Source organism: Corynebacterium sp. HMSC062A03, assembly GCF_001811145.1.
GTDB lineage: Bacteria > Actinomycetota > Actinomycetes > Mycobacteriales > Mycobacteriaceae > Corynebacterium > Corynebacterium aurimucosum.
Window position 1 is genome coordinate 1 of sequence record NZ_KV803664.1, and the last position, 40,477, is coordinate 40,477.

At 61.7% G+C, this 40,477-nt stretch carries 32 protein-coding genes, 4 tRNA genes and 1 pseudogene; 8 read left to right on the plus strand and 29 right to left on the minus strand.

Annotation, left to right across the window (positions count from 1 at the left end):
* The 13 genes from HMPREF2781_RS05515 to HMPREF2781_RS05570 all read right to left on the minus strand — a co-directional run.
* Positions 1–2,029, minus strand: a 2,029-nt coding sequence (locus HMPREF2781_RS05515) for a Rib/alpha-like domain-containing protein (RefSeq protein ID WP_210386011.1), incomplete at its 3' end; no start/stop codon positions are given.
* A 342-nt stretch (positions 2,030–2,371) separates the two neighbouring features.
* Positions 2,372–2,797 carry an ECF transporter S component gene (locus tag HMPREF2781_RS05520; RefSeq protein ID WP_246821784.1) on the minus strand — a complete coding sequence of 142 codons (426 nt, stop codon included), beginning with the start codon at positions 2,795–2,797 and terminating at the stop codon, positions 2,372–2,374.
* 122 nt (positions 2,798–2,919) lie between these two features.
* Complete coding sequence (locus HMPREF2781_RS05525) at positions 2,920–6,915, minus strand: DNA-directed RNA polymerase subunit beta' (protein ID WP_070644691.1); 3,996 nt, start codon at positions 6,913–6,915, stop codon at positions 2,920–2,922.
* 104 nt (positions 6,916–7,019) lie between these two features.
* Complete coding sequence (locus HMPREF2781_RS05530; RefSeq protein ID WP_070448029.1) at positions 7,020–10,499, minus strand: DNA-directed RNA polymerase subunit beta; 3,480 nt, start codon at positions 10,497–10,499, stop codon at positions 7,020–7,022.
* A gap of 277 nt (positions 10,500–10,776) precedes the next feature.
* Positions 10,777–11,733, minus strand: a complete 957-nt coding sequence (locus HMPREF2781_RS05535) for a cell envelope lipid trafficking protein PgfA (RefSeq protein ID WP_070644692.1) — start codon at positions 11,731–11,733, stop codon at positions 10,777–10,779.
* 117 nt (positions 11,734–11,850) lie between these two features.
* Positions 11,851–12,195 (minus strand): HigA family addiction module antitoxin, encoded by a 345-nt coding sequence (locus HMPREF2781_RS05540; protein ID WP_186312136.1) that lies wholly within the window; start codon positions 12,193–12,195, stop codon positions 11,851–11,853.
* The gene (locus tag HMPREF2781_RS12705; RefSeq protein ID WP_308418478.1) at positions 12,173–12,496 is read right to left on the minus strand and encodes a type II toxin-antitoxin system RelE/ParE family toxin; all 324 of its coding nucleotides are present in this window, start codon (positions 12,494–12,496) and stop codon (positions 12,173–12,175) included. Before HMPREF2781_RS12705 ends, HMPREF2781_RS05540 begins: the two co-directional genes overlap by 23 nt.
* Positions 12,497–12,628: 132 nt before the next feature.
* Positions 12,629–13,015, minus strand: a complete 387-nt coding sequence (gene rplL / locus HMPREF2781_RS05545) for a 50S ribosomal protein L7/L12 (RefSeq protein ID WP_046647762.1) — start codon at positions 13,013–13,015, stop codon at positions 12,629–12,631.
* A gap of 86 nt (positions 13,016–13,101) precedes the next feature.
* Complete coding sequence (rplJ, locus tag HMPREF2781_RS05550; protein WP_070644693.1) at positions 13,102–13,623, minus strand: 50S ribosomal protein L10; 522 nt, start codon at positions 13,621–13,623, stop codon at positions 13,102–13,104.
* 338 nt (positions 13,624–13,961) lie between these two features.
* Positions 13,962–14,756 (minus strand): ABC transporter ATP-binding protein, encoded by a 795-nt coding sequence (locus HMPREF2781_RS05555; RefSeq protein ID WP_083308530.1) that lies wholly within the window; start codon positions 14,754–14,756, stop codon positions 13,962–13,964.
* A gap of 7 nt (positions 14,757–14,763) precedes the next feature.
* Positions 14,764–15,816 carry a FecCD family ABC transporter permease gene (locus tag HMPREF2781_RS05560; RefSeq protein ID WP_070644695.1) on the minus strand — a complete coding sequence of 351 codons (1,053 nt, stop codon included), beginning with the start codon at positions 15,814–15,816 and terminating at the stop codon, positions 14,764–14,766.
* Entirely contained in the window at positions 15,813–16,880 is a 1,068-nt protein-coding gene (locus HMPREF2781_RS05565; RefSeq protein ID WP_083308529.1) for a FecCD family ABC transporter permease, read from the minus strand. Before HMPREF2781_RS05565 ends, HMPREF2781_RS05560 begins: the two co-directional genes overlap by 4 nt.
* Positions 16,881–17,825 (minus strand): ABC transporter substrate-binding protein, encoded by a 945-nt coding sequence (locus HMPREF2781_RS05570; RefSeq protein WP_070644696.1) that lies wholly within the window; start codon positions 17,823–17,825, stop codon positions 16,881–16,883.
* A gap of 125 nt (positions 17,826–17,950) precedes the next feature.
* On the opposite strand from HMPREF2781_RS05570, the gene HMPREF2781_RS05575 reads away from it, so the two are divergent.
* The 4 genes from HMPREF2781_RS05575 to HMPREF2781_RS05590 all read left to right on the plus strand — a co-directional run bounded on the left by HMPREF2781_RS05575 (position 17,951) and on the right by HMPREF2781_RS05590 (position 22,920).
* Positions 17,951–18,745: a siderophore-interacting protein gene (locus HMPREF2781_RS05575; protein WP_070644697.1), complete on the plus strand. Its 795-nt coding sequence runs from the start codon at positions 17,951–17,953 to the stop codon at positions 18,743–18,745.
* 475 nt (positions 18,746–19,220) lie between these two features.
* Positions 19,221–20,237, plus strand: coding sequence for a pyridoxal-phosphate dependent enzyme (locus tag HMPREF2781_RS05580; protein WP_070644698.1), 1,017 nt, complete (start codon positions 19,221–19,223; stop codon positions 20,235–20,237).
* The gene (locus HMPREF2781_RS05585) at positions 20,234–21,535 is read left to right on the plus strand and encodes an FAD/NAD(P)-binding protein (RefSeq protein ID WP_070644699.1); all 1,302 of its coding nucleotides are present in this window, start codon (positions 20,234–20,236) and stop codon (positions 21,533–21,535) included. The genes HMPREF2781_RS05580 and HMPREF2781_RS05585 overlap by 4 nt, the downstream gene beginning before the upstream one ends.
* Positions 21,532–22,920, plus strand: a complete 1,389-nt coding sequence (locus tag HMPREF2781_RS05590) for a type III PLP-dependent enzyme domain-containing protein (protein WP_070644700.1) — start codon at positions 21,532–21,534, stop codon at positions 22,918–22,920. Before HMPREF2781_RS05585 ends, HMPREF2781_RS05590 begins: the two co-directional genes overlap by 4 nt.
* Positions 22,921–23,022: 102 nt before the next feature.
* Here HMPREF2781_RS05590 and rplA read toward each other — a convergent pair whose 3' ends face one another.
* The 7 genes from rplA to HMPREF2781_RS05625 all read right to left on the minus strand — a co-directional run bounded on the left by rplA (position 23,023) and on the right by HMPREF2781_RS05625 (position 26,218).
* Positions 23,023–23,727, minus strand: coding sequence for a 50S ribosomal protein L1 (rplA, locus tag HMPREF2781_RS05595; RefSeq protein ID WP_070644701.1), 705 nt, complete (start codon positions 23,725–23,727; stop codon positions 23,023–23,025).
* Between the two features lie 97 nt (positions 23,728–23,824).
* Entirely contained in the window at positions 23,825–24,268 is a 444-nt protein-coding gene (rplK, locus tag HMPREF2781_RS05600) for a 50S ribosomal protein L11 (protein ID WP_010189723.1), read from the minus strand.
* 165 nt (positions 24,269–24,433) lie between these two features.
* A complete protein-coding gene (gene nusG / locus HMPREF2781_RS05605) occupies positions 24,434–25,342 on the minus strand; it encodes a transcription termination/antitermination protein NusG (RefSeq protein ID WP_070448006.1) in 909 nt (302 codons plus the stop codon).
* 139 nt (positions 25,343–25,481) lie between these two features.
* Positions 25,482–25,808, minus strand: coding sequence for a preprotein translocase subunit SecE (gene secE / locus HMPREF2781_RS05610; RefSeq protein WP_070448002.1), 327 nt, complete (start codon positions 25,806–25,808; stop codon positions 25,482–25,484).
* A 25-nt stretch (positions 25,809–25,833) separates the two neighbouring features.
* Positions 25,834–25,909, minus strand: a tRNA-Trp gene (locus tag HMPREF2781_RS05615).
* Positions 25,910–26,036: 127 nt separating this feature from the next.
* Positions 26,037–26,108: transfer RNA gene (locus HMPREF2781_RS05620), tRNA-Met, on the minus strand.
* Positions 26,109–26,142: 34 nt separating this feature from the next.
* A tRNA-Thr gene (locus tag HMPREF2781_RS05625) sits at positions 26,143–26,218 on the minus strand.
* Between the two features lie 244 nt (positions 26,219–26,462).
* Between HMPREF2781_RS05625 and HMPREF2781_RS05630 the strand changes: the two genes are divergently transcribed.
* Complete coding sequence (locus HMPREF2781_RS05630; RefSeq protein ID WP_070644702.1) at positions 26,463–27,584, plus strand: glutathione S-transferase C-terminal domain-containing protein; 1,122 nt, start codon at positions 26,463–26,465, stop codon at positions 27,582–27,584.
* A 67-nt stretch (positions 27,585–27,651) separates the two neighbouring features.
* Here HMPREF2781_RS05630 and HMPREF2781_RS05635 read toward each other — a convergent pair.
* Positions 27,652–27,734: transfer RNA gene (locus HMPREF2781_RS05635), tRNA-Tyr, on the minus strand.
* A gap of 76 nt (positions 27,735–27,810) precedes the next feature.
* Positions 27,811–28,815 (minus strand): polyprenyl synthetase family protein, encoded by a 1,005-nt coding sequence (locus HMPREF2781_RS05640; protein ID WP_070447998.1) that lies wholly within the window; start codon positions 28,813–28,815, stop codon positions 27,811–27,813.
* Between the two features lie 93 nt (positions 28,816–28,908).
* On the opposite strand from HMPREF2781_RS05640, the gene HMPREF2781_RS05645 reads away from it, so the two are divergent.
* Positions 28,909–30,147 (plus strand): geranylgeranyl reductase family protein, encoded by a 1,239-nt coding sequence (locus HMPREF2781_RS05645; protein ID WP_070644703.1) that lies wholly within the window; start codon positions 28,909–28,911, stop codon positions 30,145–30,147.
* A gap of 22 nt (positions 30,148–30,169) precedes the next feature.
* On the opposite strand, the gene HMPREF2781_RS05650 is transcribed toward HMPREF2781_RS05645, so the two are convergent.
* The 7 genes from HMPREF2781_RS05650 to HMPREF2781_RS05680 are packed head-to-tail and all read right to left on the minus strand — an operon-like array spanning position 30,170 to position 38,230.
* Positions 30,170–30,859, minus strand: coding sequence for a demethylmenaquinone methyltransferase (locus HMPREF2781_RS05650; RefSeq protein ID WP_046647771.1), 690 nt, complete (start codon positions 30,857–30,859; stop codon positions 30,170–30,172).
* 11 nt (positions 30,860–30,870) lie between these two features.
* Positions 30,871–32,070, minus strand: coding sequence for a glycosyltransferase family 4 protein (locus tag HMPREF2781_RS05655; protein WP_070448041.1), 1,200 nt, complete (start codon positions 32,068–32,070; stop codon positions 30,871–30,873).
* Positions 32,071–32,078: 8 nt separating this feature from the next.
* The gene (locus HMPREF2781_RS05660; protein WP_070644704.1) at positions 32,079–32,522 is read right to left on the minus strand and encodes a DUF3592 domain-containing protein; all 444 of its coding nucleotides are present in this window, start codon (positions 32,520–32,522) and stop codon (positions 32,079–32,081) included.
* A complete protein-coding gene (menD, locus tag HMPREF2781_RS05665) occupies positions 32,523–34,214 on the minus strand; it encodes a 2-succinyl-5-enolpyruvyl-6-hydroxy-3-cyclohexene-1-carboxylic-acid synthase (protein WP_070644705.1) in 1,692 nt (563 codons plus the stop codon).
* On the minus strand, positions 34,207–34,809 hold the full coding sequence (locus tag HMPREF2781_RS05670; protein WP_070644706.1) for a hypothetical protein: 603 nt from the start codon (positions 34,807–34,809) through the stop codon (positions 34,207–34,209). Before HMPREF2781_RS05670 ends, menD begins: the two co-directional genes overlap by 8 nt.
* A gap of 10 nt (positions 34,810–34,819) precedes the next feature.
* Entirely contained in the window at positions 34,820–37,171 is a 2,352-nt protein-coding gene (locus HMPREF2781_RS05675; RefSeq protein ID WP_070644707.1) for an ATP-binding cassette domain-containing protein, read from the minus strand.
* A 48-nt stretch (positions 37,172–37,219) separates the two neighbouring features.
* Entirely contained in the window at positions 37,220–38,230 is a 1,011-nt protein-coding gene (locus HMPREF2781_RS05680) for an o-succinylbenzoate synthase (RefSeq protein ID WP_029158959.1), read from the minus strand.
* A gap of 99 nt (positions 38,231–38,329) precedes the next feature.
* Here HMPREF2781_RS05680 and dcuC point away from each other — a divergent pair, with 99 nt between their 5' ends.
* Entirely contained in the window at positions 38,330–39,739 is a 1,410-nt protein-coding gene (gene dcuC / locus HMPREF2781_RS05685) for a C4-dicarboxylate transporter DcuC (RefSeq protein WP_070644708.1), read from the plus strand.
* A 186-nt stretch (positions 39,740–39,925) separates the two neighbouring features.
* Positions 39,926–40,477, plus strand: a pseudogene (locus HMPREF2781_RS12610) (CRISPR-associated protein); the annotation flags it as partial.

A 40,477-nucleotide genomic window follows, 5' to 3' on the forward strand; every position in this document is an offset into this window, starting at 1 on the left:
CAGGCTTACCAGAACCATCCTCATAACCAGGCTCAAAGGTCTCATTGTCCTTTGCAGCAGGTGCATCCAGGTCAAACTTCGCAGGAACCTCACGAGATACCGGGTCGGCCCCCTCAGCCGGGGTCCAAGTAACCTTTACCAAAGCCTCATTTTGTCCCTCAACCTGCTTATCTGCAGGCCAGGTGATAACACCGGTCTTATCGTCGATTTCCAGGCCCAGCTTCTCGGCAGCGGCAGGATCTACGAACTCGAAAGTTGTACCTTCCGGTACCTTCTCTTCGGTATCAGTATTCGGGTTGTCGAAGGAAGGCTTTACTTCAAGATCCTTTTCCTTGGCAGTCCCCTTGGTCTCGTCGTAGTTCACGACGGTCGGGTCTGCCAAGAAGGAGTCGGCCAAAAGGAGGGTGCCCGTTGGCTTACCCGAAGCATCGGCGGCGAATACCTGAGAAGAGTATACAGTCGGCTTGGAGAGATCGTTCGGAACGGTGAAGTCGCAGGACTCCAGCTCGCCGAGCTCGTTAGCGGTAACGGTGCAGAATTCACCAGTGGATTCACCGTCGGCAAACCACTCAATAGCGTACTCCTGGTTGGGAACCAAACCAGTGGTCTTCGACTTAGCGGTATCACCAGGAGCTGCAATAGCAGACGCGTTATCGTAGTTGATTACGTCGTGAATCGGGCGCGGAGTCAGCAGAGCGAAGTTCTGGACAGAAATATTCGCTGACGTGTTCGCTTGGCCGAGGAACCATTCATTCGAGGGCTGGAACATGTTGTCCTGGTAGTTACCCATCCACAGGTCGCGGTTCTCACCAACTACCGGATACAGGTACATATAGTCCTCGTTGATGTGGCGGTGACGCTGGCCAGCTGTACCGTTCCACTGCATCAGATTGCCATGCTCTTCTTCCTCAGCAGAAACGAGCTTGCCCCACTCCTCATCAGTGGTCTGCTTTCCCTTTTTGTCGTGAGTTGCGCCATACAAGCCAGCAAACGGCAGGTAGAAGGTACCATCATCCTTTACATAGGCTACGCGCGACTCAGCAATGTGGGATCCTACGCCGTGCTCAGCCTGGTACTTGTCGACGATTTCCTTTTGTGCGACACGGAACTGCTCACGAGTGTAGTTCTTGTTGGAGTCCTTCCAAGCATCGAACTGACGGGCCACTTCGTCGTTAACATAAGACCCAACAACCTTAACGTCGGTAGCAGCTCGGTCTGAAGAATCCTTAAAGTATCTCTGCGCTAGGGTGCCACCGTTTTCGTTATTCTCCCACCAAACACTGCCACGCGCCGTGCCGAAGATACCACCCTCTGGCCACTTCTTATCGACAGTGGGCGCTTCGGTCCACTCAGTTTCAGGCTTGGCGAGCCAACCATCCACGTTCGGACGCTCCTGGAATACTACCTTGGCGCCCACGATGCGGTTAATGCCAGCCGTAAAGTCCCAGCTTTCCCATTTACGGGTCAAACGGTTGTGGAAGCGGCCGCTGTACATGTCGCCACCGCCTGCTAGCGTGTACTTTGCCGGATCCGGGTTCTCAGCCCAGGTTCGAACCTGGAACTTCGAATCTCCGGACAGTTTAAACTCGATAGGGTTGCCTAGGCCATCCTTCGGCGCATTAGAGAGGTCGAAGACGAACTTACCCTCAGAGTCGGAGGTGGTGTAGTAGATTGGCGAAACTTGACCCTTGCCGTTGACGTACTGCAAGAAGACCTTGACACCGGACATAGCTTCGTCAGCTTCATTCTGGGCCTCCGGTCCGGAGTCGCGATCCAAATAGACCGCACCTTGGTATCCCTGCTTCTGACCCCAAGTACCATCTGCTCGGATAGCGGTCGCTTCCGAAGTGCCTCGGGTATCCACGCTGGGCTTCTGGTCAGGCGTGGTGTCCTGAGCAATAGCGGCCGGCGCAGCATTCGGACTTACGACTGGGTGAACGAAGGGCGCAACCATCGCGACAGAGAGCGCGGCGGCTGCGATCGTCGTACCGCGACGACGAGCGGAACCATTAAAACTCTTCAAATTCATGAAGAATCCTTTCATGAGAACAATTAGGGAATGGGTCAACTGCTGCCCTAGGTCAGATTTCGAAGCCTCTTAAGCATTCCTGAAGGCAGACTGGACTCAAGCTGAGACGTTACCCCCCCCCCGCCACTCTCCGCAAGAGCTAAATTCGCTTGCGGTTAACGTTGTCCATGCATGTCGCAAGCATTCCGACGCCTAAAACCTGTAAAGCTGCAGGCCGCTGCCGGTTCCAACGTTCATGGCGTTCACCAGTTTCCTTAGGCTAGGAATACCGGTCTTAAATAGGCTGCCCGCCAAGCTCCTTCTAGAGGGGGCCTGACGGGGGTATCAACCTGAGGTTCAAACCTAAGACTTTTTATAGATCGCCGACCGCACCGCCATGGCCAGTACATAGAAATTCGGTGCCACGGTCACGACGGTGGCGAGGAATTGAACGATTTCGGCGCGGAACTGAATCGCGGCATCACCGGGAGCGAGGTCGAGGGTGACGAAGGCATCGATTCCGGTAACGAGCACAGCAGCGGCACCGGATTGTGCGCCGGTGAGAATGGTGAAGCGGGTGTATTTGAAGGCGAAAAAGGCTGCCTCCATTGCCAGGGCGGTGAGGAGGATTGTTGGCCACCCCAACTGCTCAAAGCTCCCAACCAACGCACGGGACAAAATAACGGTCATGACATAGCCCACGAAGGCCGCACCCGGCTTGCGGGTGGTCAAGGCCGCGCACAGAGCACCCATAAACTGCAGGACCCATAACGCAGAGAGCAAAGTCATCAGGCTTTCCCAGCTGAGACAAACGCCAAGAAAAGACCCGCGCCTCCTCCCCCACCAGCGTGTGGCGGAGTGAAGCGCGGGTCTTCGGTTTCCCTCGGTAATAAAGGACTAAGGACTAGGTCCTAGAAGGTGTAGTCCTCCTCCAGCGGGACGGAAGCACCGGTGAACTCACCGAAGCCATCGTCGCCGTAGATGGAATCACCGTAGGTCGGGATGGAGTACGCAGCGTTGCGTGCGGCCTCAGTCGGCTTAACGCTGATGTTGCGGTAACGGGAAATACCGGTACCGGCTGGGATCAGCTTACCGATGATGACGTTCTCCTTCAGACCAATGAGCTGATCCGAGCGCTTGTTGATAGCGGCGTCGGTAAGCACGCGCGTGGTCTCCTGGAAGGAGGCCGCCGACAGCCAGGACTCCGTAGCCAGCGAGGCCTTGGTAATACCCATGATCTCACTGCGCAGCTGTGCCGGCTGGCCGCCCTCAGCGACCTGAGCCGCGTTAACCTGCTTGGCCTCAGAGAGGTCAATGAGGTTGCCCGGCAGCAGGTCGGTGGTACCAGCGTCGATGACGGTACCGCGACGCAGCATCTGGCGGATGATGATCTCGATGTGCTTGTCGTGGATGGCCACACCCTGTGCACGGTAGACGGCCTGGACTTCGTCGATGAGGTGCTTCTCCACACCACGGCGGCCGAGGACCTCCAGCACGTCGTGCGGGTCAGCCGCACCACGCATGAGGCGGTCACCGGTGCTGACGTGGTCACCGTCGCGCAGGGAGCGCTCAATCATCGCATCCGGGTTGGACTCCATCGGGCGGCGGACCTGAGCCAGGCCCTGGCGCTTCGACAGCTTCTCGTAAACGACGTTGTCGGAGCCATCATCCGGGGTGATGGTCAGGGTCCAGAAGTTACCCTCATCCGACAGGGAGACGGTGCCGTCGACGGAAGCGATAGGAGCACGGTTCTTCGGGTTACGGGCCTCGAAGAGCTCCTGAACACGCGGCAGACCACCAGTAATATCGCCACCGACACCACCCTGGTGGAAGGTACGCATGGTCAGCTGGGTACCCGGCTCACCAATGGACTGTGCGGCCACGATGCCGACTGCCTCACCGATGTCGACCAGCTGGCCGGAGGCCATGGACTTGCCGTAGCACTTGGCACAGACACCGGCCGGGGTCTGGCAGGTCAGCACGGAGCGGACCTTGATTTCCAGAACACCAGCGTTGACGATCGTGCGGCTGAGCTCCTCAGTCAGGTCGGTGCCTGCCTCAGCGATGACCTCGCCGTTTTCATCCTTGATGTCGTTAGCCACGACGCGGCCGGAGGCGGAGGTCTCCCACAGCTCGTGCAGGTCGTAGGAGCCAGGGGCAACCTCGACGCCGAGCGGGACGCGCACGCCCTGGCGGGTGCCACAGTCCTCCTCGCGGACGATGACGTCTTGCGCCACGTCCACCAGACGACGGGTGAGGTAGCCGGAGTCAGCGGTACGCAGAGCGGTATCCGCCAGACCCTTACGGGAACCGTGCGAGTTGTTGAAGTACTCCAGAACCGACAGGCCCTCGCGGAAGGAGGTCTTAATCGGACGGGTGATGTAGTCACCCTTGGAGTTCACAACCATGCCCTTCATACCGGCCAAGGTCCAGATCTGACGCATGTTACCGGCAGCACCGGACTTCACGATCATCGGAATCGGGTTGTCGTCAGGGTACAGCTCCTCGACGGCGTTACCCACGGTGTCCGTGGCATCCTTCCACAGCTCCACCAGGCGGTCGTAGCGCTCGCGCTCGGTCAGAGCACCCTGCTCCCAGTACTTGCGCTCAATGCGCTCTGCTTCCTTCTCATAAGACTCGAGAACCTCGGTCTTGTTCGGCAGAACCAGAACGTCGTGCATGGTGATGGTCACGCCGGAACGGGTGGACCAGTAGAAGCCCGCGTCCTTCATCTTGTCCAGAACCTGGGCAACGGTGATCATCGGGTACTTCGCGGCGAGGTCATTAATGACGTCACCCAGCAGCATCTTGTTGCCGGCGCCGCCCTTACGGACCATGACGCCCTCGAGGTACGGGTAGTTCCACGGCAGCAGGTCATTGAACATGATGCGGCCCAGGGTGGTCTCAGCGAGCCAAGCCTGGCCCTTCTGCCAACCATCCGGGAACTGCTCTGCCTCAATGTCTGATGGCGGACGCAGGTGAGAGATGCGCACCTTGATCGGGGCCTGCAGGCCCAGGACACCGCGGTCACGAGCCATGATGGCCTCCGCGTAGGAGGAGTACACGCCCTGCTCCGGACGGTCTTCGGTGGCGGGCTGGTAACGGCCCTCACCGCCGATCTCGTCCTCGGCCTTGTCCATGGTGAGGTAGTACAGGCCGGTAACCATATCCAGGCGCGGCATAGCCAGCGGCTTACCGGAGGCCGGGGACAGAATGTTGTTGGAAGCCAACATCAGCACACGTGCCTCAGCCTGTGCCTCGGCGGACAGGGGCAGGTGGACTGCCATCTGGTCACCGTCGAAGTCAGCGTTGAAAGCCTCACAAGCCAACGGGTGCAGCTGAATGGCCTTACCCTCGACGAGCTTCGGCTCGAAGGCCTGGATACCCAGGCGGTGCAGGGTAGGTGCGCGGTTCAGCATCACCGGGTGCTCGGAAATGGCCTCTTCGAGGACGTCCCACACCTCGGAGCGCTGGCGCTCCACCATGCGCTTAGCGGACTTGATGTTCTGTGCGTAGTCGTTTTCCACCAGGCGCTTCATGACGAAGGGCTTGAAAAGCTCCAGTGCCATGAGCTTCGGCAGACCACACTCGTGCAGCTTGAGCTGCGGACCAACGATAATCACGGAACGGCCGGAGTAGTCCACGCGCTTACCCAGCAGGTTCTGGCGGAAGCGGCCCTGCTTGCCCTTGAGCAGGTCAGACAGGGACTTCAGCGGGCGGTTACCCGGGCCAGTGACCGGACGACCGCGACGGCCGTTGTCGAAGAGCGCGTCAACGGACTCCTGCAGCATGCGCTTCTCGTTGTTCACGATGATCTCGGGAGCACCGAGGTCGATCATGCGCTTGAGGCGGTTGTTGCGGTTGATCACGCGACGGTAGAGATCGTTGAGGTCGGAGGTAGCGAAGCGGCCACCGTCCAGCTGCACCATCGGGCGCAGCTCCGGCGGGATCACCGGGATGGCATCGAGCACCATGCCGGCCGGGTCATTGCCCGAGCGCAGGAAGGCTGCAACAACCTTCAGGCGCTTAAGGGCACGCATCTTCTTCTGGCCCTTGCCGTTGTTAATGATCTCCTTGAGCTCCTCGGCCTCAGCCTCGAGGTCGAAGTTGCGGATCAGGGTCTGGATAGCCTCAGCACCCATGCCGCCGGTGAAGTAATCCTCGTAGCGGTCAACCAGCTCTTCGTAGATGGTCTCATCGATGATCATCTGCTTCGGAGCCAGCTTGATGAAGGTATTCCAGATTTCATCGAGGCGAGCAACCTCGCGCTCACCGCGCTCGCGGATGTGCTGCATCTCCTTGTCGGCAGCGTTCTGGACCTTGCGGCGGGCGTCGGCCTTAGCGCCGACGGCCTCCAGCTCGGCCAGATCCTGCTCGAGCTTGGCAGCGCGCTCAGCGATCTCTGCCTCGACGTCATCCTCCACGTCCTTCTTCTCCAGCAGCATTTCTGCTTCCAGAGTGGACTGGTCATTGTGGCGAGCTTCCTCGTCCACGGAGGTGATGATGTTGGCGGCGAAGTAGATGATGCGCTCAAGGTCCTTCGGAGCCAGGTCCAGCAGGTAGCCCAGGCGGGAAGGAACGCCCTTGAAGTACCAGATGTGGGTAACCGGCGCGGCCAGCTCGATGTGACCCATGCGCTCACGGCGCACCTTGGACTTGGTCACCTCGACGCCACAGCGCTCACAGATGATGCCCTTGTAGCGCACGCGCTTGTACTTACCGCAGGCACACTCCCAGTCACGGGTCGGGCCGAAGATGCGCTCACAGAAGAGGCCGTCCTTCTCCGGCTTGAGGGTGCGGTAATTAATGGTTTCGGGTTTCTTGACCTCGCCCTTGGACCAGCGACGGATGTCCTCTGCGGTGGCCAGCCCGATGCGGAGCTCGTCGAAGAGATTTACGTCAAACACGTAATGTCTCCCTTTCATCCCCCGTCAGGGGGGAAGTTGATGGCTTTGAATGTAGGTGGTGTTTCGTTATGCCCGCCGCTGTTGATAGGCGGCGGACCAAGAAGCTAGGCGATGTCTGCGTCGGAGCGCTCGTCGCGGGACAGGTTAATGCCCAGGGACGGAGCGCCGTCCATGTCGTCATCGTCGGAGCCGGACAGTTCCATCGGGGTGCCGTCGGTGGAGAGAACCTCCACGTTCAGGCAGAGGGACTGCAGCTCCTTGAGGAGGACCTTGAAGGACTCCGGAATACCCGGATCCGGGATGTTGTCACCCTTGACAATGGCCTCGTAGACCTTGACGCGGCCGACCACGTCATCGGACTTGATGGTCAACAGCTCCTGCAGGGTGTAGGCAGCGCCGTATGCCTGCATTGCCCACACCTCCATCTCACCGAAGCGCTGGCCACCGAACTGTGCCTTACCACCCAGCGGCTGCTGGGTAATCATGGAGTACGGACCGGTGGAGCGGGCGTGAATCTTCTCGTCGACGAGGTGGTGCAGCTTGAGCATGTACATGTAACCGACGGAAACCGGGTACAGGTAAGGCTCGCCGGAGCGGCCGTCGAAGAGGCGGGCCTTGCCGTGCTCATCCACCATGACGTCACCATCGCGGTTCGGCTTGGAGGAAGCCAGCAGGCGAGAGATCTCCTCGTTGGTGGCACCGTCGAAGACCGGGGTTGCGGTGAGCGACTCCGGCGGGACGTCGTACAGCTCTTCCGGAAGGGTCTTGAGCAGCTCGGCGTTGGCCGGGTCCTCGGTGTCGATCTTCCAACCGGCGTGTGCCAGCCAGCCGAGGTGAACCTCGAGAACCTGACCGATGTTCATACGACGAGGCACACCGTGGGTGTTGAGGATGATGTCCACCGGGGTGCCATCCTCCATGAACGGCATATCCTCCGGCGGGAGGATCTTGCCCACAACGCCCTTGTTACCGTGGCGGCCGGCGAGCTTATCGCCGTCCTGGATCTTGCGCTTCTGAGCCACGTAGACGCGGATCATCTCGTTGACGCCCGGGGCCAGATCGTCATCATCCTCGCGGGAGAAGCGGGAAACGCCGATGACCTTACCGGTCTCACCGTGCGGCACCTTCATGGAGGTATCGCGAACCTCGCGGGCCTTCTCACCAAAGATGGCGCGCAGCAGGCGCTCCTCCGGGGTCAGCTCGGTCTCACCCTTCGGGGTGACCTTACCAACGAGGATATCGCCCGCGCGGACGTCAGCACCGATGCGGACGATGCCGCGCTCGTCGAGGTCACGCAGAACGTCATCGGAGACGTTCGGAATCTCGCGGGTGATCTCCTCCGGGCCCAGCTTGGTATCGCGAGCATCGATCTCGTGCTCCTCGATGTGGATCGAGGTGAGGATGTCTTCCTCCACGATGCGCTGGTTGAGGATGATGGCGTCCTCGTAGTTGTGGCCTTCCCACGGCATGAAGGCAACCAGCAGGTTGCGGCCGAGGGACATTTCACCGTTGTGGGTACCGGGGCCGTCGGCAAGCACCTGGCCTGCCTCCACACGGTCACCCAGGGAGACCAGCGGAGTCTGGTTGTAGTTGGTGTTCTGGTTGGTGCGCTCGAACTTGCGCAGCATGTAGGTATCACGCTGGCCCTCATCATCCATGATGGTGATGAGGTCAGCGGTGACGTTCTCCACCACGCCCGCCTTCGGGGTGATGATGAGGTCACCGGCATCGTAGGCAGCGCGCTGCTCCATACCGGTGCCCACGTACGGGGCCTCGGAACGCACCAGCGGCACGGCCTGGCGCTGCATGTTCGCGCCCATGAGCGCACGGTTAGCATCGTCGTGCTCGAGGAACGGAATCATGGCGGTTGCCACGGAGACCATCTGGCGCGGGGACACGTCAACGTAGTCCACGCCGGAGGCGTCGGTCACACCGATATCGCCATCCTTGAGGCGGACCTCGATGCGGTCGCCGGTCAGGGTGCCGTCGGCATCCTTCTCAACCTCAGCCTGCGCGATAGCGAAGCGATCCTCTTCATCGGCGGTGAGGTACTCCACCTGGTCGGTGACCTTGCCGTCCACCACCTTGCGGTACGGGGTCTCGATGAAGCCGAAAGCGTTGACGCGGGCGTAGGAAGCCAGCGAACCGATCAGGCCAATGTTCGGGCCTTCCGGGGTCTCAATCGGGCACATGCGGCCGTAGTGCGAAGCGTGAACGTCTCGCACCTCAATGCCGGCGCGCTCACGGGACAGACCGCCCGGGCCCAGCGCGGACAGGCGGCGCTTGTGGGTCAGGCCGGACAGGGAGTTGTTCTGGTCCATGAACTGCGAGAGCTGGGAGGTACCGAAGAACTCGCGGATGGCAGCAGAAACCGGACGGACGTTGATCAGGGAAGTCGGGGTAATCGACTCGGCGTCCTGGGTGGTCATGCGCTCGCGGACGACGCGCTCCATGCGGGACAGGCCCACGCGGACCTGGTTCTGGATGAGCTCGCCGACGGTGCGCAGACGACGGTTACCAAAGTGGTCGATGTCGTCGGTGTGGATGGAGATCATCTCACCGTTCGGGGCCTTCATCTCACGCTCGCCGGCGTGCAGGCGCACGAGGTACTCGAGGGTGACGGCGATGTCTTCCTCGGTCAGGGTCATCAGACCATCGTGGTCTCCGCCCAGGCCGAGCTTGCGGTTGACCTTGTAGCGGCCCACCTTGGCCAGGTCATAGCGCTTGGCGCGGAAGAAGGAGTTATCCAGCAGTGCCTGTGCGAGGTCACGCGTGGGCTGCTCGCCTGGGCGCTGCTTGCGGTAGATCTCCAGCAGAGCCTCATCGGTGTTGGCCACGCCATCGGACTCAAGGGTGGACATCATGAGCTCGGAGAAGCCGAAGCGCTCCTTGATCTGCTCTTCGCTCCACCCCAGGGCCTTGAGCAACACGGTGACCGGCTGGCGGCGCTTGCGGTCGATACGAACGCCGACGGTGTCGCGCTTGTCGACGTCAAACTCCAACCATGCACCGCGGGAAGGAATCACCTTCACGGAGTGCAGCGGGCGCTCGGTGGACTTGTCGATGGTCTGGTCGAAGTAGACACCCGGGGAACGCACGAGCTGCGAAACGATAACGCGCTCGGTGCCGTTGACGATGAAGGTGCCCTTATCGGTCATCATCGGGAAATCGCCGATGAAGACGGTCTGGGACTTAATCTCCTGGGTGTCGTTATTGATGAATTCTGCGGTGACATACAGTGGCGCCGAGTAGTTGATGTCCTTCTCTTTGCACTCGTCCACGGTGTTCTTCACCGGCTCGAAGCGAGGCTCCGACAGGGACAGGGACATGTTGCCCGAGTAATCCTGGATCGGAGAAAGCTCCTCGAGGATATCCTCAAGGCCGCTCGTCACGCGTGCGTCTTCGCCGCGCTCTGCCTGCTCGCGCTCGCGCCACTCGGGGGTGCCGATGAGCCACGCGTAAGAATCGAGTTGTAGATCGAGGAGGCCCGGGACAGCGATAGGCTCGCTGATTTTAGCGAAGGAGTATCGCTTCGGGGCTCCAGGGATGTTGGCCACTGACTTGGTCTGGCGGGAGACTGCCAAGATGGGTCCTTCCAGTACCTCTGGCGGATTGCGGCCCCACCCTGGCCGGTGAGGTGCAAAACCGCTGGTAGATTTAGCATTCGGTCTGCTGTGGAATGACTGGGTTTAGAATGCACAAAATCACCTTGTCAAGTCGGTTTTACCATCACCGCTCGAAAGGCTAAATGTGCACTAAAGATCCAGATTCCAGCGCAACGAAATAGCCTATAGCATAATGGCAGCCTTGTAAAGGCGAAACGTGCCGTCGGCGTGTCGCTGCGGAGATTCGCACGCGCGGCTAGCGAGAGTGACGGCTGGCGGGACGGCGGAAAGCGCCCAGCGCTCCGAGCAGCACCAGAAGGGCGCCGATGCCGACGCCACCCCAGCGCACCCACTGCCCCACAGCACTCCGCGGGAAGCGCTCTGCTTGCTGGAGCAGCTCCGCGCGGGATTCCTCATCAGTGGCACCGTTGAAGGCGAACTGCACCTCGCGCTCGTTGCCCTCGCGGTCGGCCCAGTAGTCCTTGATATCGACGTCCATGCCCACGACGAGTCCGGTGGCTTGGTCTACAAAGAGGTCCCGGGTTGCGGCGTGGAAGAGGTAGCCCTGCTCGGTGGAGCCATCTTCATTGCTCAGCGTGGTAGTCGTGTTCCCGGCATAAAGGGTAGCCACGTTGGTGGGTTCAATCTCCTGGTGGTAGCGGTAGACCGTGCGACCATCGATGTCGAGGGATTCCTCGAAGACGGCGTCGGCAGCCTTGCGCAGGACCGGGTCAAAGACCGGGTAGGTGGTCTGCTCGGCATCAGCAGGCAGCTTCAGCCAGTAGCCCTCGATTGGGACCTCCGCCGTGGGCGAGCCCATGGTGTGGGAGAGCGCCGCCGGGCCCGTGGCCTCACCGCTGAGGCGGTCGACGGGATAATTCCACACGCGCGCAAAGCTTAAGTCCTCCACATTGCCGGTGCCGCCACGGATGGCTGACTCCCCCACCCGCAGCGTCGCCGTGTCCTTGTCCGCCGGGTCCTGGATGTCCAGGTTGAGCTGATAGGTCATCGGCTCCTCGTATTGCGTAACACCCTCTGCGGACAGTGCCTGCCCAGTGGCATTCTCATCCTGCATCGTCCACGTAGTGTCCTTGATATCCAGCGGCAGGCGCGGGCTAAAGCTCAAGAAGCTCGAAGCCGCTAGGCCAGCTGCGATCAGCGCAACGCCAAGGCCGAGCAGGAGGACGGAGAAGATGCGGGACTTGGGCAGCATGGTGGCTTATCCTACCGACTCGTTTGTTCAAAACACATTTCCCTGGAGGGTGCGTTTCAGATTTATGGGGCGCTGCGGGGCGACCCTTACCTCGCATTGAGCGCAAGTTATCTGTTTCTATGAGTGAGAGTCGGCTTCTTCTTTGTGATTCCACGGGACGATGGCGCTGACATCCGTAGTCTGGCGAGCTTTCCACAGATCGTATTCCTCTTGAAGCCCGAGCCAGAACTCCGCGGAATTCCCAAAGTAGGCCGACAAACGCAAAGCCATATCGGCACTGATACCGAGCGCACCGCGAGTGATTTTGGAAACTTGGGAACGAGTAGTGCCAATGTCGTTGGCCAGGCGATACTGGGTGATACCGCAGGGTTTGAGGAATTCTAGGAGAAGGACTTCTCCAGGATGCGGAACGGGAACAACATCAACATGAGTATGCGCGTCAGTGGTAGTCGATAAAGTCAACGTCAACAGCTCCTTCGGGTGTCCACTTGAATATGATGCGCCACTGCGAGTTGACGCGAATTGAGTAGTAACCACCAAGGTCACCCTTGAGCCGCTCCAACCGGTTTGCTGGTGGAATCCGAAGGTCCGTGACATTTACAGACCGCCCAATCATAAGTAACTTGCGGCGCACTACCGAGCGCAATTCCGATGGAATATATCGCGGCGGCACACCATCCTGATGGAACCGCTCGAGACTTCTACGCCGAAATTGCACACTCCAATAGTGTCTCTTTTTGACCCTAGTGTCAAGACTTGACACGAAATGTTTAGAATCCGCCGGGCCATCGGGGTTCCGGCAAAACGGGAACAACCCCGCACCGCAGGAAAGCGGAACGGGGTTGTTGGCGCGCAGCGAGTGTGCTGCGCAGGAAAGCTGAGTAATTCAGGTGAATTACTTGAGCTCGACGGAAGCGCCAGCCTCTTCGAGCTTAGCCTTAGCAGCGTCAGCGTCGTCCTTGGAAGCACCCTCGAGGATAGCCTTCGGAGCACCCTCAACGAGCTCCTTAGCTTCCTTCAGGCCCAGGCCGGAGACGATCTCACGGACAGCCTTAATAACGCCGATCTTCTTAGCGCCAGCGTCGGTCAGAACGACGTCGAACTCGGTCTTCTCTTCCTCAGCGGCACCGCCGGCAGCCGGGGCACCAGCAGCAACAGCAGCAACCGGAGCGGCGGCCTCAACGTCGAAGACCTCCTCGAACTCCTTGACGAACTCGGAGAGCTCGATGAGGGTCATTTCCTTGAAAGCTTCAATGAGCTCGTCCTTGGTGAGCTTAGCCATGATTGGCATCCTTTCTCATTGTTCCTGGCCGCGCTAGGCAGCCAGATAAGTGTGTGTGTTTAAGTTGTGCGCCTGTAAGTGGCGTCTTAAGCTTCCGCAGCCTTCTTGTCCTGCAGGGCCGCAGCGGTGCGGACCATCTTGGTTGCAGGAGCGTTGAATACGGCGGCAGCCTTTGCCATAGAACCCTTCATGGCGCCAGCCAGCTTTGCGAGGGTGGTCTCGCGGTTGTCCAGCTTGGCGATGGCCTCAACCTGGTCGGCAGACAGAGCGTTGCCGTCCATGTAGCCACCCTTGATAACGAGTGCCTTGTTGTCATCAGCGAACTTGGTGATGACCTTCGCAGCATCCACTGCCTCGCCCTTGATGAACGCAATAGCGGTCGGGCCAGTCAGGTGCTCGTCAAGACCCTCGATGCCAGCTTCGTTGGCAGCGATCTTGAAAAGGGTGTTCTTGGCGACGGAGTACTCAACGTCAAAGCCGAGGTTGGTACGCAGCTCCTGGAGCTGACCCACGGTCAGGCCACGGTACTCGGTAAGCACGATGGAGTTTGCACCCTCGAGCTTCTCCTTCAGTGCCGCCAGGTCTGCGGTGTTCTTCGGGTTTGCCATTTTCTACTTCGCCTCCTTTCGAAACATCTCTTGTGTTTTCCGCCGGGGCCTTCCCTACTCCGCTTACCCGATGGACAACCGAAATAACAAAAGCCCCGTGCAAGAGCACAGGGCGCGCGCGGAAATCCGCGCTCATTCGCAAAGTGTCTCCTGCGTGGGCCGCCCTCTAGGATGAGGAACCTTCGATCCGGGTATCCGGATGACCGACGGTCTTCGGTGAACTTTGACTCGACCGCAGCGGGCCGTTCAAACTTCGCTAGGTACTTTACAACCCGACCTGCCACAACTCCAAATCGCTCCGCTGGGAGTTTCCTGCTCGAGCTCGTGTATGAGCATGTCTAGTCACCGAGCACCCCACGCGGAACGATAACCGGAGAGTCGCCTCGCGGGTCATCCCAGATTTCCACATCGATGCCATACGCGGCTGCCAACACGTCTTTCCGCAACGCCTGGCGGGGACTTCCCTGCGCGATGACCTCGCCGTTGTTCATGACCACCATGGTGTCGGAGTACTGGCCGGCCAGCATGAGATCGTGCAACACGACGACGACTGTTTTCCCCGAGTCGGCTTGTTTGCGCACGAGCTCTAAAACGCTCATGGCGTGGGCTGGGTCGAGGAAGGTGGTGGGTTCGTCGAGAAGCAGCACTGGCGTGTCCTGCGCCAGAGCAAGCGCCAGCCACACCCGTTGGCGTTGGCCGCCCGAGAGCGCCGCGATGTCACGGTCGATGAAGTCAGCAATACCAGTCTCCACGCAGGCCTGCGCGATGATGTCGCGGTCCTTCGCGGACAGTCCCCGCCCGCGGCCCAGGTGCGGGTAGCGCCCGCGCGCGACGAGCTCGCCCACCCGCAGCCCATCCGGGGCCATCGGCTGCTGCGGAAGGAGCGCCACGTGGGTAGCTGCTTCTTTCGGGCTCATAGCGTGCACGTCTAGCTCGCCGATGTGCACGCTCCCCTGTCGCGGGCGAAGAATCTTAGACAAGGTCTTCAACAGCGTGGACTTGCCGCAACCATTCGGTCCAATAAGCGTGGTGATTTCACCCGGGCGGGCCACCAAGTCAACGCCGGACAGGATGTCTTCCCCGTCCTTATAGCCGGCATGAATACCGGTAGCTGTAATTTCTCTGTCTTTCACAAGTTTTTTATCCTCTCCGCCGTGCGGCATTCCACACCAAGATGACCAGGGCACAACCTCCGATGATGGAGGAGACAGCGCCCACTGGAGCGTCCATCGGCAGCATTCCAGCAATGACAGCGCACGCGCTCAACAAGGCGGCGCCGGCAGCGCAGGAGACTAGGGGCACCGGCGTGGGCGTTCGGGCAACAATGCGCCCCACATGCGGGGCCAGGAGCGCGATGAAACCAATGGGGCCGGCCACGGATACGGTCACCGCGCAGATGCCCGTAGCTGCGACCAGCAGCAGCGCGCGTGTTCGCGTGATGTTAACCCCGAGGGAAAGGGCCGAGAGATCATCATGCGCAAGAAGCGGCAACTCCCGAGCACACCACAGGCCAAGCACCACAAAAGGAGTCAACCCCACGAGCAAAGGAAGAATGACTTCCATCCGCACGAAGCCCGTGGTTCCCGCCAGCCACAGCTGGGATTGCGCCGCGCGGAGGAGCTCGGCTGCGCGCAAGAGATACGCCACCAGCGCTTGGAACAGCAGGGAGAGCGCGATTCCGACGATGACGATGCGGTTGCTCGTGCCGATTCCCCCCAGCGCCACCAGCAGGATGGCTGCTAGCACGGCGCCCAGCAACGCGAGCCCGGCCCTCCACCAGAACATGGAGAGCCCGTCGGCAAGCAGCGGCCGGGAGACTACCGTTCCGAGGACCACCATGACGGACGCGCCACCAGTCACGCCAAGAATGTCGGGCGAGGCCAACGGATTGCGCGACATTGACTGCGTCCACGATCCCGCCAGTCCGAGCGCGGCACCCACGATGAGGGTCGCTAGAGCTACCGGCATGCGAAGGTCCCAGACAACGCGGATTTCGCTTCGGCTTCCGCCGCCGTTGAGAATCTCCAGGACCCGCCCCGGGCTCAAGGCCACAGGCCCCTGGCCCAAAAGGAGGACATAGGAGCTTGCTGCGACCAGAACAAAGAAGCAGGTCGCTGCCCATATCCATGTCCGGCGCTGCCGCTCTTGGGAACGCAGTTGCTTGGCGACGTCCCCCTTCTGCAACCCCCTCATAGCTTGTGCTCCCCACGGTGTACGGCCCAGATGAGAAATGGTGCGCCCACAAAGGCCAAGACGATGGACATCTCCAGCTCAGAGGGACCTGCGATGAGGCGGCCGAGAATATCCGCAGTGAGTACGGAGCAACCACCGAGCAATGCGGCCGGTGCAATCATCGCGGTAACTTCTGGCCCCGTGAACCGGCGCAGCAAATGGGGGATGGCAAAGCCGACGAAGGCAATGGGCCCCGTCGCCGCAGTAGCGCATCCTGCTAGCACAACGATGCTCAAGGCAGCACCGCGCCGCGTCAGCGTGGGCGAGCCGCCTAGTGCGACCGAGGATTCCTCCCCCATGGCTAAAAGGTCGAGCGGGCGCGCCACTCGTGCGGCGATGATAAGCCCGATTAGCAACCCAACACCTGCGATGGCGACATCCTCTGGGCCGCGCCCAAACGTGGAGCCGATGGTCCACCGGCGCATGCTGTCGAGAACATCCGTGGAGTACAGGCCGATCAGCATGGCGCCAGAGCTCAAGGCGGCAGCAACTCCCGCGCCGACTAGAACCAGCGTCAGGGGATCCTGAAACCTGCGGGACACGCCCAGCACTAATGCCGTGGCTAAGCCAGCGCCGAGGAGGGCGAGCGCGGTCCGCATTCCGGTTGAGGTGGCGACACCTAGCGCCGTCCCGAGGGCAACCAGGAACGAGGCTCCCGCGGTGATACCGATGAAGCCCGGATCGGCGAGGGGATTTCTAGTCCAGGACTGGGCGATTACACCCGATACCGCGATGGCCGCACCAGCAAAGTAGGCCACGAACGTGCGGGGAATACGCAAATCCCACACGATGTTCTCGATATCTGCTTCGCCTCCGCGGAGGAGCGCAGACAACAGATCCGGCAACGGAATAGCCCTCGAACCCACCGCCAATGAGCACAGCAAAAGGAGGAAGGTCGACACAACTAGGGCCGTGGTGAGCAGTGCGCGGCTTCTCCCCCGCGAATCCAATGCGGCTGTCTCACCGCCGTGGCGCGCACCCGCAGCACCGTGGATAGCCTCAGCCTTCCTCGGTAATGCGAGCACTTAAAGCTTCTCTTCGAACTTGTCGACGGCCCACGGAATAGTCAGCGGATTTGGCATGCTCATCGCATTGCCGGTGTCCGTGTCCAGGTAGCGAACACGGCCATCCTTGACCACGTCGAGGCCCTGGAACGTGGAATCCTTCTTGAGTTCATCGGCCGCGCCGTTGTAATCCAAGACGAACAGGTAGTCCACGTTGTTGAGCTGGGAGTAGTTTTCCGGGGCATAGTCCACGAAGAAGCTGGAACCATCACCCTGCAATTCCTTCGGAATGTCAAAGCCGAGGTTCTCAATGAACTGTCCGCGGCCGTCCTCTGCTGTGTAGAGGCCCAGCTTCCCGTCATAGGGCATGACGATGGCTGCGCGCTTGCCCTGCAGCTCCGGGTGGGAGTCCTTGAACTGCTCAAAGGCGTCCTCCGCTTGGTCAATGAGCTTCTCCCCCTCCTCTTCCTTATCCACGGCAGAGGCGATGGTCTTGACTTGTTCCTCCCAGGGAATCTGCCAGTCTTCGAAACCTTCGGGCTTCACGGTCAGCGGGGCGATATCCTCGAGGGATTTCTTCGCCTCCTGATCCACAGCTTGGTTCACGGCGATGATCTGCGTGGGATCCGAGGCCGTGACCTGTTCAAGAACCTCTGCCGTGAAACCGGAAGCGGTGTTATAAATCACCTCGGGCTGGGCGTCACCCAAAAGTTCCTTCGCCCATGGGCCAACGCCGGAGCCATCACCGTCGCCTTGCGAACCCCAGGGTGCTACGGCAACCGGAGTGATTCCGAGTGCCAGCACGGTATCGGCATCACCGAGCCCCAGGCTGGCAACGCGCACCTCCTCAGCACTGTCCGCACCCGCACTGTCCTCGCCACTTCCGCGCGAGCACCCCGCTAAAGCAATCGCTGCCGCTGAGACAATAGCGAGCACTGCTTTCGCGCGCCGGTTGATAGCAACCATGGAATGAACCTTTCCTTCACAGGGAAGCGGCACGCACATTAACGCGCCCCCTAACTTATTTGAGGCTAGCCTAACCTGCAGGTTATGATGGTTTCAAATTTGACCTCTACCTAGGATCAATTCCCTTGACGCATCACCGCCTACTTCCCGTAACCCTCACCGGGAACACCCGCCTCAAGCCGCGACTGCACCGTTTAACTTTTCACTCGCCGGCTTTTAGTGACTACCCCTTAGCCGGGCCTGACGAATATTTTGGGCTCCTCATGCCCCAAGACGAGCAGGATTTTTCGCCCTTCGCGGTCGACGATGCCAATGTTCGCGCCGCCGTCACCCGATTGCCCGACGACATTCGCCCAGCATTGCGCTGGTACACCATTCGCAAGCTCAACCAAGAAGCGTGCACCATCGATGTCGACGTGGTGACCCATGGCGATAATGGCCCGGGTTCACACTGGATCCTCAATGCCCAACCCGGGGATACCGCCGGAATATATACCGGGCAAGCACTGTGGCAGGCCCCTAGGAAGTCACAACTGTTACTCGCGGATGCCTCTGCTCTACCGGCACTGTGGCACATCCTCGAGCACTACGAAGCCTTCTCACCGGAAATCTTGGATGCAGTCGACGTCGTTGCCATGATCACAGACGACGATGAAGTTGAAGACGGCTTGGAGGAGACGTGGCGCGGCAAGGTCCGCTCACTCACCATGGTCCTGGCTCCACACGACGAACACTGCACACGCGCCAGACAACTTCTCGGCTCCCGCTTCACCCCCGATACCGCACCAGATTCGGTATGGGTTGCCGGTGAAGGGGATCTCGCAAAAGCTGTGCGCTCATTAGCCGTGCATGACTGGGGCGTTCCGCGCGAAGAGGTCATCTGGTCCGTGTACTGGATGAAAGGGAGGCCGCGGCCTTAGCGCAGTCTTCACCTCTAGAGCCTGCTGCCTGGGGTACAGGGACCAAAGCAATGGCACCTTATGCAAAGGAGTGCATGCATTCACCTGGGCTTATCTCGATTCAGCGCTGCATATGGTGTCTTTAGTCTGGTCCCCCTTCCCCTCCTCCAGTCACGTGCCTCAGGTGCGCTGGGGGTTAAAGCCACCTGGGGCTAAAGTCTCCGCACACAGTACAACGCGGGTCCCAGTAAAATCTGGGACCCGCGTTGTAAGGGGTCTTGTCTATCAGGCGGTTTCTCACGCCGCCCGCCCTGCAAGACTCAGGGTGTTCTCTCTATCTCTCATGCGCCTCTCTCAAACGCACAAGATTATTATGCGGCATGTTCCTTGTAATCCCATACCACCAACCTGCCAATTGCCTGTTAGTGAGAAAAGTGCCGTTACCCTACACAAATCCAGCACTAGACACGGGAAAAGCCGCAGGCAGAGGTCTACCATGGGGCTAATGATGAACCCACGGATTCATTCTCAAGCCCAACCACCTATTGGCCATACCCCGCTGATGCGCGTGGACGCCATTAATCCCCGTACCGATGTGCACCTCTATCTCAAGCTAGAGCAATTCAACCTGGGCGGATCCGCCAAGGACCGCACCGCACGCGCACTCATCCAAGCCGCGCTTGACGCCGGCGACATAGGCCCCGGATCCACCCTGGTGGAGTCTTCCTCGGGCAACCTCGGCATGGCACTGGCCCGCCAGGCCCCACTTGCGGGTATGAAATTCCACTGCGTGGTCGATCCGCGCGTCAATTCCTCCACCGTGGCCACGATGCGGGCCTACGGCGCCCACGTAGAATTGCTGGATCACCCGGACCCGGAAACCGGCGATTGGCTCACCGCTCGCCGCACCCGCGTGGCCGAGCTTCTAGAAGAGATCCCCAATTCTTTCAATCTCAACCAGTACTCCAACGAGGCCGCCTTTTACGCCCACGCCGAAGGCACGATGACGGAAATCGTGGACCAGCTCGGACAGGCACCCACCCACTTGCTCGTCGCTATGAGCACCACCGGTACTCTCGGCGGCTGCGTGCGAAAGCTCACTGAGATTGGCGCGGATACGGAGACCATCGGTGTCGATGCCGAAGGCTCCGTGTTGTTTGGGGGCCAGCGCGGCACCCGCATGCTGCCGGGCTATGGTGCTGGCATTGTCACCGATCTATCCACCAAATTCTCGCCGTCCTCAGTAGAGCGTGTGCCCGATCTGGATGCCATTGTGGCAGCTCGTCGCCTCGCCCAGGCCGAAGGCCTTCTGCCTGGGGCCTCCGGCGGCGCGGTCATCGCGGCATTCCAGCGTCTCGCGCCTACCCTTCCGGCCGGTGCAGAGGTCGTGGCCGTACTCCACGACGGTGGCCAGCCTTACCTCGATACCATCTACAACGATTCCTGGGTCTGCGAGCACTTCGACATCTCTCCTCCCGAGCTCGCCGCGCGCGTCGAAGGGGATTCAGAGTGAGCCCGCAGGAACCTTCCCGCCGCATCGCCATCATCGGCGGCGGCCCACGCGGGCTGTGGGCCGTAGAAGAACTCATCGAGCGCGCCCGCATCCCCGTGGATATCACCGTCTTTGATCCCTACCCCGCCGGCGCCGGCGCAGTGTATCGCCCGCAGCAGCCGCCGCAATGGCGCCTTAACGTCAATTGCGCCATCGTCACCACCGCACACGATAGCTTCAACGCTTGGCGTACCCGCCGCGGGCAATCCACTACCGATGCCTTCCCGCCGCGCGCGCAGGTAGGGCAATTCCTGGCCGATACGTGGGCTGCTGCCCTGCACCGCGCCCCGCAGCACGTGCGCATTCGACACCTACCCCAGCGTGTGCGTTCGGTGTCTGCCGCTGACGACGGGTTCATCGTCGATGGCTCGCCCTTCGACGAAGTCCTCGTCTGCACCGGCCACGATCACCTCCACCCCGGTGCCTTAGTTCACGAGCCTTCCCGCGTTCCGATCACCGGACTCTACTTCGGCGCCGATTTGCCCAGTGCCCCGCGACGGATTGGGGTACGCGGTGCTGCCTTGAGCTTCATCGATGTCTGCCTGCTGTACGGCGATGCCGCCGAGGTCATCTTCCCGGTGAGCCGCAGCGGGCGCTTTATGGAGGTCAAACCCGCGCCGGGCACGCCGCAGCCCAAGATCCCGGCTAATGTAAGGCGCGCCTGTGCCGGCGTGCACAATGCCGATGAGTTGCGCGACATCCTCCTGGCGGCCGCCGGATCGATGGGTGAGTTTTCCACCGGGGAGCTTGCTGCAGTGCTCGACGGCCACGACTTTTCCGGCGATGCCGTCGCGGAGCTGGATGCCTCCCTCCGCGCCGCCGAGGGCACCGGGCCGCTTACCCCGGCTGCGGCTGTAGGCGCGGCGTTTCGGGGGCTCTTTCAAGAATGCGTTGAATGGCATAAGACTCATGGCCCCATGCCCGGCTTCCGTGAGCTCTCGCGCACCCTCGAGCGCGTGGCCTTTGGCCCACCACCGGTCACCGCGCGGCGGCTGCTCGAGCTCATCCGCACAGGCGTGGTAGATACCCGCTACCTCGCCGCCCCGGACCAGATAGACCACTGGCGCGAGCAGGGTGGCGTTGATCTGCTTATCGATGCCACCGTAGCTCCCCAAGCCATCCCCACCCCTTTCCACGATGTCCCCGGCGTCGTGGAAATCGGCCGCATGAATGAGCTTGAGCTTCCCGGCCATGACTCGTTGAACCGTTCCGTGCACGATGACATCCCCCGTTGGGCGGAGAAAGTAGGAAACCCATGACCAACCACACCACCCCGTTACCCGTTCATGGCACCGTTGCGCTGCGCGCGCGGTGGGAAGAGTGGATGACGGAATTGGTGGGCGACCCACAGCAAGTTTCCCGCCTTACCTCCGAGTATGGCTCGCCCGTTAATGTGCTCAACCCCGCGCCGCTGCGCCGCAACGCCCAAGAGCTCCTCGATGCCGGCGCCTCTCATGGCGTGGACACACAGGTATTTTTCGCTCGTAAGGCCAATAAAGCCTTGTGTTTCGTCGACGCCGCCCGCGGGGCTGGTCTGGGCGTGGACGTCGCCAGTGAAAATGAGCTGCGCCAAGTGCTTAACCGTGGAGTCGCGCCCGAGCGGATTATCCTCAGCGCGGCTATTAAGACCGACGCGTTGCTGCGCCTAGCTATCGACCGCGGAGTCACCATTTCCTGCGATTCGCGAGCGGAAGCCGAGCGCATCGCTGCCCTTGCCAAGGCCCTCAACCACACCGCGCACGTCGCACCGCGCCTTGCCCCCAACCCGGATAACCTTCCGCCGACGCGCTTCGGTGAGCTCCTTCACGCATGGCAAAGCCACGCGTGGCCCGAAACCATCCACGCTGACGGCGTTCACGTACACCTGCATGGTTATAGCGAATCGGACCGCCGCACCGCACTCGCGGAGGCCATCGCCCTCATCGAGCACCTCCGCTTAGTTGGCCAGCCTGCTTCCTTCATCGATATCGGCGGCGGTGTTCCCATGAGCTACCTCGAATCCCGCGAGCAATGGGAGTATTACCAGCAGCGCATCGCAGCCCAGCGCGCCGGCACCGGTGAGCCTTTCACCTGGAAGTCCGACCCGCTCTCAAATACCTACCCCTTCTGGCAAACACCCACCCGCGGCCAGTGGTTAGACCAACTTCTTTCTGGTGAGGTAGCCGGGTTTGGACCTGCCGGCCGTGCCTTGAGCGAGCGGAATATTTCTCTTCATTTGGAGCCGGGGCGCAGCCTGCTCGATGGCTGCGGCATCATTCTCGCTGAGGTCAGCTTCCTCAAAGAGCGCTCCGACGGCCTGCCCCTCATCGGCGCAGCTATGAACCGCACCCAGTGCCGTACCGCGGCGGATGACATTTTGCTCGACCCGCTCCTCGTGCCCACTGCCGGAGACCGCGGTACGGTGGGCCGGGAACCGCGCACCGGGTTCGTGGTGGGGGCCTATTGCATCGAAGATGAAGTCATCCTGCGCCGCGAGCTCGATTTCCCAGAGGGCATAGCGGTGGGCGATACCCTCGCTATCCCCAACACCGCCGGTTACTTCATGCATATTTTGGAATCTGCCTCTCACCAGATTCCGTTAGCACGCAATGTCTACTTAGACGCAGACGGCCGGGGCTGGGCGCCAGACGATATCGACGCCTAGCGATCCGAGCCGCTATCTCCACGGGACTGGCAGGCATAGGAAAAGGGCTCCGAGGGTAAACCTCGAAGCCCTGTGTCATTTAGCGCGATGCGCTCGACCGATTTACTCGGTGTAGTTCTTCTCCACGGAAGCGTCGACCGGGATGCCCGGGCCGGAGGTGGTGGAGATGGTGACCTTCTTGGCGTAGATGCCCTTAGCGGAGGCCGGCTTCAGGCGAATGATCTCGTCGTACAGCGCGCCGTAGTTCTCAGCCAGCTTCTCAGCATCGAAGGAAGCCTTGCCGATGATGGCGTGCAGGTTGGAAGCCTTGTCAACGCGGAAGGAAATCTTGCCGCCCTTGACGTCAGCAACGGCCTTGGTCACGTCAGCGGTCACGGTGCCGGTCTTCGGGTTCGGCATGAGACCACGCGGGCCCAGGACGCGGGCAACGCGGCCAACCTTGGCCATCTGATCCGGGGTAGCGATAGCAACGTCGAAGTCGATGTTGCCCTCGTTGATAGCAGCGATCAGCTCTTCGGTGCCCACGATGTCGGCGCCAGCAGCCTTCGCAGCCTCAGCGTTGTCGCCCTCAGCGAAGACAGCCACGCGGACGTCCTTACCGGTGCCGTGGGGCAGGGAGACAGTGCCGCGAACCAGCTGGTCAGCCTTACGCGGGTCAACGCCGAGACGGAAGACAACATCAACGGTGGCGTCGAAGTTCTTGGAGGAGGTCTCCTTGGCCAGCTTGGCGGCCTCGATCGGACGGTACAGGCGGGAGCGGTCTACCAGCTCAGCGGCAGCCTTGTATGCCTTGGACTTGGTGCTCATAAGTGCAATTCCTTTTCTTGGATTGATGTGGTGTTAGCGGGCCGAAGCTGGCCCTGCCACGCGCGATACAGAACGTATCGCGCATTAAATCGAATTTTTACTTAGCCGGGACGCCGTCAACGGTGATGCCCATGGAGCGAGCGGTACCAGCAATGATGCGGGCGCCGTTCTCGATGTCACGAGCGTTGAGGTCCTCAAACTTGGTCTGTGCAATCTCCTTGCACTGATCCCAGGTCACGGAGCCAACCTTGTCGGTGTGCGGAACGCCGGAGCCCTTCTTGATGCCAGCGGCCTTGAGCAGGAGCTTAGCTGCCGGCGGGGTCTTCAGCTTGAAGTCGAAGGAGCGGTCCTCGTACACGGTGATCTCCACCGGCACGACGTTGCCGCGCTGGGACTCGGTCGCAGCGTTGTAGGCCTTGCAGAACTCCATGATGTTGACGCCGTGGGCACCGAGTGCCGGGCCGACCGGCGGAGCCGGGTTAGCAGCGCCTGCCTCGATCTGGAGCTTGATCAGGCCAGTGACCTTCTTCTTGGGAGCCATCGAATTACCTCTTTCCTGTGGTACCGGAGTGCCGCCACGATGAATAACAGCGCCCCGTCCGGATGCTCACGCATTGTGGGCCACCGGAGGATGAACGTTTCAAGATGCGCAAAAGCGCACGGCGTTCAAGTCTAGAACACCGTGCGCCCAGCTCAAAATCGCTTTTTAGGAGATGCGCTCGATCTCCGTCGGGGACAGCTCCACCGGGGTCTCGCGGCCGAAGATGGACACCAGGCCCTGCATCTTGCCGGTCTCTGGGTCGATCTCGGAGATGGTGGCGGAGACGGAAGCCAGCGGGCCAGACAGGATGGTGACGGCCTCGCCCACCTCGAAGTCGTGCGCGTAGGCCTTGGCGGCCTCCTTCTCCGGCATGGCCACAACCTGCTCGCCCTCGGAGTCTGCTGCGGAGTCCTCCGGAGAGACCGTCGGATCGTTCGGCATGAGGAACTTAGCAACGTCGCGGATCTTCACCGGGGTCGCGTTGCCCTCATTGCCCACGAAGGAGGTCACGCCCGGGGTATCGCGGACGACGGACCAGGCGGCGTCGTTAAGCTCCATGCGCACCAGCACGTAGCCCGGCAGCAGCTTGCGCTTGACTACCTTCTTCTTGCCGTCCTTCTTTTCAATGGCCTGCTCGACCGGCACAACGACCTCAAAGATGGAATCCTCCACCTCGAGGGTCTGGGCGCGCATGTCGAGGTTGGTCTTCACCTTGTTCTCATAACCGGAGTAGCACTGGATGATGTACCACTGGCCCGGCTGCTTCTTCAGCTCGCGGGTAAAGGCGCGCAGGCGGGACTTGTACTCGGCGTCTGCGGCAGCGGCGGCGTCTGCCTCAGCACTTGCCGACACCTCCCCTGCACCCTCGCCTTCAGCCTCATCCGTGACGCCACCGAGAGCAGCCTCAGCGGCCTTGGTAGCAGCTTCCTTTTCGGCAGCTTCCTTCTCCTCAGCGGACAGTTCCTCCTGCGGCTGCTGGGATTCCTCAGTAGCCTCGACCGCTTCGGCGGCCTGTTCCTGGACGTTATCGATCATGGCCTGCTCGAGGGAGGTGCCAGTGTTTTCTTCGCTCATTGTCTGCTACTCCAAATTGGTGTTCATTCTTCCAGTCCCCCACCAGGGTACTCGGCGGGACTAGGGCAAAAAGTATCCCGCCGTTTCCCCTAGTCGAGCTAGCGGGAAGGCGGCGGGATGAAAGTATGAAATTAGTGTACTAAGGCGCGAGGATTGCTTCAACTCCGAGGCCGGTCAGCGTGTCCACGCCCCACACCAGAGCGGTGAGGACGATAAGAAAGGCGAAGGTCACCAGAACGTACTGAAGCATTTCCTTGCCGGTAGGCCACACGACCTTCTTCATCTCAGAGACGACTTCACCTGGGAAGGAGCCGACGGATCCGCCGAAAGAATCTTCCTTCTTATCCTCGACGCGCACGACGCGCTTGTCGGTGTAGGAATCAGTAGAGGTGGTCGCTGCGCCAGAGAGCTGACGCTTGCCGGTTGGGCGCGGAGCCCCGGTGCTCGGCTGCTTTTCCTCGCTCACGGCGATTCCCTCCTTGGAAGTGATGTGGCAGGGGCGACAGGACTCGAACCTGCAACCTACGGTTTTGGAGACCGTTGCGCTACCAATTGCGCCACGCCCCTCTGCGTGCCCTTTTGGGACAACGCACAACCCTACCAGAACAGTGATTCCCCATGGAAACCACGTGCCGTATAAGGCTGGGAGTCGGTAGTGAAAAAGCGCCCATATGCGGGCGCTTTTCTTTCCCGGTAGCGATGGCGAGAATTGAACTCGCGACACAGCGATTATGAGTCGCTTGCTCTACCACTGAGCTACACCGCCATATTCACTTTCTGAAAGCTTCCAGAAACATGAATGGAGCCCCCTGACAGAATCGAACTGTCGACCTTTTCCTTACCATGGAAACGCTCTGCCGACTGAGCTAAGGGGGCACAGCCTCTTAGAGTCACGGAGTTTCTTCCGCTGTGCTCTCGTTGAAGCCTTGAAAAGGTTAACCCGAAACGCTTAAACAACACAAATCGCCAGTACGACAATGGTTTTTGCGCACTTTTCAGGCACCTAAACTCGCACACATCACCCTTGCACCACTCTCGCGGTAGACCGCCCCTACTCCAGGCGCACCAAACCCAGCTATTGTTGACGTATCAAATACTTTATGTGCTCTAGGGAGGACACATGAGCTCTGGTACCCAGAAGCAGACACCGAAGGACTGGGCCAGCGACGCCCAGAATGCCTCGACGGACGGCGAATTCAAGCGAGACACCAACTACATCGGCGACCGCATTCTTGCCTCGGTCACCGGTGACGAACCACAGCCTTCCGTGGCTGGTAGCGGCGAGGCCCTCGACTGGCCGGTGCAGCCCCACCGGTATCGCCTCATTGCTGCGCGCGCTTGCCCGTGGGCGCACCGCGCGGTCATCGTTCGGCGTTTGTTGGGACTGGAAGATGTCATCTCCTTAGGCCTGGCGGGCCCCACCCACGACAAGCGCTCCTGGACTTTCGACCTCGACCCCGACGGGCTCGACCCCGTCCTGCGCATCCCCCGCCTGCAGGATGCGTATTTCGCCCGCTTCCCTGACTACCCGCGGGGCATCACGGTGCCAGCCATTGTGGAAGAGTCCAGCGGCAAAGTCGTGACCAATGATTTCAACTCCATGGTGCGGGACTTCCAGACAGAGTGGACCGACTTCCGACGAGAAGGCGCACCCAACCTGCTGCCGCCGTCCGAGCAGCAGGAGGAGATGGAGGAAATCAATAACGTCATCTTCAGGAAACTCAACAACGGCGTGTATCGCGCGGGATTCTCCGCATCCCAGGAGGCTTATGAAGAGGCCTATGCGGATGTCTTTGAGGTCCTCGATTGGTTGGAAGAACGGCTAGCCCACCGCCGCTTCATCATGGGTGAGCACATCACGGAGACCGATATCCGGGCATACACCACGCTGATCCGCTTTGACGTTGTCTACCACGGCCACTTCAAGACCAACCGGAATAAGATCAGCGAGATGCCGAACGTTTATGGCTACTTGCGCGAGCTATTCCAGCTCCCCGGTTTCGGCGATACCACCGACTTCACCGAGATCAAGCAGCACTACTACATAGTCCACCGCGAAATTAATCCCACCCAAGTGGTGCCGGCCGGCCCCGACCTTAATGGTTTGGCACAGCCCCACGGCCGCGATCACCTGCCGGGTGCGCCCTTCGCTGAAGGCACCACCCTGCCGGGGCCGTTGCCCAAGGCTGAGCGGTTGAAGAACCCCACGGATTTCCAGCGAGAGCTGTTCACGTTGGATTAGCCCCTGAGTCACCCGGAGATCGAAAAATCCCGCAGACCCATGTGATGTGTCTGCGGGATTCATGTTGTGCCAGGTAGAAGATTCGAACTTCTGAAGGCGAAAGCCGGCGGATTTACAGTCCGCTCCCTTTGGCCGCTCGGGCAACCTGGCAGGCACTCTTGAGTGCGGTTATGTACTTTACTACGAACTCCCGCCTAACATGCAAATCGCCAGGCAGGAGGGGCTTTTAACCCACGCGCTGAACGGTATAGTCCGCCAACTGGCGCAGTGCTTCACTAGCCGTGCATTCCGGCAGCAGGGAAAGCTGGTCCTCGACCACGCGCAGGTACGCGTTGACGTCGGCCAACGCCTTGTCACGGCCGCCCGACTGCCACAGCAGCTCGATGGCGCGTTGCACGGAAGCGTCATCCTCCAGCGGGCCTGTCAGCAGGGCGCGCAGCTCATCGCCGACCTCGCCTTCCTCCTCCAGGGCATAGAGCACCGGCAAGGTGAACACGCCCTCGCGCAGGTCCGTGCCCGGGGTCTTCCCGGATTCCTCGGAGTCGGAGAAGATGTCGATGACATCGTCGACGATCTGGAAAATCATGCCTACGGCCGCACCGATTTGGCGCAGCGCCTCGCACTGTTCTGGACCCGCACCCGCGTGGTAGGCACCCAGGTAGCCGGCGGACGCGATCAGCACCGCGGTCTTTTCCCGGATCACCGCCGTGTAGTGCTCTACGGCATTGGCTTCGCCAGCACCGATGGTTTCCCGCATCTGGCCGGTGACGAGCTCCTCGAAAGTCTCCGCGAAATGCTCCACCGTGTGGGTATCCAGCTGGCTCATCAGCCGCGAGGCGTGCGCGAGCAGTGCATCGCCCGCCAGAATCGCCACAGAGTTGGTCCACCGGAAGTTCGCGGAATCCACGCCGCGTCGGCGCTCCGCCTCATCCATGACATCGTCGTGGTAGAGCGTAGCCACGTGGACCATTTCCACCACGGTTGCCGCCTTCACCACCTCGGGGGATTGTGAACGTTCACCGAACTCGGAGGCCAACAACGCCATCATCGGGCGGAAACGCTTGCCACCAGCCAGGGACAGGTGGCGCACTTTGTCCTTGATGAAGTCCTGCCCGCGGTCGAGCTCCGTATTCAGCAGGTCCTCTACAGCAGCCATCCCGGCGTTGATACGCTCGGTGAGCTGCGCATCCCCCAAGTCCACGTGCTTGGCGTGAGTTTGGCCGTGTGACATTAAACGTGTTCCTTTAAGCTCAAAAATCCTAGTGTTTACTTACCGTAGCCCATGGCACGGCCCTCAACACACTTGTGGCCACTATCCCGTGCAATGATAGTCCCCATGTCGGAGCAGATCGATTCCACCCTTGTTGACGTCGCCATCGTAGGTGCCGGGCCCGCCGGCGCTGCCGCCGCTATCCACGCCGCACGCGCCGGCCATGAGACGCTGCTTGTCGACGCCTCCCCTTTCCCCCGCGACAAGACCTGCGGCGACGGACTGACCCCGCGCGCCATGCACCAGTTGGAGCTCCTCGGCATCGAGGTCAACGCGTCCTACCGCAACCGCGGGCTCAAGCTACACGGCTTCGGCGGCACCGTAACCGCTCCGTGGCCTGAGGCCTACCCCTCGCACGAAGGCACAGCCCTGCCGCGCTATGAATTCGACGCGCTGCTGGTTGAGGCTGCGCAGGCAGCCGGCGCGCAACTGATAACCGGCGCGGCGACACAGCCGGAGCTGGACGGCAACCGGCTGGTGGAGTTCTCCGTCGGCAAGCGCCGCGTGCGCGCCCAGTGGGTCATCGTGGCCGACGGGGTGCGCTCGACGTTTGGCAAGCAGTTGGGCCGCACCTGGCACCGCGAGGAGGTCTATGGCATTGCTGCACGCGCTTATGCCGATTCACTGCGGGACGGCGAGGAATGGATGCACTCCCACGTTGAGCTCAAGGACCCCGAGGGCGTGGTGCAGCCGGGCTATGGCTGGATCTTTCCGCTGGGCCAGGGGGTCAATATCGGCTTGGGCGCGCTCTCTACGGCCGCCCGCCCGGCCCGCCTCAACACGAAGAAGGCGCTGGATTTCTACGCCGAACAGCAGCGTTCGGAGTGGGGTCTAGGCGAGCTGCGCAACGTCACCTCGGCGATGCTGCCGATGGGTGGTGCGGTGTCTGGAGTTGCCGGCGCCAATTGGATGCTCATCGGTGACGCTGCGGCCTGCGTAAATCCGCTGAACGGCGAGGGCATCGACTATGGCCTGGAAACGGCAGCACTCGCCGTGGAGATGCTCGGCACCAAGGACCTCACCTTGGCGTGGCCAGACCGGCTGCGCGCCGAGTATGGCGAGGCCTTCCTACTTGCCCGCACCGCCGCGCGCCTGCTGACCTACCCACAATTCCTGCCGCTGGCCGGGCCTGTGGCCATGCGCGGGCCGGTGGGCCGCATGCTCATGCCGGCCGCAGCGCGTCTTATGGGCAACCTCATCACCGACGAGGACAAGGACCTCCTCGCCCGCGCCTGGCGGCTGGCCGGCGGGGCGGTCTCCACGCTGCGGCGCGATACCCCGCTCTGGGCCTAGGGCCTTTAGGCCTGCTGCCCTCTTAAGCGGGCTTCACTGCGGAGTGCAGCGCCACGATGCCGAAGGTCAGGTTGCGCCACCCAGCTTGCTCCCAGCCATTGCGATTAATAGCGGCGGCCAGCTCGTGCTGCTCCGGCCACGCACGGATGGACTCCGCGAGGTAGATATAGGCCTCCGGGTTGGAGGATACGACCTTGGCAATCGGCGGCAGCAAGCGGGTCAGATACTCCTTGTAGACGGTGCCAAAGACCGGAATGACCGGCTTGGAGAACTCCGCCACTGCTAGGCGCCCGCCGGGCTTGGTCACGCGCGCCATCTCCCGAAGCCCCAGCTCGAAGTCGTGGATATTGCGCAGACCGTAGGAAATGGTCACCGCGTCAAAAGTGTTATCCGCAAAGGGCAGGCGCATTCCATCGCCGGCCACCTTGGGAACATCGCGTTCCGCGCCAGCCGCGAGCATGCCGAGGGAAAAGTCACAGGCCACGCACCACGCGCCGGACTTGGACAGCTCTTCCGTCGAGACGGCCGTTCCGGCAGCCAGGTCGAGGACCTTCTCCCCTGGCTTCAGGTTGAGCCGCTCGCGCGTCAGACGGCGCCAGCGCGCGTCCTGCCCAAAGGACAGCACCGTGTTGGTGATGTCGTATTTCTTGCCCACCGCGTCAAACATGCGCGCGACATCGAAGGGCTTCTTCTCCAGATCTGCCTTAGACACAAGCGCCTAGTTTAGGCGACGCGCGCTCCCAGAGCGCGAGCGGCCCAACGCGGCAGCTCCGGACGCTGGCCCAGAATGGTCAGCGGGACCTCACGGACATTCTCCAAAACCTCTTCGTAGTAGCCCAGCAGCTGCTCGCACAACGCCGGCCAAGTCTTGGAGGCAATCGACTTCCGGGCGTTCTCCCGCATCTCCTGGTGAATCTCCGGATTGAGAAGCGCGTCGACGGCATTCGGGAGATCCTCGACGAACGTAGGGACATCGAGAAGCAACCCGTTATAGCCCTCCTCAATGAGGTCCACCGGGCCGCCCGCGCGGGGGCCGATGGTGGGCACGCCTGAGGCCTGCGCTTCCTGGATGGCCTGGCAGAAAGTCTCGAACTCGCCGGCGTGCACGAAGACATCAAGGCTTGCATATGCGGCTGCGAGCTCCTCGCCACCCAGCGCCCCAGTGAAGACTGCACCTGGCAGCTGGGCCTCCAGCAGCGGACGCTCTGGGCCATCGCCAACAATGACGAGCTGAATATCCTCACGATCATTGAGCGCGGACAGGCGGTGCACGCCCTTTTCTGCGGCCAGCCGGCCCACAAAGCCGACGATCTTTTTCTTCCCCGTAGAGTCCCAGTTCCGGCGCAGCGCCGCCGAGCGCTTCGAGGGGTGGAAGCGCTCCGAGTCTACGCCGCGGCCCCAGTGGCGCACGTTCTTGATGTGGTGCTTCTCCAAGTCGCTGATGGTCAGTGAGGAGGGCGCGAGAGTCATTTGGCACGCGTTGTGGATGGTGCGCAGCCACTCCCACACCCCATAGGCCAGCGCGGAGGCATGGTACTTGGTGGCGAATCCCGCGACGTCCGTCTGGTACAGCGCCACTGCCGGAATGCGCAGCTGACGTGCGGAGAATGCGCCCGCAGCTCCGAGAACGAAGGGACTGGCCAAGTGAATGATGTCCGGCTTGAACTCGCGCAGCGCCTCGTCCACAGCGGAAGTGGGAACGCCGACCGGGAGCGAATCCACCAGTGGCACCCGCACGGTGGGCACGCGCACGATGGTGAACCCGAGGTAATCAGGGATCTCCTCCTGCCCATCCCGGGCACCAGGAGCGATGACGATGGCCTCGTGGCCGTGCTCGTGGAGGTATTCGAGGACACGCAGCACGGAGTTGGTCACTCCGTTGACGTTAGGCAAGAAGGATTCCGCGACGATGGCTACACGCATGCGCCCCATCATTCCTTTCCTGGGTGCTCGGCTGGTAAAGCACGCGCTAAATTCCGGTTAATTTTCCCGCTTGCCCACCACAACGCCCCGGCAATCAGGGTCGCCACAGCTGCAGAGGACAGCGCCGGAATAATCGATAGCGTCCATTCTCGGCCTTCCACCTTGACTAGGTCCGGGTTGTTCTTGGCATAGAGCACCCAGACCTGCTGTCCCTCCCCCAGCCCGGTGGGATAAAGCAGGCCGGTGGGCGGGGTGTGATAGATACCCTCGGAGTCCTGGAAATCCACGAAGGTACGCAAGGTGCCGACATCCGTCACCGTGGCCAGGGCGCGCCCGGGGTTGGCGCCGATGGTGCGGTCATTGAGAAAAGGGCCGATGACCATTCCCGCCATGCCCACGAGAGCTGCGGCGTACAGCACCAGGATCAGCTGGCGTACCCGGCGCCGCGGCATTTACTGACCTACCTTGGCATTCAAAGCTTCCTGCAGCGCGCGGCGCGAGGACCTCGTGGTATGCGCCTCCACCACGGTGATGCCGGTGGAGTATTCCTTGAGTTCTGCCAAAACGTCGAGCAGCTCCTGCGCCGAGCTCACCTCGCGGTGCTCAGCACCGCAGGCTTCCGCTAGCTTGGCCACACCCACCCCATGCGGCGTCCCAAAGGCCTTCTCGAAGGAGTCGCGCAGGTGCTCGCGGCCCTGTTCGAGCACCTCGAAGATGCCGCCGCCGTCGTCGTTTGAGACGACGATGGTGAGGTTCTCCGGGCGCGGGTTGTCTTCGGGAAGGATGAGCGAAGTCGCATCGTGGAGGAAGGTGACATCCCCCATGAGCGCCACGGTGCGCGGGGCGCGCGGGGCGTCGGCTTCGCGGGACTGGGTGGCCAGGGCGATACCGATGGCCTGCGCTATGGTGCCGTCGATGCCGGCGGCCCCGCGCGGCGAATAGGTCTCCACACCGTCGAAGGGCAGGCCGATGAAGGACGCATCCCGCACCGCGTTGGAGGCGCCCAGGACGAGGGTATCTCCGACGGCGAGGGTGTCCCCCACCGCGGCGGCGACGTGGAGGCCGGTAAAGCCGATCTCGGGCTTGGTGGCATCCTCACCGGTGGTCTCCGCCAGAACCTCACGAACACCGTCGGCCGCCATCTGGGCCGCGCCTTCGCAGATCTTCATCCACTCTCGCGTGGGCTCGCCGCTGGTTTTGGCGGTGGTACCCAGCTGCGCGGACTCGCCACGGGGGTTGGTGAAATCTTCCGTGCGCGACAGACAGATGAGATCGATATCGGGATCACTCAGCAGTGCCAGGACACCGCGGTGCAGGGTGGGATGGCCCACGACGATGACCTGCTCCACCTTGGTGTTGACCACGTAGTCGTTGGCGGAGACTTGGGCGCGGCGGAAGAGGTGCGCCGCGGCCGGGTGCACCGGGTGATAGGGCGCAGGTGCCGTGGGCTCGGCGATGGTGGGGACATCCTCCAGGCCTTCGACTTCCCAGGCCTCATCGCCGGCGATGACGAGCGTGTTGCGGCTGAGATCGACGGCCACCTCGCCGTGATTCGCCCACCGCGGGGTACGAGCGCGGTGCTGCGTGTAATCCGTCGGGCTACCGGGCAGCTCTTCGCCTACCAGCGGGGCATCGAGAGCCACGTTGATGTGCACCTGGCGGTCATTCAAAAAGCGCTCCGCGATAAGCGGGATATCACTCGTGCTCTCCACCTGGGTGGTCTCCGCATACACGCCGAAGATGCCGGGCTGCTCAATAGTCTGGGAGGCCCCCGTGCCCACCAAGCGGGCCGGCCGGTCCGCGCTGATGACGGCCAGCGGGGTATGCGAGTAATGCGCCTCCACCATCGCGGGCAGGGCATTAGCCACCGCGGTGCCGGAGGTCATCACGATGCCGACGTGCCGGCGTTGGACGCGTGCCAAACCTAAAGCAGCGAAGGCGGCGGAGCGCTCATCCAGGCGGGTATGCACGCGAATATCGCTGCGCGCGAGAAGCGCCAAAGACAGCGGTGCGTTGCGCGAACCCGGGCAGATAACCACGTCGGTGAGGTGCCGCGAAAGCTGGGCCGCCAGTGCTTCGGCCAGCTGCATCGACTCCGGCTGCGCGGAGGCAGTGGGCTCGGTGTGAGATTCAGTATTAGGCATTGCCTGCACCACCCGTATCGAGCTCTTCCATGCCCGAATCGAATTGCTCGAAGAGGTCATTGATCAACCCTTCCAATTCGGCTCCCCCCTGGTCCACACGGTCCTGGACGTCCGGCGGCAGCTCCGTCGGCAGCTCCGTCGGAATATCGGTGGGGAGGTTATCCCGCGGCGAGCTCTTGGTGGTGGTCACCGTGGTGGGAACCTCGGTGGTCACGGTCTCGGTAACCGGCTCCGGGGCGGGTTTGTCAGCATCCGCTGCCGCACCGCGCCACAGGAAGAACAGCACGCCGGCGAAAACGACGGCGATAGCAGCGATGGCCGCGAAGACATAGGACAGGGCTCCCCCGCCCTTCTTCGGCTGCTCCACCTGGTAGATGGACGGGGCCGGGTCATATTGCGGCTGCTGATAGTTCTGGTCATAGCCCTGCTGATAGGGCTGACCATAGGCCTGCGTGTTTTGGGATCCGGGCTCCGGGAAGTGTTGTTGGGGACGCTGTGGCGGCTGCTGTTGGGGCGCGCCGAACTGGCGGGTTTCGTTCTCACCGGTGACGCGGCCGAACTGCCGCGTCTCGTTGTCGCCGTTGTTGTTGGTCATGGGATTTACCTTATCGTGCACCCGCGCCACTTAGCACCCGCCCGGTGGGCGTTAGTCCCGTGGAAACCTGACCCGGCGTGCCATCCGCCACAATCTTTCCGCCATCCGAACCAGACCCCGGGCCCATCTCAATAACCCGGTCAGCGCCGGCAATGAGGTGACGGTCATGATCTGCCACCACGACAGTATGGGAGGCCTCCACCAGCGAGTGCAGCTCAGCGATGAGCAGGTCGATATCGGCCGGGTGCAACCCGACGGTGGGCTCATCCAGCAGGTAGACGGTATGGCCCCGGCGCGAGTTGCGGGAGCGCTGCAGCTCCGTGGCAAGCTTGATGCGCTGCGCTTCACCGCCGGAAAGCTCCGGAGCGCCCTGGCCCAAGCGCAGGTAACCCAGACCGACCGCCTCCAAGGTTTGCAGCGCGTGGAGGATCGGCGCTTCATCTGCAAAGACCTCCAGGGCCTCTTCCACCGTAAGGTCGAGGATGTCCGCGATGGTCCTGTCCTTCCAGCGGATGGACAAGGTGTCATCGTTATAGCGCTGTCCCTGGCAATCCGGGCACTGGGTATAGGAGCCTGGAAGGAAGACCAGCTCGACCTCGATCTGGCCGGCGCCACCGCAGGTGGGACACTGGCCTTGCTTAACGTTGTAGGAAAAGCGCGAGACCGTCCATTTCTTCTTCTTGGCCTCCGGGGTGGCCGCGAAGAGCTTGCGCACGTTGTCGAAGAGGTTGGTGTACGTCGCCACCGTGGAGCGCGGGGTTCGGCCGATTGGCTTTTGGGTAATGGAGACCACGCGCTTGACCTGCTTCGGACAGTCCGGCCCCGTGAGCATGTCATGGAGTGCGGCCAGCAACGTGGATTTGCCGGAACCCGAAAGCCCAGTAATGGCCGTAAACTGGCCGAGTCCGAAGTCCACGTCGAGGCCATCGATGGTGTGCGAGTGCACCCGGCGCAGCGCGATGTCCCCGTGCGCCGGGCGCGCTTCGACCTTGGGCGTGGGGCGCGGGCGCGCCAAGGCACGCGCGGTGGGAGTATCTGCAGAGTCCGCCGCCTCTATGTAATCGGCGACGGGACCCGAGTACACCACCTGGCCGCCGCGCTCACCGGCGAGCGGGCCGACATCCACGATCCAATCGGCCTGCTTGACCAGTTCCATGTCGTGTTCCACCAGCAGCACCGAGTTCCCCTCCGCGATGAAGCGCCGGCACATATCAAGCACCGCGCCCCGCTCCACCGGGTGCAGGCCCGCAGAGGGCTCATCCAGGACATAGGTCACACCATAGAGCCCGGAGCGCAGCTGCGCAGCCAGGCGCAGGCGCTGCACCTCACCGCCCGAGAGCGTGTCCATAGGCCTATCCAGGCTGAGGTGCCCCAGGCCGAGTTCCAATGCAGATTCAAAGGCCGGAAGGAGGGCCTTGAGGAGCAGGTCTTCCGCATCATTCGGCTGTGGTTTCTGAGCGCTTAACAGCTCGTGGGCTTCGCTCAACGGGAGGGCATTGAATTCGTCGATCGGCAGCCCAGCGTAGGTGACCTTGAGCGCCTTCGCCGTCAGCCGGCGTCCCTGACAGGTATCGCAGCGGCGGGTTTCCATGAAGCTCAAGACGCGGGCGCGGAGTGTATCCGACTTCGTCTCCGCATAGGTCTTGGTCAGGTAGCTGGCCACGGAGCGCCACGTGCCCTCGTAATTGCGCTGGATCTGATCCGCCCCGCGGCGCGGCTTGACGGTTACCACCGGGCGCTCCTCGGTGAAGAGGATCCACTCGCGGTCTTTCTTCGGCAAATCCTCCCACGGTGAATCCAAGTCATAGCCCAGTTCTTGCAGAATGTCGTGGAAGTTCTTGCCCGCCCAGGCTCCGGGCCACGCAGCAATCGCGCCTTCCTCGATGCTCAGGCTGGGGTCCGGCACCATGGACGCCTCCGTGGGTTCGTGGACCACGCCGGTGCCCTGGCACTCCGGGCACATGCCTTCTGGGGTATTCGGGGAGAAGGAATCGGAGTACAGGCCCTCCGGGTTGTCACCGCAGCGCGAGTAAAGAAGGCGCACGGAGTTAGACATGGCGGAGATCGTGCCCACGGTGGAGCGCGCGCTGCTTGCCGACGCCGACTGCTGCAACGCCACCGTCGGCGGCAACCCCTCAATGCGGCCGACCTGAGGGTCCACCGCGGAGGCGATGAGGCGTCGAGCAAAGGGCGCGACGGATTCCAGGTAGCGGCGCTGGCCTTCGCCATGAATGGTGCCGAAGGCCAGCGAGGACTTGCCGGAACCGGACACCCCCGTCACGGCCACGAGCTGGCCGCGTGGAAGGTCCACATCCACGTTGCGAAGGTTGTGCAGGTGCGCGTCTCTCACGGAAATCGTCATGCCCGCCAGCCTACGCTGACCTCCGGACATGGACCGTGAGCTGTGCTTTTAAAGGTGCGGCCAGCACTGACGCACGCGCTCAAACCACCACTCGCGGCGCTCGCCCGGCGCGGCGAGCGCGCTGAGGCGATCCGGGTCGGGGGCAAGGGCTTCGGCGCGCAGGTGACCGTCGACAAGCTCGCGCGGTGCCGTGACATCCTCAAGGAACAGCGAACCGGTGGCCAGGCCCGCGGCGGCCGGGGTGACGTCGATGTCTTCGTCGTCATAGATCTGCGGCAAGGCGGCCACGGCGGCAAGCCCCATGGAGATTCCCACCGAGGTATCCAGGGCGGAGGCCACCGTGATGTCCATGTGGCGCTCGCGCAGATGGGAAGCCACCTCGAGCACCTTGCGCACACCACCCAGCGGCGCGGGCTTGACCACGGCGACATCCGCCGCCTGCAATTCCGCCACCCGGTAGGGGTCGCTGGCCTTGCGGATGGACTCGTCTGCCGCCACGCGCACGAAAATCCCGGCGCGCATGAGCTGGGTGCGCACTTCCTTGAGTTCCTCGACGGTCTGGCACGGCTGCTCCATATAGTCCAGCGGCATGAGCTCCTTGGCCGCGGTGACGGCTTCCTCGACGCTCCAGCCACAGTTGGCGTCGACGCGCAGGACCGGCACGCGGCCCTGGGCTTCGATGTGGGAACGGACGGCGTGAACGCGCGCGATGTCGTCCTCTAGGGTCTGTCCCTTCTCCGCCACCTTGATCTTGAAGGTGCGGCAACCGGGGTAGCGTTCCATGACCTCCGGGACCTGCTCTGCGGGGACCGCGGGGATGGTGCCGTTGACTTCTACCCACTCGCGTACGGGTTCCGGGAAGCCTTCGTAGGCGGCCTCCAGGCCGGCGGCGAGCCAGCGGGCGGATTCCTCCGCCCCGTACTCCAGGAAGGGGGCGAACTCGCCCCAACCCGCGGGGCCATCGATAAGCAGTGCTTCCCGCGTTGTGATACCGCGGAATTTCACGGCGAGTGGAAGGGATACCACGTGGGCGCGGTCGAGGACGTCATCAATATGCATGAGGTTCATCGTACGTGTGGGGGGGTTGAGCGCGACACCTGTCATAGCCGGTGTTACCTTATAACAGTAAGTGGATATAACCAGAAGAAGGATCCTCAGATGCTTTACCTTCTCATCGCACTGCTGGCCATCGCCGCAGTTGTCTACCTCATCTATAAGAAAGTCCACGCCGCGGCCTCCATCTTCGCCGTTGGCGTAGTCCTGCTCATGCTCGCCGCCCTCACTGGACGCGCGGATTTCCGCACCACCGAAATCGAAGCCACCGGTAATGCCTTCTACGATCAGCTGCTCGTCGTGGACGCGCTATTCAAAGCACGCTTCTCCGGCATCGGCATGGCGATTATGGTGCTCTTCGGCTTCGTGTCCTATATGCGGCACATTGGTGCTGATGCCAAGACGGTCGTGGTGCTCTCCTCACCGCTCAAGCGCTTCAAAGGCTCCTACTGGCTGGTTCCAGTGGGCTTCATCCTGGGCACGCTGCTCTCGCTGGTGATCCCCTCGGCCGCAGCGCTATCCCTATTGCTCGTGGCCACTCTCCTACCAGCGCTCATCGCTGCGGGCCTGACACCGCTGACCGTGGGCGCCATCGTGGTGACCTCCTCTACCATTGTGCCCACCCCACTTGAGGCCGGCCTCATTCAGGGCGCCGATCTCACCAACATGACGCCGACGGAATTCGTCTACGGCGCCGTCGCCTACGCCACGGTTCCCACCCTGCTCATCACTGCTTTCGTCCACATGTGGTGGCAGCGCCACTGCGATAAGGTGGATGCCCGCAAGGCTGAAAGCTCCGGTGAGGTCAGCGCCGATTCGATGCACGATGACGCTACCGAAGAAGCTATCGCCCGCGCCGCTTCCCTGCCGGGCTACTACGCCGTGCTTCCGCTCATGCCGCTGCTGCTCATCATCATCTCCGCCATCCTCAACCGCTTGGGTGTCATCCCCTTTGAGGGCGGCATCCTCCCGGTAACCGTGGTTTCCCTGTTCATCGCGATGATCATCGAGTCCATCCGCAAGCGCACCGTCACCGGTGCTGTGGATTCCATCTCCAGCTTCTTCAAGGGCATGGGTGAGGGTGCTGCAGGCGTCGTGGCCCTGCTGGTCGCCGCTGCTGTCCTCGTGGAGGGCATCACGCAGATGGGTGTCATCGACATGCTCATCGACGCCGCCGAGGGCTCCTCCGGCGCCGCCGTCCTCATCGTCCTCGTCTTCGTCGCTGCCACCGCCGCAATGGCCGCGCTCACTGGCTCTGGCACTGCCCCCTACTTTGCTTTCTCTGAGGTGGTGCCCAACCTGGCTTCGCAGACCTCCATCCACGCCCCGCAGATGCTCACCGCCATCTGGGGTACCTCCAACCTGATGCGCCAGGTCTCCCCGGTCAACGCCGCGGTGCTCATTGTCTCCGGCGCCATCAAGGTCAATCCCATCCAATTGGTCAAGCGCACCTCCGTGCCCATGATTGTGGCGACGGTGCTCAACACGCTGTTTGCGTTCATGTTTATTGGATGAAAGTCATCGGTGCGAACCCAATAGTCTTCCGCCAATTTTGTGGAGGAAACCAAGACACACGAGACGTATTCTGCTATGTTCTTAACCAGAACTGAACCTCAGTAAGCGTCGGCTCGTTTCCGACGTTGATTGCTCCAAGCCGAACCCTCGGGTTCGGCTTTCTTTTTATCTGAAAGGGCTAATCCTTTGTCTCTCTCTTACCGCGTTGGAATAGATGTCGGAACTTATTCGCTTGGCTGCACCGCCATTGAAGTCGACGAAAATGATCTACCAGTAAAAACTCTCAGTGCGGTTTCGCTGATCCACGACTCAGGACTAGATCCCGACCAGCAAAAGCGAGCGGTGACCCGACTTGCTTCTTCTGGAGTCGCACGACGTACGCGACGTCTGTACCGCCGTCGCCGCAAGCGCATGATTAAGCTTGAAAAGTTTCTCAAAGCGCAAGGCTGGGAAACTCTACCTTTTGAGCACTATTCCGACCCTTACCTTCCATGGAAGGCTCGCGTGGAATTGGTAAATTCCTTCATCCACGATGACGAAGAACGAGGCCGATATCTTTCTATCGCGCTACGCCATATTGCCAACCACCGAGGTTGGCGTAATCCATATTGGAAGGTATCGAGCCTGTACGCACCGAGCGAGCCTAGCGAGGCTTTTCAACAAATACGCAAGGAGCTGGAGGCGGCCACCGGCCGCGCAATTCCTGGGCCTGGCCCCCGGAAAGTAGACACGTCGGGG

Bases quoted from the DNA above. Each gene is read 5' to 3' on its own strand.
- HMPREF2781_RS05520 (WP_246821784.1), bottom strand. From the start codon at position 2,797: ATGACTTTGCTCTCTGCGTTATGGGTCCTGCAGTTTATGGGTGCTCTG.
- HMPREF2781_RS05535 (WP_070644692.1), bottom strand. From the start codon at position 11,733: ATGCTGCCCAAGTCCCGCATCTTCTCCGTCCTCCTGCTCGGCCTTGGC.
- rplL (WP_046647762.1), bottom strand. From the start codon at position 13,015: ATGGCTAAGCTCACCAAGGACGAGCTCATTGAAGCTTTCAAGGAAATG.
- rplJ (WP_070644693.1), bottom strand. From the start codon at position 13,623: ATGGCAAACCCGAAGAACACCGCAGACCTGGCGGCACTGAAGGAGAAG.
- HMPREF2781_RS05560 (WP_070644695.1), bottom strand. From the start codon at position 15,816: ATGAGGGGGTTGCAGAAGGGGGACGTCGCCAAGCAACTGCGTTCCCAA.
- HMPREF2781_RS05570 (WP_070644696.1), bottom strand. From the start codon at position 17,825: ATGGTTGCTATCAACCGGCGCGCGAAAGCAGTGCTCGCTATTGTCTCA.
- HMPREF2781_RS05580 (WP_070644698.1), top strand. From the start codon at position 19,221: ATGGGGCTAATGATGAACCCACGGATTCATTCTCAAGCCCAACCACCT.
- HMPREF2781_RS05590 (WP_070644700.1), top strand. From the start codon at position 21,532: ATGACCAACCACACCACCCCGTTACCCGTTCATGGCACCGTTGCGCTG.
- rplA (WP_070644701.1), bottom strand. From the start codon at position 23,727: ATGAGCACCAAGTCCAAGGCATACAAGGCTGCCGCTGAGCTGGTAGAC.
- rplK (WP_010189723.1), bottom strand. From the start codon at position 24,268: ATGGCTCCCAAGAAGAAGGTCACTGGCCTGATCAAGCTCCAGATCGAG.
- nusG (WP_070448006.1), bottom strand. From the start codon at position 25,342: ATGAGCGAAGAAAACACTGGCACCTCCCTCGAGCAGGCCATGATCGAT.
- HMPREF2781_RS05630 (WP_070644702.1), top strand. From the start codon at position 26,463: ATGAGCTCTGGTACCCAGAAGCAGACACCGAAGGACTGGGCCAGCGAC.
- HMPREF2781_RS05640 (WP_070447998.1), bottom strand. From the start codon at position 28,815: ATGTCACACGGCCAAACTCACGCCAAGCACGTGGACTTGGGGGATGCG.
- HMPREF2781_RS05645 (WP_070644703.1), top strand. From the start codon at position 28,909: ATGATAGTCCCCATGTCGGAGCAGATCGATTCCACCCTTGTTGACGTC.
- HMPREF2781_RS05655 (WP_070448041.1), bottom strand. From the start codon at position 32,070: ATGCGTGTAGCCATCGTCGCGGAATCCTTCTTGCCTAACGTCAACGGA.
- HMPREF2781_RS05660 (WP_070644704.1), bottom strand. From the start codon at position 32,522: ATGCCGCGGCGCCGGGTACGCCAGCTGATCCTGGTGCTGTACGCCGCA.
- menD (WP_070644705.1), bottom strand. From the start codon at position 34,214: ATGCCTAATACTGAATCTCACACCGAGCCCACTGCCTCCGCGCAGCCG.
- HMPREF2781_RS05670 (WP_070644706.1), bottom strand. From the start codon at position 34,809: ATGACCAACAACAACGGCGACAACGAGACGCGGCAGTTCGGCCGCGTC.
- HMPREF2781_RS05675 (WP_070644707.1), bottom strand. From the start codon at position 37,171: ATGACGATTTCCGTGAGAGACGCGCACCTGCACAACCTTCGCAACGTG.
- HMPREF2781_RS05680 (WP_029158959.1), bottom strand. From the start codon at position 38,230: ATGCATATTGATGACGTCCTCGACCGCGCCCACGTGGTATCCCTTCCA.
- dcuC (WP_070644708.1), top strand. From the start codon at position 38,330: ATGCTTTACCTTCTCATCGCACTGCTGGCCATCGCCGCAGTTGTCTAC.